We start from the raw sequence: 56,837 nt of genomic DNA on the forward strand, positions 1-56,837 counted from the left end.
TCGCCGGCGCCGCCGAGGAGGGTGTCGTTGCCGGCGCCGCCCAGGAGCGCATCGTCGCCCGCACCGCCCTTGAGCAGGTCGTCGCCGTCCTCGCCATGGAGCGTGTCGTCGCCTTCGCCGCCGTCGACGATGTCGTCGCCGGCGCCGGCGGAGGCCGCGTCGTCACCAAGGCCGAGCAGGATCTCGTCCGCGCCTGCCGTGCCGGTGAGGACGTCGTCGCCATCAGTGCCGATGATCAGCCCGGCATCATCCAGCACCGTGTCGTCGCGGAGGTTCAGGTTCTGGATGCGTTCGTCGAGCGCGGCCGTGGTATCGGCGACGTCGTAAGCCGTCTCCTGCGTACCGTGATATTCCTGCATGTACTCGGCGAAGGCCTGCTGCTCGCCGAGCAGGGTCGAGCCCGCCGGCGTGTTCGCCGCGACGACCGCGGCCGCCGTGAAGTCGAGCGCCTCGTCGACCGGGCCGGAAAGCCCGCCATCGGAGAGCAGATAGCGGAAGTTCGCGCCATTCGCCTTCATCGGATAGCTGTCGCCGCCATTGGCGAGGAAGCTCAGCGTCACCACCGTGATCGCCGCCGGCGCGCCGGGAACCAGCGCGCCATTGTCGTAGAGCGCGACGGTGCGGCCCAAGGCATCGGTGAGCGCGATGTCGGAGATGCGGCTGCCCGGCGCCAGGTCCGGATCATAGGAGAACGAGACGCCGCCGATCTGCGGGAAGCGGCCCTGGTTGCCGAGCAGGGCGACGCCGTGCTCCAGGATCGCCTTCAGCCCCGCGGCCGTGGTGTCGAAGGCCATCAGCTTGTTGTCGAAGCGCAGCGAGTTCTCGATGTCGAGCTGCGAGACGCCGCCCTCCGGCTTGTCGACGTCCGGATTGGCCGGCGGCGGCAGCTTGTCGACCTCGCCGGTGACCGGGTCGGGATCAGAGACCGTGCCGATCGGGGCGCGCAGGCCGCCGCCATTCTTCATCGAGACGACGAAGGCCGGGCTGGCCGCGCCGAGCGCGTCGCGCAGGGCTTCGGCATTGGCGTCGGCCGAGAGGCTGCCGAGATTGGTCTCCTCGTTGCGGATGATCGCGCGCTCGCCTTCGAGATAGACGTCGGTGAAGCCGAAGACCGTGCCGTCCTTGACGTCGATGACGTTCTGCACGGCGTCGGTGAGATCCTCGACCTTGTCGCCCTTGGTGCCTTCGGCGAAGGCTGTTTCGTCAAGGTTGTCGACGGTCGTGCCCCAGGCCTCGGCGACATTCTCGTCGGTCGAGGCATAGGCGCCGTTGATCGCGACGTCGTCAGTGAGATGATCGACGATGATCTCGCCATTGGCGTCGAAATCGACCTTGAGGCGGCCGAGATAGGTGTATTCGCCGTCGGTGTTGACGATCAGGGTCGTCTTGCCGTCGGCGCCGGCCGTGACGAGCGGGTACTCGCCCTCGAAGGAGCCGTCATGGCCCGGGAACGGGGCCGCATCGTCGTCGCCGTCGCCGAGGCGGGTGTTGGAGCCGCCGGCCAGGATGATGTCGACGCCGCGGAGCTTGGTCGCGAGCAGCTGCTCGTTCTCGATCTGCTGCAGGTGCGACTGCAGGATGATCTTGTTGACGCCCTGGGCGATCAGCGCGTCGATGACCGGCTGGAGCTGCTGGGCGAGCAGGTCCATGTCGTCGACCTCGTTGCCGTCGCCGGGGAAGCCCTTCACCTCGGTTCCGGTCGGCGAGGAGATACGCTCGAGCAGCTGCGTCGTCGCGCCGACGAGGCCGATCTTCTCGCCGCCCTTGGTGACGATCGCCGACGGCGCGACGCGGCCCTTGAGCGTGGCAAGGTCCTCGGTGCCCGAGGCGACGTAGCGCGGGTTCATGTCGGCATCGGCCGAGAAGTCGAGGTTGCTGGAGAGATAGGCGAAGTTGGCGCCGGACCAGCCGGCGACCGAGCCGGGCGTGATCGCATCGCGCAGCACTTTCGAGCCGAGGTCGAAATCGTGGTTGCCGATCGTGGAGGCCTCGACGCCGAGCGCGTTCATGATGGCGATGTCGGCGGCGGCGACCGGCTGGTTGACGCCGGCGGCGATGGTCGAGCCGCTAGCCGCGTTGATCGCCTCGCGCACCGACGGGTCGGTGCCGGCGGCGATGAACGGGCCGGGCAGGAAGTTGTCGCCGCCCGACAGGATCAGCGTGTTGGCGAAGTCGTCGTCGAAGGCGTCGACCAGCGCCGCGAGGTTCTTGGCGGTCGAGCCCGCGAGCAGGCCGGCCTCTCCGTCCGAGAGATGCAGGAGCTGGAGCGTGAAGGCCGGCGCGGGCTCGGCGTCCTCCGTGAGGTCGAGGCCGATCACGATCGGGTCATGGTCGGAGACGCGGGCGATGATGTCCTCGGCGAAGATCGAGGGATCGCGCTCGTTGGTCGCAAGGTCGCCGTTGAAGTTGAGCTGGTAGTCGAGCGCGTCGGCCTCGTCGGCGTTGACGTGCCAGTCGGCGACACCGGTGACCTGGGCCGAGGCGCTGCCATTGGTCAGGATATGGTCGAGCGAGCCGGTCTGGCCGTCGAAGACATAGCTGTAGCCGCCCGCGCCCTGGTCGGTGTAGCCGGCCTCCGTCAGGACGTCGATCGCGTCTTCCTTGTCATAGGCGTTGAGGTCGCCGAGGATGATCTTGTCGGGATCGGCATGGCCGGTCGGGTTGCTCTCCAGCCAGTCGGCCAGCGCCTCGGCGGCGAGCTCGCGCTGGTGGTTCCAGCCGCCATTGCCGTCCTTGATGTCGGCGTCCTCGCCGGTGCCCGAGCCGCTCTTCGACTTGAAGTGGTTCACGACCGCGGTGAATTCGCCGCCGCTCGCGATTTCCTCGAAGGTCACGGCGAGTGCCGCGCGGCTGGTATTCTCGCCGTTGAAGACATGGCCGATCGTGCTCTGCGCCAGGAACTCGGCGGAGAGGTCGCTGTCGTCGAGCACGGCGACCTCGCTGTCGAAGGAGACCCGGACCGAGGTCACGTCATAGATGAAGCCGACCGCGATCGCGTCGCCGCCGAGGAAGGGCGTGCCCGGCCGCACCCAATCGTAGGTGAACGAGCCGGAGACCGCGTTGAGCTGGTCGACGAGATACTGGATCGCGTTGCCGGAAGCGCCTTCCGCGAAGTTGTTCTCGATCTCGAGCAGGCCGAGCACGTCGGCGTTGAGCTCGAGGATGGTGTTGACCAGCTTGTCGGTCTGGCGCTCGAACTCGGCCAGCGTCTCGGCGCCGCGCGGCTCGAGCCCGATCGCGGTGTTCTGGCCGTTATCGAGGGTGGTGAAGTAGTTGAGCACGTTGAAGCTGGCGAGCTTCAGGGTGCCGCCGACATCCGGCGGGCTCGCCGGGCGCGGGTTTTGCGCGACGACGTCGTTGACGCCCGGGCCGTTCTCGACCGCATGCACGCGGAACTGGTCGAAGTCGAAGTCGAGCACGCCGGTCAGGCCGGTGATCGTGTCGCCCATGCGCGGGGCGGTGGCGGAGTTGTAGTCGCCGTCGACGACGGTGTTGTCGAGATTGGGGTTCGAGGTGCTACGGCCATCGTCGAAGATGACCGAGCGCGAGGCGATGTCGCGGATATGCGCGTCGAAGCCGGAGACGCTGGCCTCGTGGTCGACCGTGTAGGATTCCGGCCGCCCCCCTTGCGTCAGGCGGATCTCGCCGAACTGGTCGAGGTTGAACTGCTCGGTGATGGTCAAGGTCTCGGAGAAGCGGACCAGCATGCCTTCATAGGCTTCGAGATTGGCGGTGTAGGTGCCGTTCGAGCCCTGCACGCCAACGCTCGGCAGGTCGATTGCGACCGCCATCGTATTGACGTCGGCGACGGCGTCGGCCTCGACGATCGTGACGCTGGAGGCGTTGAGCTCGGTATTGCCGAAGTTCTCGGCCACCGTGCCGGTGACGCGCACCCGGTCGCCGATCTGCACGTCGGCTCCGAGGCTGGCATAGGAGACGAAGATGCCCTCCGAGGTCAGCACGTTGCCGTCCTGGTCGATCTGCTCCTCCTGCAGCCAGAAGCCGCCGAGATTGCGCCCGCCATCGGCATCGCCGTTCTGGAAGTCGCCGACCACGATGGCCTCGACCGTGACGGTCTGGCCGACCCGGGTGCTGGCCGCGCCCGTGCCCTGGACCGCGCTGATCAGCGTCAGGGCCGGGGCATCGCCCAGGACCGTGACCGCGCTGTTGCGCGAGGCCGAGCCGAGCGTGGCTGTGATCGTGAAGTTCTCGTCGGGCTCGGCGGCTGCGTCCGCGACCGCCGCGACCGTGAAGCTCGCCGCGGTCTGGCCGGCGGCGATGGTCACGCTGGCCGGCAGTGAAAGATCGTTCGCGCCGTCCGCCGACAGGGCGACCACCGTATCGGCCTCGGCCGGAGCCGACAGCGTGACCGTGAAGAGAAAGCTTTCGCCCTCGGCTTTGCTGGCATCGTCGACGACGAGCGAAGCGAGGCTCGGCGTTCCGCTCTCGCCGCCGATGGCGAAGCTCACGCCGGCAAGCGGCGATTGCGCATCGCTGAGGAAGGGCGCGTCCGGCCCGACGCCGTCGTTGTCCTGATTGCCGGTGCCGCTCTGGGCGAGCCAGTTGCCGGTGCTGTTGAAGGCCAAGAGCGCCGCGTCGCGCGTCGCGAAGGTGGAGCCCCCGAGCGCCGGATCGAAGGCGGCGACATCGGCTGCGTCGGTGCGGGGCAGCACCAGCGCGGTCTGGCCGGCGACGAGGCCGGTGCCGTCGAGCAGGCCGCTCGTGGTCGCGCCGTTGAAGCCGCCATTGTTGCTGGTCACGGCCGCGAGAAACGTGGTCGGCGCCGTCTCGGACGTACCGATGAAGGCGAAGATCGATTCGCCGGAGACGTTGAGGTCGGAGGTGCTGTTGTTGATCGTGCCGAGATTGACGCCGCGCAGGCCGGCATTGATCAGGTCGTGAATCTCGACGACCGTGCCCGCCGGGATCTCGGCGCCCGTATTCGTCCAGGTCAGGCTGCCCTCGCCGGTGTTGAAGGCGCCGCCCGCGCCGACCGGCAGGCCGTTCCACTCATTGTCGCTGAAGCGGAGGACGGTGCCCGCCGGAATCGCATCAACCGCGACGAAGGCGAAGCCGTCATTTCCATCCCCGTTGAACCCGACAAACGCAATCGAACCTGCACCGAGCGCCATGGCTGAATCTCCCTTTTCTAGGTCATTGGAAATGCCAGGCAAACGACGAGACCGGCGCGGCAGCTGGTCATGCCACGCGTTCACGCTGCGCCAGGCAGAGTGTTAACCATTCGTAAGTGAATCAATAGAAAGCGCAGATGACAGATCAATGAAGGGCAAGCGCCTGCAGATCAGCGAAATATTATCTGGCTATATGGTTTAAATTATAAATAACCAGTTATATGGCGGCAAATCCGCCATATAGACCATCATAATTGATGGGGACTGGATGTAATTATGTAGGAAATTCCGCAATATTGGCAAATTCAATAGAGTAGACGCAGATGCGCCGCCAACACCCCAGTATAGCCGCCCGCCGGATGATCGGGCAGCACTGGTCGGCCCCGGTCCCGCGCTCTGCGACGCTGGGCCGGCGAGGGTTCGCCCTCATCTCGATATCGCTCTTGGCCCGGCAGGCAGAGGAGCGCCGCCGAGAGGCGCCGCAATCAGGCCCGCCCGACGATAACGTGTCAGCCGTCGTTCGATGAATTCAGTTCGCCCGGCTCCAGGCCACCATCGCCGGTTTCGGCGAGGCCGGCAGCCTGCCGCAGCGCATCGTTGATGCGATCCTGCCAGCCCGGGCCGCCGCTCTGGAAATGCTCCAGCACAGCGGTATCGATCCGCAGCGAAACCGCCTCGCGCGCGCCAGGGATCACAGGCCGCTTGTCGAGCGAGACGGGCGCTTTCGGCGCAGCAGGCTTGAACAGCGCTTCGGCCTTGTCGCGCGCGTTCACTGGCCGGCGGGTTCTGTCATGTGTCACGTACAGCTTCCTTGCTCTTCCTGCTCATGATGCGAGGCTGATCATGGCAGCTTCGCCTTACCCTTCCCACGCGCTTTCGCGAACAGCGCCGGCTCATCGGTGAGCGCGTCCCGGCGGGCCGCTTTCTCCTCGCCGCTGGCGTCCACGCCGACCAACGCCCGGTCTGCCGCCTTGACGGCCTTGCGGCGCGCGTGATCGGCGCTGGCTTGCACTTGCTCGGTCGAAGCAGGCGCAGCCGCCGTGGGCGCCACCATGCCCTTCCTGAGCCTCACACCGGGGCCTTCGCCATTCTCCGCGACGAAGATGACGCCGGCTGCCTCGAGAGCGGCACGCATCTTGTCGACGCTGCTCATGCGCGCGTCCTGGCCCGCCTCGAAACGGTTGACCGTATTGGCGCCCACATCCGCCTTTTCAGCGAGTTGCGTGGTGCTCCAGGCGAGGGCGGCGCGGGCCATACGGCATTGAACTGGCTTCATTTGGCAGATTTATCACCAAATTCGGTTAAAATCAACCCGAACATGAAATGATGCGAATGGGGCTTTCACCACCATGAGGAGCTCCCATTGCCTTCGGTCGCGATTGCGCGCTCACTAGATCGCCGTGCGTCCTATCGGACGCAAAGTGGCGATCTAGGCTTTTGTTATTGCATCGGATTGTTCCGAAAACCGGATTCCACTTTTCGGTCCGATGCTCTAACGGGAGAAAGAGGGGCTTGGGGCGAGGCGCTTGGGAGGACCAAGGCGATGAGCGACCTTCTCATCCTTCAAATCATCTCGGCTGTGATGGCGCTCGCCATCGGCTTCGGAATCTATGTCTGGACCGCCACGCACCGATGAGTGCGGTCGCCCGCCGGCGAAGCTCGTGGGATACCCCGTCTGCGCCGCCCGCTCAGCCGGCGACAGCTCGACCCGGCAGAGATTTTCGTCGATCATCGGCAGTTCGGCGCGAAGGTCATCATCCTCCACCACGGCACACGGGATGGTCTCCAGGCCGATCTTTTCGAGCGGCGCGCCGGCCGACTTCGTACGCCTCGCCAGCGATGCCGTTAGTCTCGCTCACGTTTTCAATCGATGAGAGGCGCTGTAGGCTCTTGCCTGGCGCCGACAGGGATTGCGCGTCGACAAGACAGCGAAGGAGCAACCGTGCCTGGCAGGCGGCGAATGGTTGTCATCGCGGTGATCATCGCCCTAACGGCGACACACGCGACGGCGGCGGAAACAATCATAAGTTACAAGGCGGCGAGCAAAAGCCCCCCATTCGGGATCAAGGCGGACGTCAAGTCATGGCAGATCGAATGGAAGTGCGATGTCGCCAAGGTGCAATACAATATCGTTCCCTTCTCACTCTCGAACCCTGATAACGGACATCTGATCGACGCGTTTGTATCGACCTCCGCGACAGGTCAGGGCACTACGATTCGCACCGATAAGGGAAGGTTTCTGATCGATACCGACGGCAACAAATGTGACGTGACAGTTTCGAAAATGGACTGACCGCGTGAGAGACCAAAGGTCCCGGCTGAGCTGCGATGCAAATCAGATGATGCCGCTACAATCATGGGAAGTGCCAGGATCAGTGCCCTCATGCCGAATGTCTCCGTAACAGATTCCGGATGGGATAATCAGCAAGGTCCACTCCTGGTAATCCGCGTGACGCACCAGCTATCCGCTGCGCCGCGCTGGTCGACCGCTTCCGTGTCGACCAACATACGGCATTGGAAGCTGCGGCCGACTGTCGGCGCGCCGTGGCTGCCAGGCATGACAATCGACGTTGTCGACCCCAGCACCGCGAACGTGCGCCCGGCCCCCGCTGGGTAAGCGTCAGACGGAGACATGCCTGTGCGATGGCTCAAGTCGGCCATTGTGCCGCCAATCAAGCTATCGAATTCAGCGTCGCGCTGGGCGGCAGTTTGTTCTGCAGTCTGACAGCCACTCAAAATACGCCTAACGCCGCTCCAAAGAGCGCCGCTCTCAGGCGGATTGATACGTGCTTGAGTGGCGCGGCTGTGTGGCGCCGCGACAAAATCAAGGCTAAACCCTTGATTTTAATGGCGCTCCATAGCGGAATCGAACCGCTCTTTCCGGCGTGAGAGGCCAGCGTCCTAACCGATAGACGAATGGAGCATCTGTTCCGCGTCCTCATAAAAAGCCAATGAATAATAGCCAATTTTGAGAATACAGACCAAATTTGCTTTGCTTTTCAATACGTTAGCGGAAAAGGACTTAGCCGTGAGAGGGCGACGTCCTAGACCGCTAGACGAAGGGAGCAGCGCGGCAGAGGCGCTGTTTAGTCGGGCTTCCGCGCCGCCGCAACTGTTTTGTGTCGAAAATCGCAACACGCGCATAGCGAAAATCGCGGCGCGGCAGAAAGAAGGGGACCAGCCCGGGCCGATCCCCCTCCGAATTCCTGCCTGCCAGCCGGATGATGTGCCCGCTCAGGCCGCCTTTTCCGCAAGCGCCGGATAGTCGATGTAGCCCTTGGCGTCGCCGCCGTAGAAGGTCGCGACATCAGGCGTATTCAGCGGCGCGTTCAGGCGCAGGCGCTCGACCAGGTCGGGATTGGCGATGAAGAGGCGGCCGAAGGCGACGAGGTCGGCGCGCTTCTCGGCCAGCGCCTCGATCGCGAGCTCGCGGGTCAGGCTGTTATTGGCGATATAGGCGCCCTTGAAGGCCTTGCGCAGCGGCGCGTAGTCGAATTCGAGATAGTCGCGCGCATCGCGGGTCGCGCCCTCGACGACGTGGATGAAGGCGGTGCCGGCCTCGCTCAGCTTCTCGACGAGGTGGAGGAACAGCGCCTGCGGGTTGCTGTCGCGCGCGTCGTTGGCCGGGCTCACCGGCGAGATGCGGATGCCGACCCGGCCCTTGCCGAACACTTTCGAGACGGCGTCGACCACTTCCAGCACCAGCCGGACGCGGTTCTCGATCGGCCCGCCATAGCTGTCGCTGCGGGTGTTGGAGCCGTCGCGCAGGAACTGGTCGAGCAGGTAGCCATGGGCGCCGTGCAGCTCGATGCCGTCGAAGCCGGCGGCCTTGGCGTTCTCGGCCGCCTTGACATAGTCGGCGATGATGCCGGGGATTTCGTCGAGCCCGAGTTCGCGCGGCTCAGACACCTCGGCGAAGCCGCTCTCGATATAGGTCTTGGTCTTGGCGGGGATCGACGACGGCGCGACCGGCGCCTGGTTGCCCGGCTGCAGCGAGACATGGCTGACGCGGCCGACATGCCAGATCTGCGCGATGATCTTGCCTCCTTCGGCATGCACGGCGTCGGTCACGGCCTTCCAGCCGGCGATCTGCTCCTTGCTGTAGATGCCCGGCGTCCAGACATAGCCCTGGCCCTGCTGCGAGATCTGCGTGCCCTCGGTCACGATCAGCCCGGCGCCGGCGCGCTGACGATAATACTCGACATTGAGCGCGTTGGGCGCGTCGAGGCCGCGCGTGGCGCGGTTGCGCGTCAGCGGCGCCATGACGATGCGGTTCTTGAGCGCGATGTCGCCGAGCTGGAAGGGCTCGAACAGCAGGGCGGCTTGATCCTCGGAATGGCTCATCGGGATGGTCCTCGTAAGACTCGCGGCAGATGCCGGAGGAAAATGAAACAGGAGCATGAAAGCACGCGAAACCTGCTCCCGCCATGCTCCTGACGCTCGACGAGATATGTGTTGCGCTGCGGAATGACAGGGTCGCAAATATCAACTGCCCGTGAAAGCGACGGGCTTGCCGAACCTGCCGCCCAATCGAGATGAAATGACCAATTCCGACCCCGGAAGCGGAAAAGCCATCCCCACGCCGCGCCACTGGCTCGGCGCGCTGCGCTTTGTCGCGGGCGCCGGCCTGCGCCAGGCGGTCGGCCTGGTCTATCCGCCCAGCTGCATCGCCTGCCAGGGTGCGACCGCCGAGGCGCAGGCGCTGTGCGCCAGGTGCTGGAGCGGCATCGGCTTCATCGAGCGGCCCTATTGCGAGCGGCTCGGCACGCCCTTCGAAGTCGATCTCGGCGCCGGACTGGTCTCGCCGGCCGCGATCGCCGATCCGCCGGTGTTCCAGCGGGCCCGCGCCGTCTGCCGCTTCGACGGCACGGCGCGCGAGCTGGTTCACAAGCTGAAATATGGCGACCGCACCGAGCTTGCCCTGACGCTCGGCCGGATGATGACGCAGGCCGGGCATGAATTGCTCGCCGAGGCCGGCCTGATCGTGCCCGTGCCCTTGCATCGCACCCGGCTCTGGACCCGGCGCTTCAACCAGGCGGCGGCGCTGGCCAAGGTGCTGTCGGAGCGCAGCGGCGTCGCGCTCGCGCCCACAGCCCTCACCCGCGTCAAGCGCACGAAGCAGCAGGTCGGCCTGACCCGGCCGCAGCGCGCCGACAACCTGCAGGGCGCCTTCAAGGTGCTGCCGGCGATGAAGCCAGCGATCGAGGGGCGGCGCGTCCTGCTCGTCGACGACGTGCTGACCACTGGCGCGACCGCCAACGCCGCCGCTCGCGCCCTGCTGCGGGCCGGCGCTCGCCAAGTCGACATGCTCACTTTCGCCCGGGTGGTGACGGAAGCATGACGGCACACTACATTGCATCGCAACGTAACGATGCCGAGCCCGCCATGCCTCAGGTCACGCTCTACACCACCAGTTGGTGCCCCTATTGCTCCGCCGCCAAGTCGCTGCTCAAGAAGAAGGGCGTCGCGTTCGAGGAGATCGACGTCGACGGCAAGCCCGATCTGCGCAAGACCATGACCGAGCGTGCCGGCGGTCGCACCTCGGTGCCGCAGATCTTCGTCGGCGCGACCCATGTCGGCGGCTCCGACGACCTGCATGCGCTCGATGCGCGCGGCGAGCTCGACAAGCTGCTGGCAGCCTGAGGGAGAATGCGATGAGCGCGACGACCAGCTTCAAGGCGGCCTGCATCCAGATGCGCTCGACGCAGGATCAGGCGCAGAACCGCGACGACGCCATCCGGATGATCCGCGAGGCAGCCGCGGCCGGCGCGCTCTTCGTGCAGACGCCTGAGATGACCAATCTGGTCGAGCGCAGCACCACCCGCCTGCGCGCCGTCGTCGATGTCGAGGACAGGCACATCGTGCTGGCCGGCCTGCGCGAGGCGGCGCGCGACGCGAAGATCTGGCTGCATATCGGCTCGCTCTCGGTCAAGGTCGGCGAAAAGGTCGCCAATCGCGGCTACATGATCGATCCCGAAGGGCAGATCGCCGCGCGCTACGACAAGGTCCACCTCTTCGACGTCGATCTGCCCAATGGCGAGAAATGGCGGGAATCCGCGACCTATACCGGCGGCGAGAGCGCGGGCGTGGTCGAGACGCCCTGGGGCCTGGTCGGCATGTCGATCTGCTACGACATCCGCTTCCCCTATCTCTACCGCGCCGAGGCCGAGGCCGGCGCCTTCATGCTGACGGCTCCGGCCTGCTTCACCCGCCAGACCGGCGAGGCGCATTGGCAGGTGCTGCAGCGGGCGCGAGCCATCGAGAACGGCGCCTTCATGATCTCGGCCGCGCAGGCCGGCACGCATGAGGACGGCCGCGAGACCTATGGCCACTCGATCATCGTCGACCCCTGGGGCCGCGTGCTGGCGGAGGCCGAGGCCGAGCCCGGCGTGATCATGGCCGAGATCGAGCTTGCGCTCGTCGCCGACGCGCGCCAGCGCATTCCGACCATGCAGCACGCCCGCCCGGTCGCGGTCACCGCCTATCGTGCCGAAAAGCCGCGGCTCGATGCGGCCGAGTAAGCCTTGCGCAGGCCAGATGCAGGATTATCTGGCGGGATTGCCCTGCCCGATTGATGTGACATGATCCGCTACGCCCTCGTCTGCGACTCCGGCCACGAATTCGAAAGCTGGTTCGCCACCTCATCCAGCTTCGAGGAGCAGGCCGCGCGCGGCTTCGTCTCCTGCCCGATCTGCGATAGCGCCAGGGTCGAGCGCGCCATCATGGCGCCGAACGTCGCCCGCACCGACCTTGGGCCGCGCGCGGCGGAGCCTGCCTCCGAACCGGCGCCGGCGCCAGCCACCGCCCCTGCCGCCACGCCGATGGCGCTGATGGGCGAGAAGGAAGTCGCCTTCCGCGAGATGCTGGTCGCGCTGCACAAGCACGTCACCGAGAACGCCGAGCATGTCGGCCCGCGCTTCGCCGAAGAGGCGCTGAAGATCCATCACGGCGAAGCCGACAGCCGCGCCATCTACGGCGAGGCGACGGCCGAGGACACCAAGCTGCTGCATGAGGAGGGCGTCGACTTCATGCCCTTGCCGCGGCTGCCGGGCGGGCGGAACTAAGCCGAAACGTCCTCTCCCCTCCTCCGTCATGGTCGGCCTTGTGCCGACCATCCACGTCTTCGCCTATCGTGGGCGCCGTTCAAGACGTGGGTGCTCGCCACAAGGGCGAGCATGACGGACAGAGCTTGAAAACAGCGCACTTCATCCTCTTGCAAATCCCACAATGCGGGCATATACCCGCATCCATGTCCACGCCCTGCATCTGCACGACCCTGCGCTCGGCCTCGCGCCGCATGGCTTCGTTCTATGACGAGGCGATAGCGCCGGTCGGCGTCAACATCGCCCAATTCAGCCTGATGCGGACGATCGCGCGCGCCGCCCCGTTGACGCTGACCGAACTTGGCCGCCTCACCGATCTCGATCGCTCGACCATCGGACGCAATGTCCGCGTCATCGAGAAGATGGGCCTGGTCGAGCTCGGCCGCGGCGAAGACCAGCGCGAGGCGGTGGTGACGCTCTCCGATGCCGGCCGGCAGGTCCTGGCTGACGGCGCCCCGCTCTGGGATGCCGCGCAGCAGACGCTCGATGAGCGGCTGGGCGTCGAAACCATGCGGAATCTGCGCTCCATGCTCGATTCGCTTTGATCTTTCACATAAATGCGGGCATATACCCGCAATAGGAGTTCCGCATGCCGACCGATACGCTCGCACCACCGGTTCCAACCGGCCTCGCCGCCCCGCTCGCGCGGCGCGGCATCCATTATGGCTGGGTCGTCGCCGCCGTGACCTTCATGACGATGCTGGTGACGGCCGGCGCGGTCGGGGCGCCCGGCGTGCTGATCGGCCCGTTGCAGAAGGAATTCGGCTGGGCCACCTCCGAGATCTCCTCGGCATTGGCGATCCGGCTGGCGCTGTTCGGCCTGATGGGGCCATTCGCCGCCGCCTTCATGAATCGCTTCGGCGTCCGGCCCGTCGCCGGCGTCGCCCTGACCTTCATCGCCCTGAGCATCCTCGGCTCCTTCGCGATGACGCAGCTCTGGCACCTGATGCTGCTTTGGGGCGTCGTCCTCGGCCTCGGCACCGGCATGACTGCGATGGTGCTCGGCGCCACCGTGGCGACGCGCTGGTTCACGCATCGGCGCGGCCTCGTGGTCGGGCTGCTGACGGCCAGCACCGCGACCGGGCAGCTCGTCTTCCTGCCGCTGCTGGCGGAGCTGACCGAGCGCGTCGGCTGGCGCTACGCCATGCTCTTCGTGCTGGGGATGATCCTCGTCGCCGCGATCGGCGTCCTGCTGCTGATGCGCGACCGGCCGGCCGATGTCGGGCTCGCGCCCTATGGCGACACCAAGCTCGTGCCGGCCCCGGCGGTTCCGACCAGCCTGCTGACGATGCTCGCCTCGCCGATCGTGGCGCTGCGCGAGGTCTCGACCTCGCGCACCTTCTGGGTGCTGTTCGGTACGTTCTTCATCTGCGGCGCCAGCACCAACGGCCTGGTCCAGACCCATTTCATCTCGCTCTGCGGCGATTACGGCATGGCGGCGGTGACGGCGGCCAGCGTGCTGGCCGTGATCGGCATCTTCGACTTCGCCGGCACGGTCGGCTCCGGCTGGCTCTCGGATCGCTATGACAGCCGCTGGCTGCTGTTCTGGTACTACGGCCTGCGCGGGCTCTCGCTGCTCTACCTGCCCTTCACCGATTTCTCGTTCTACGGCCTCGGGCTTTTCGCGGTGTTCTACGGGCTCGACTGGGTCGCGACCGTGCCGCCGACCGTCAAGATCGCCGCCGACCGCTTCGGCGAGAAGACCAATCTGGTCTTCGGCTGGATCTTCGCCGGACACCAGTTGGGTGCCGCCTTCGCCGCCTATGGCGCCGGCTTCAGCCGCACCGCCTACCAGAGCTACCTGCCGGCCTTCTTCATCGCCGGCGCGCTTTGCCTCTTCGCCGCAGCCTTCGCCGTGACGCTGCGCGGCAAGGTCAGCCTGCCGGTCGCCAAGGCGGCATGAACGCGACGCTCCGGCGCCTCTGGCGCCGGAGCGCTCAAGCGGCGCGTCCCGCCTTTGAGGCCAAGTAGCGCTGCACCGCCCGCTCCAGCCGGCGCACGCCCTCAGTGATCACCTCCGGCGAGGAGCGAGTGAAGTTGACCCGCATCGCATCGGTCAGCCTGCCATCGGGATCGAACACGCTGCTCGGCACGAAGGCGACCTTCTCCTCCAGCGCACAGGCATAAAGCGCGTTGGTGTCGATCTCCGCTGATTTCGCCCGCATCCAGACGAACATGCCGCCCGGCGGCACCTCCCAGCTGAACCATTCCGACAGGTGCTGCGCGGCGGCCGCGCACAGTGCATCGCGCCGCTCGCGATAGGCCGCGACGATGCGCGGGATGTGCTCCGCCTCGAAACCGCTCTCGATCAGTTCCAGCGCCACCGCCTGCGTGAACATGCTGCTGCTGATGTCGGTCGATTGCTTGGCCAGCGCCAAGGTCGCGATCATGCCGGCCTCGGCCACGACCCAGCCGACGCGCAGGCCCGGCACCAGGCTCTTCGACAGCGTGCCGAGATAGATCACCGGCCCGTCATAGGCCCCCGTCGGATGGCGCTCGCCATGCAGGGCGAGGATGCTCGGCCCAGCCGCGCCATCGAGCTGGAGCGGCAGATAAGGATCGTCCTCGACCAGCCAGGTCCCGGCTTCCAGAACCTTGTCGAGCAGCGCCGCACGCCGGGCCTGCGAGACCAGCACGCCGGTCGGGTTCGAGTAGTTCGGCACGGCATAGACGAACTTGGCCTGGCGCAGGCCTGCCTCAAAGCCCGGCCCCTCGCCGGACCAGTCGAGCCTCTCGTAGCGCGGCTGGCGCGGCCGCCAAGCGTCGAGCGCGCCGAGATAGGTCGGGAACTGGTTGACGATGAGGTCGCCCGGATCGATCAGCGCCTTGCCGAGCAGGTCGAGCCCTTGCATCGCGCCGGTGGTCAGCAGCACGTTCTCGGGGCCGAAGCGCCGGCCCGCGCTGGCGGAGATGCGTTCGGCGATAGCGGCCCGCAGCGCCGGCAGTCCCTCCACCGAGCCATATTCGAGCGCGACGCTGCCCCAGCGCGCCAGCGCTCGCTCGCTCGCCCTGGCGATGGCCTCGACCGGATAGAGCTCGGCCGCCGGCAGCCCGCCAGCAAGGCTGACGATATCGGCCCGCCCGCCGATCGCCATGAACTGCTGCGTGATGCTGTTGCCCGAATCGAGCCATTGCGCGCGCGCCGGGCGCTGCGCAGGCTTCTGTCCGCCGGATATCGCCATCTCACCTCCCCGAGTCGCGCGACCATAGCATCCGCTGGTCCGGGCGGCTGCGGATCGGGCGAACGCCCGAGCCGACCTGAGCGCATACGGGGCCAGCAGATACCGTTCGCCCAGTTGTCATACAACTTTACTCAGGGCATAAGCACGCCAACCTGAGAGGACCCCTGCATGCGCATCGTCGACGTCCGCGAGATCACCCAGCCGATCGCCTCGCCGATCCGCAACGCCTATATCGATTTCTCGAAGATGACGACGAGCCTCGTCGCCGTGGTCACCGACGTGATCAGGGATGGCCGGCGCGTCGTCGGCTACGGCTTCAACTCCAATGGCCGCTACGGCCAGGGCGGCCTGATCCGCGAGCGCTTCGCCGCCCGCCTGCTCGAAGCCGATCCCAAGAGCCTCATCAACGACGCCGGTGACAATCTCGACCCCGACCGCGCCTGGGCGGCGATGATGACCAACGAGAAGCCGGGCGGCCATGGCGAGCGCTCGGTCGCCGTCGGCACGCTCGACATGGCGATCTGGGACGCGACGGCGAAGATCGCCGGCAAGCCGCTCTTCCGCCTGCTCGCCGAGCGCCACGGCCTTCAGGCCAACCCGCGCGTCTTCGTCTACGCCGCCGGCGGCTACTACTATCCCGGCAAGGACGACGACGCGCTGCGCGCCGAGATGCGCAGCTATCTCGACCGCGGCTACAGCGTCGTGAAGATGAAGATCGGCGGCGCCTCGCTCGCCGAGGATCGCCGCCGCATCGAGGCGGTGCTCAGCGAGATCGGCGGGGACGCCCAGCTCGCCGTCGACGCCAACGGCCGCTTCGACCTGGAGACCGCCATCGCCTATGCCAAGGCGCTGCGCGAGTACCCGCTGTTCTGGTACGAGGAGGCGGGCGACCCGCTCGACTACGCCCTCCAGGCCGCGCTCGCCGAGTTCTATCCGGGGCCGATGGCCACAGGCGAGAACCTGTTCAGCCACCAGGACGCCCGCAACCTGCTGCGCCATGGCGGCATGCGGCCTGACCGCGACTGGCTCCAGTTCGACTGTGCCCTCTCCTACGGCCTGTGCGAGTACCAGCGCACGCTGGCCGCGCTGAAGGTCGCCGGCTGGGCCTGGAACCGCTGCGTTCCCCATGGCGGCCACCAGATGTCGCTCAACATCGCGGCCGGCCTCGGCCTGGGCGGCAACGAGAGCTATCCCGACCTGTTCCAGCCTTATGGCGGCTTCCCCGACACGGTGCGCGTCGAGAACAGCTTCATCACCATGCCCGACCTGCCGGGCATCGGCTTCGAGGGCAAGAGCGACCTGATCAAGGTGATGCGGGAACTGGCGGAGTAGGCGCTCTCCCCTACCGGATGAAGCGCGGGGAACCCTCTCCTGTAAGGAGAGGGCAGGGTGAGGTGTAGGCCAGAACACCAGTAAAACGCATCGAGAGGTGCGGTTAGCTACCGGCAGCAGCGTCCAACGGCCAGCACCGCACCCCTGCCCCTCTCCTTACAGGAGAGGGGTTCCCCGCGCCCTTTTCGGCTCCGGACAGATCAAATCAGCTCATTCCATCGTCTGAGAGGGCACCACTCTCCCGCTGGCGTTATCTTCGCTGCAGTGCAACAATAAGATTGCACGAGCTCGAAGATGGCACGGCAGGGGAGCGGCCATGAACGCGATCGATCCTAGCGGCGGAAGCAAAGTCCAGCGCGACAAGCCTTTGCCGCGCGACAAGCCTTGGATCTTCCGGACCTATGCCGGCCATTCCGACGCGTCGGAATCGAACAAGCTCTACCGCAACAACCTCGCCAAGGGGCAGACCGGCCTCTCCGTCGCCTTCGACCTGCCGACCCAGACCGGCTACGACCCCGACCATGTGCTGGCGCGCGGCGAGGTCGGCAAGGTTGGCGTGCCCGTGAGCCATCTCGGCGACATGCGCGCGCTGTTCGACCAGATCCCGCTGGCGCAGATGAACACCTCGATGACGATCAACGCGACGGCGGCCTGGCTGCTCTCGCTCTACATCGCCGTCGCCGACGAGCAGGGCGCCCCGCGCCTGGCGCTGCAGGGCACCACCCAGAACGACCTCGTCAAGGAATACCTCTCGCGCGGCACCTACGTCTTCCCGCCGCGTCCCTCGATGCAGCTCACCACCGACATCGTCGTGTTCACGGCCCGCGAATTGCCGAAATGGAACCCGACCAACGTCTGCTCCTACCATTTGCAGGAGGCCGGCGCCTCGCCGGTGCAGGAGCTCTCCTACGCGCTGGCGACCGCGATCGCGCTGCTCGACTCGATCCGCGCCCAGCCCGAGGTCAGCGAGGCCGAATTTCCCGGAATCGTCGGGCGCATCTCGTTCTTCGTCAACGCGGGCATGCGCTTCATCACCGAGCTCTGCAAGATGCGAGCTTTCGTCGATCTCTGGGACGAGATCACGCTGACGCGCTACGGCATCCAGGACGAGGCGATGCGCCGCTTCCGCTATGGCGTGCAGGTCAACTCGCTCGGCCTGACCGAGCCGCAGCCCGAGAACAACGTCTACCGCATCCTGATCGAGATGCTGGCAGTGACGCTGTCGAAGAAGGCCCGCGCCCGGGCCGTCCAGCTCCCGGCCTGGAACGAGGCGCTCGGCCTGCCCCGCCCCTTCGACCAGCAATGGTCGCTGCGCATGCAGCAGGTTCTGGCCTACGAGACCGACCTGCTCGAATTCGGCGACATCTTCGACGGCTCCTCAGCGATCGACGCCAAGGTCGAGGAGCTGAAGACCGCGGCGCTGGAGGAACTGGCGAAGATCGATGCCATGGGCGGCGCGCTCGCCGCCGTCGAAAGCGGCTACATGAAGCAGGCGCTGGTCGAGAACGGCGCCCGCCGCATCGAGGCGATCGAGCGCGGCGAGCAAGTCGTCATCGGCGTCAACAAGTTCACGACCAGCGAACCCTCCCCGCTCTCGGCCGGCGAAGGCAATGTCGTCACCGTGCCCGATTCCGTCGAGCTCGAGGCGGTCGGCCGGCTCAAGGCCTGGCGCTCGCAGCGCGACACGAAGGCGGCGGAAAGCGCGTTGGCGGAGCTGGCGTCCGCGGCGAAGGAAACACGAAACGTCATGCCGGCCTCGATCGCCTGCGCCAAGGCCGGCGTGACCACCGGCGAATGGGCACAGGCCCTGCGCGAGATCTTTGGCGAGTACCGCGCGCCGACCGGCGTCGACACCGGCAAGGCCGGCGACGACCCCGGCCTCGCCACGGTCAAGGCGGCGGTTGCCCGCGCCACCCAAAAGCTCGGCCGGCCGCCGCGCTTCCTCGTCGGCAAGCCCGGCCTGGACGGGCATTCGAACGGCGCCGAGCAGATCGCCGTGCGCGCCCGCGATGCCGGCATGGCGGTGAACTATGGCGGCATCCGCCAGACGCCGGAGGAGATCGTCACGCAGGCGCAGGAGACTGAAGCCGACATCATCGGCCTCTCCATCCTGTCGGGCTCGCATCTGCCGCTGGTGCGCGACGTCACCGCCCGCCTGCGCGTCGCCGGCATGACCATTCCCGTCGTGGTCGGCGGCATCATCCCGCCCGACGACGAGAACGCGCTCAGGAACATGGGCGTGGCGGCGGTCTACACGCCGAAGGATTTCGCGCTGGATGGGATTATTGCGGATGTCGCGGGATTGGCGGCGAAGGGGAAGGGCTGAGCGCGCGTCCTTCCTTCTCCCCCGAGGGCAGAAGGAGAAGGCTACACCAGTCCGGAACTCTTCAGCTGCTGATACGCCTTCAGGATCTCCTGCAGCGTACCCTCGCGCGAGCGATCGCCGCCATTGGCGTCGGGATGGAAGCGCTTCACCAGTTCCTTGTAGCGCGCCTTGATCGCGACGGAATCGGCGTTCTCGTCGAGCCCGAGCGTATCCAGCGCCTTGCGGGCCAGCACGTTGTGGCGTGGCTCCGGCTTTGCCGCCTGCTGCTCCGTGCGTGCGCCGAAGATGTTGAAGCCGTCCTGCACGTCCGGCCCGGCCTGGCCCCCAGCGACGCGCCCGCGCTGGGCCATCCGCGCCGCCTTGGAGTTGACGCCGAGCTTCCAGGTCGGCCGATGGCCGATCTCCTCCTGCTTCTGATAGGCGGCGAGCGCCTCGTCGTTCATGCCGGAAAAGTAGTTGTAGGTCGCGTTATAGGCCTTCACGTGCTCGAGGCAGAACTGGAAGAACTGCCCTTCCCGCCCCCGGCCCTTGGGCGCGCGAAACTCTCCCGCCCGGGCACAGCCCGGATGGTCGCAGCGCGAGGCATCGCTCTGCACGACCTCTTCCGCTTCGGAAGGGCCGATCCTGATGCGATCGAAAAGGCGCGAGTTGAAGTTCATGATCGATTGGTTATGAGACGCGGAAGCCGAGCCGGCAAGTCCGCTGCGGAATTGCCGAGCCGACGAGTGACGATCAGGACCGTGTCGCGATCATGACCACAATGGCTGAAAGAATCACGAAGAAGTTGGAAGAGGCCCTGGCGCCACAGCGGCTGGCCGTAATCGATGAATCTCACCAGCATCAGGGCCATGGCGGCTGGCGCGAAGGCGGCGAGACTCACTTCCGCGTTGATATCGTATCGGACGCCTTCGCTGGCAAGAGCCGGGTCGAGCGTCACCGCATGGTCAACACCATCCTGGCCCAGGAGCTGACTGAGCGGGTCCACGCACTGGCGATTGCCGCCAAGGCACCGGGCGAGGCCTGATCATCCCAATGAGCCCTCATCCTGAGGAGCCGCGAAAGCGGCGTCTCGAAGGATGCTCCAGGGGGTGCTGTCACCGCGAGCTGGATCATCCTTCGAGACGCGCCTCCGGCGCTCCTCAGGATGAGGGCTGAGGATCCGAGCAATGTCCCGCGCTCTCAGGCTTTGACGACCCGCTCCGGCGTGAGGGCGTAGATCGCCGCCGGCACCAAGAGCAGCGCCGCGAAGGCCCAGTGCAGGTTGGCGAAGGTCGAGGCCGCGTCGAAGCCAGCCTCCCGCTGCCCCGCGATGAACCAGCCGGAGCCGGACTGGATCGCCGCCGCGCCAGCGATGAACACGAAGTTCACCGTCGTCATGCCGCGCCCGATCAGGTGGTCGGGGAAGAACTGGCGCGCATGCGCCATCAGGATCGCATAGGTGAAGCCGGCCGCGCCGATCAGCGCGAACAGCGCGATCGCCAGCGCCGCCTGCTCGCCGAGCAGCGCAAGCGCGGCGAAGGCGAGCCCGGTGATCACCGAGCCCCACAGCGCCAGCGGCTTGCCGCGGCCGACCGACTTCTCCAGCCAGCCATAGGCGAAGGCGCCGACGACCATGGCGACCGCCATCACCGTCGCGACATGGCCGCTGGTGATCGCGTCGAAGCCGTGCACGTCGGTCATGAACGGCGCGATCCACAGGCCGCGCGCGGTCGCGACGATGGCATAGCCGGTCAGCGTGATCGGCGCGAGCAGCCAGAGCGGGCGAAGCGCCAGGATGCTGCGCAGCCCCTGCAGCAGGCCCTCTTCCTTGCCGCCAGCCTTGGTGCTCCGCGGCGGATCGCGCACCAGCGCCGCCGCCAGCAGCGTCGCGGCCAGGAAGCAGCAGGCCATCGCCAACATCGCGCCGCGCCAGCCGAGATGGGCGGCGGCGATGGCGAGTGGCGCCGCGCCAGCCAGGTTCCCGAGCGAACCCAGCCCGATGAAGACCGAGGTCAGCAGCCCGAAACGCGCCGGCACCTCGTTGCGGGCGAACAGGAACAGCGAGGACATGAAGATCGGCGCGCAGCCAAGGCCGATCAAGGCCATGGCAAAGGTGCCGGTGAGCGCGCTCGTCGCATAGGCGAACAGGAAGGCGCCGACCGAGCCGAGCGCCATCAGCGCCGCCACCGTCCGGCGCGGGCCGAGCCGGTCCAGCGCCCAGCCCACCGGGAACTGCGCCAGCGCAAAAGCGACGAACCAGGCCGCGCCCAGGAAGCCGAACTCGCGCGGACCGATGCCGAGATCCGCCATCACCGGATTGGCGATGACGCTCAGGAACGACCGGTAGAAGATCGACAGGATATAGGCCGGCAGCAGCGCCAGAAAGACGATCACAGGGAAAGGGTCACGTGCAGGCGCCTACCTGATCCGCTCGAGCACCGAGACGTAGTTCGCCACGGCAGCCCCGCCCATGTTGAAGATGCCGCCGAGGCGGGCATCGCTGACCTGCATCCCCTCCGGCGCCTCGCCGGTGAGCTGCATGGCGGAGAGCACGTGCATGGAGACGCCGGTCGCGCCGATCGGGTGGCCCTTGGCCTTGAGGCCGCCGGAGACGTTGACCGGCAGCTTGCCGTCCTTCTGCGTCCAGCCTTCCTTGATGGCCCGCGCCCCGTCGCCTTCCCGGGTCAGGCCCATCGCCTCGTATTCGATCAGCTCGGCGATGGTGAAGCAGTCATGCGTCTCGACGAAGGAGAGGTCCTCCAGCACGACGCCGGCAGCGGCCAGGGCCTTCTGCCAGGCGAGCGCTCCGCCCTCGAACTTCAGGATGTCGCGCTTCGACATCGGCAGGAAGTCCTGGACATGGGCCATGCCGCGGAAGCCGACGGCGCGGCGCATCGAGAGCGCGGTCTCCTCGTCGGCCAGCACCAGCGCGGCGGCGCCGTCCGAGACCAGCGAGCAGTCGGTGCGCTTCAGCGGGCCGGCGACGAAGGGGTTCTTCTCGCTCTCCTCGCGGCAGAAGGCATAGCCGAGATCCTTGCGCATCTGGGCATAGGGGTTCTCGACGCCGTTCTTGTGGTTCTTGGCCGCGATCATCGCGAGCGCATCGGACTGGTCGCCATGGCGCTGGAAATAGGCGGCGGCGATATTGCCGAAGACGCCGGCGAACCCGGCCGGGGTGTCGCCATCCTCCGGCAGGTAGGAGGCTTTCAGCAGGAACTTGCCGATATCGGCGGAGGGCGTCTTGGTCATTTGCTCGACGCCGACGACGAGCACGATCTTGGCGGCGCCGGCCTTGATGGCGCGCACGCCCTGATGCACCGCGGCCGAGCCGGTGGCGCAGGCATTCTCGACCCGCGTCGTCGGCTTGAAGCGCAGCGCCGGATCGGCCTGGAGCACGAGCGAGGCGGTGAAGTCCTGAGCGGAGAAGCCCGCGTTGTAATGGCCGAGCACGATCTCGTCGACCTGGTCGGCGGTGATGCCGGCATCGACCAGCGCCTCGGTCGCCACCTTGACGATCAGGCTCTCGACGGTCTCCGCATCCTGCTTGCCGAACGGCGTATGGGCCCAGCCGACGATCGCAGCGCTCATGGCGTTTCTCCGCATTCTGTGTGCTTACACGTTACTTGCCCCCGCCGCCGCCATCCCGCAAGCCGGCAGTCGCGCATTACGGCAGTGCGCGGATGAGGGCAGCTACGCCGGATGGCTCCATCGATACCTCAACGGCACAAAATGTCTCCTATAGTTGACAAAATGTGCTTCCTAGGTTACATAATGCCATGATCACGATCCGCGAAACCAAGGAGTTCAGCTCGTGGTTGGACAAGCTTCGCGATGAGCGCGCCAGAGCCCGGATCGCCAATCGGATCGCTCGGCTCGGTGCCGGCAATCCCGGCGACATCAAGCCGATCGGCGAGGGCTTGAGTGAATTGCGGGTCGATTACGGCCCCGGCTACCGGGTCTATCTGGCCCAGAAGGGTTCTGTGCTGATCATCCTCCTGTGCGGTGGAGACAAGCGTACTCAGGAGGCCGATATCCGCAAGGCAAAAGAGTTGGCGCGGCAATACGAGGAGACATGACGATGCCTCTGGAAACCAGGGAATTCGACCCGACCCGCTACCTGACCAGCGATACGGCGATCGAGGAGTACCTCGCCGCGACCTTCGAGGATGGCACCTCGGCCGAGATCGCGGATGCGCTCGGCGTCGTCGCGCGCGCTCGCGGCATGACCGATCTGGCGAAGGATACCGGCCTGTCGCGCCAGGCGCTCTACAAGGCGCTCAGCAAGGAAGCCAACCCGGAATTCGCCACAATCCTGAAAGTGATTGAGGCGCTCGGCTACAGATTGTCGGTCGTCCGCGCCGGCCACGACAAAGCCGCGTAGGACGCGGATTTGTGAATCTCCGGCCTATGCCGCCGTCAGCGTCGGGATGTTGGAAACATCCACCTCGCGCTCGGCGTGCCACGTATCGAACGCGCCCTGCATGCGCACCCATAGCCCCGCGCCATTGCCGAACAGCTTGCCGAGCCGAACCGCGACGGCGGGCGAGACAGGCTTGGTCTCGGACAGGATGTCATGGAGGTGCTGGCGCGAGATGCCGAGCAGGCGCGCGATCTCGGCCTTCGGCTTGCCCGTAGCGGGAATGATATCCTCACGCAGCAGCGCGCCCGGGTGGGTCGGGCAACGATCCTTCAAACGAGTGGCGGAGTATTCGATCATGGCATGCTCCTGGCGGAGAATCTGTCAGTGGTATTGCTCGAAGTCGATGCGATAGGCGTCTCCGTCCTCGAACTCGAACGTGATGCACCAAGGGCCGTTCACGTGAACGGTGTAGCGCGTCGGGTCGAAGCCGCGCAGGCTGTGGAAATCGAAGCCCGGAAGGTTCATGTCTTCAGGGCGAACAGCGGTCTCCAGTGCATCCAGCCGACGCAGGACGCGGCCGTGCAGCTTCTTGTCGATCTTCGACGTGCGGCCTATCGACCAGAGATCGGCAAGAGGCTTGCTGCGGAAGCTTTTCAGCATGGACTATGCGTAAGCAATCAGCTTACGCATGTCAACATCTTGCTTACAGCAGACCCAGCTCAGATCGCCAGCATCAGCAGCAGACCGACCCCGCCCACGATCATCGCCATGCCCAAAAGCTCCCGCCGGCTCGTGCCCTCCGAGAAGATGCGGCGCGAGGCGATCTGGGCCAGCGGCACTTCGAGCAGCCCGAGCGTCCGCACGTTGGCGGCCGTCGTCAGCGAGAAGCCGATGAACCAGAATTGCGAGGCCGCCGCCCCCAGCAGGCCGGCCACGATCGAAGGCCGCCAGTTCCTGAGGATCGAGACCAGCGCCGGCCGGTTGGCGGCCAGCATGTAGACCATCAGGATCGTGGTCTGCAGGGCGAGCCCCAGCGCCAGGATCGTCGTCGCCCGCATCACGAAGCCACCTTCCGGCAGCATCTGGATGGCGCCGCGATAGCCGATGGCCGAGAGCGCGAAGAAGGCCCCGGCCCCGATGCCGAGCACGGCCGGGCGCATGCCGGCACGCGAGAGCTTCTCGCCCGGCTTCCACGAGACCACGACGACGCCTGCGGTCGCGACCACGATCGCGATGAATTTCCACAGGCTCAGCGCATCGCCCAGCAGCAGCGCGCCGAACACCGCGACCTGCACCGGCTCGGTCTTGGTATAGGCCGTGGTCACGGCGAAGGAGCGCTCGCGCATCGCCGCCAGCATCAGCGCGGTGGCGGCGATCTGCGTCACGGCGCCCCAGGTGGTGACGCTGAGCGTCGTCAGGCTGATCGCCGGCGGCAGCCGCTCCGAGGCGACGCAGACCAGGACGAGGAACAGCAGCGCGAAGGGCAGGCCGAACAGGAAACGCACTTGCGTCGCGCCGATCACGCCGATCAGCTCGGTCAGCGAGCGCTGCGTCAGGTTGCGCGCAGTCTGCAGCAGGGCGGCGAGGATCGTCGCCGGAATCCAGAAAAGTGTGAAGCCCACGCGAGCATCCGGGGAGTTGGCGGAAGTGTTCCCGGCTTGTGAACCGGCACGCGCGACTAGGCAAATCGCTCGGGTCGGGGTAGGTATGCATAAACGGGCGGAGTTGCTGAACCCGCCGTCTCGAAAATGCCGCACGCGTCGCGTTGAACCCTCAACCCTCGTCCAGACAGGTTCAAGACCCGCCCGATGATCGCTTCCCGCTTCGCCATCACCCTTGCCCTTGGCCTCGCAATGGCGGCTCCGGCGCTCGCCGGCACCAGCCTCGTGATCGACGCCAATAGCGGCGAGGTCCTCTCCAGCGAGAACCCGACGCAGGCCTGGCACCCGGCCTCGACCACCAAGATGATGACGATCTACCTGGCGCTGAAGGCGGTGCGCGCAGGCAAGCTTGGGCTGGAGACCGCGATTCCCGCCTCCAGGCTGGCCGCCAGCCAGCCGCGCGTGAAGGTCTACATCAAGCCGGGCCAGGAGATCACGCTCGACAACGCGCTGCGCATCATGATGGTGAAGTCGGCCAACGACATCGCCTATGTCGTGGCCGAGGGCGTCGGCGGCGACGTGCCGACCTTCGTCTCGATGATGAATGCCGAGGCGCAGCGGCTCGGCATGCGCGACACCCGCTTCACCAACCCCAATGGCTGGCACGACCCCAACCAGCAGGTCAGCGCCCGCGACCTCGCCGTGCTCGCCATGGCGCTGATGCATGATTTCCCGGATTATTCCGACTATTGGAACACCGGCGCGCTCCAGCTCGGCCGGCAGATCATCCACAACACCAACGGGCTCGTCGGCCGCTATTCCGGCATTGGCGGCATGAAGACCGGCTTCACCTGCGCGTCGGGCTTCAATGTCGTGGCTGTGGCGAACCGCGGCGGCCGCACCCTGATCGCCGTCGTGCTCGGCGCCGTCTCCGGCACCGAGCGCACGGTCAAGGCGGCGCAGCTGCTCGATGACGGCTTCTCGAAATGGGGCGGCAGCGGTTACACGGTGGCAAGCCTGCCCTCCGGCAGCGGCGGTCGCGCCTATAGCGTCTGCGACGAGGTCCGCCGCAGGGGCGGCGGCGCGGCGCTGGCCGACGATGCCGATTCCTCCGGGCCGATCAGCGGCGTCGGCGTCCAGGCTCTCGGTGGCAATGCCGAAGGCACCTCCGACCGCTTCCCCGTTGGCGGCCCACAGCCGGCGCTGACCGGCGCGATGCTCAGCCGCTCCGGCTCGGGCCGGCTCTCGCTCGGCCCGCGCGCCCAGATGGTGCCGATCCCGGTCGCCTTCGGCCGCAGCGCCGGCTCCGCCTCGGCTCCGCTCGCCGCCAATGTCGCCGGCCGCGCCGACACCCAGGTGGCGCGCGGCGCGCCGGTGATCGTGCCGGGTGCCCCCGTCGCCGCAGGCCTGATCCCCACGACGCGCACGCCCTCCAATAATGGCGGCATTCCCGGCACGACCCGCGCCTTCGCGCCAACCACCGAGCAAGGCGAGGACGATCCGCTGCCGCCGGTCAACGGCACTGCCGCCGGTGGCCCTCTGCGCCTCCAGGGCGCGATCCAAGCTGGCGCTGCGACCGCGACCAGCCTGCGTCCCGGTGCCGCCGCCGGCATCAAGCAGGCGGCGCGCACCCCTGCCAAGCCGCTCGTCGCCAAGCCCGAGCCGGCCAAGGCCGAGGGCAAGGCCAAGCCGAGCCATGCCGCGGCCAAGCCGCAGCCGGCGAAGCCGGGCGCCGGCAAGCCAGCCGCCAAGCCCAAGGCCAAGCAGAACAGCGACACCTGAGCTCTCGCGAGAGCGCTGGAGCATGATGTCGTCCGAAAACCGGTTCCCACTATTCGCTAGCGCGGACCTCCGGTTCGGCATCGTGCTCTGACGTGATTGCCGGGCCTGACAGCGCCGCGAGACAGCAAGGCATTGCGCTCGCGCTGGCCTCGGCCGCCGCCTTTGGCAGCAACATCATCGGCGCTCAGTTGGCGGGCCAGGCCGGGTTGAGCGGCCCGCTCCTGGTGTTCTACCGCGTCTTCATCATGCTGGCGCTGGTCGGCGTCGCAGCCGCGCTGCTGCGCGCTTCTCTGAGGATCCCGCCCGGGCAAGGCCGCCCGCTGATCGCCTTCGGCCTGACCAGTGCCCTGGTCGGCTCGGCCTACCTTTCCTCGGTCGCCTTCGTGCCGGTCAGCGTCGCGGCGGTGGTGTTCTACACCTTCCCCGTTCTGATCGTGCTGGCCGAGCCGCTGCTGACGCCGGCCCGTTTCAGCCCCGACCGGCTCGTCATCGCACTCGTCGCCTTTCTCGGCGTGGCCTTGGTCGTGGGACCCGGCCTCGACGGGCTCGATCTGCGCGGGCTCGCCTTGGCGATGGCCGCGAGCGTGCTGGCCGCGGCCCAGTTCTTTGCGGCAGGAGCCTGCGCCAGAACACCGCTGGTGCCCAAGCTGCTCTGGTCGCACCTGCTGATCCTGCCGGTCACGATCATCATCCTCTGGCTCGTCGGCGGCTTCCTGCCGCCACAGGCGATCGCAGTCGCCCCGCTCGCCTTCGCGCTTGCCACCGGCACCTACCTGCTCGGCTTCCTGCTCCAGGTCATGGCGCTGGCGCGCGTCGCGCCGGGCGCCGCAGCCCTGGCCTTCTGCGCCGAACCGGTCTTCAGCGTCGCCATCGCCGCTGTCGTGCTCGGCGAGCGTCTCGGGCCGGTGCAATATGCAGGCGGCGCACTTGTCGTCGGCGCCATCATGGCCAATGTAATACTAGAACAAAAGCGGGCGCAGCCAGCGCCGGCATGACATGGCGCGACGCATGACCGGCGAAGACAAGAAGCCAACCCCGATCCCGCTCACCCTGCTGACCGGCTTCCTCGGCGCCGGCAAGACGACGCTGCTCAACCGGCTGCTCAAGGACCCGGCGCTGGCCGATACGCTCGTCATCGTCAACGAGTTCGGCGAGATCGGCCTCGACCACCTGCTGATCCAGGGCGTCGAGGAGAACATGATCCTGCTCGCCTCGGGCTGCCTGTGCTGCACCATCCGCGACGACCTGATCGTCACGCTCGAGGACCTGCTGCGCCGCCGCGACAATGGCCGCATCGCTCCCTTCAGGCGCATCGTGATCGAGACCACCGGCCTCGCCGATCCCGCCCCGATCCTGAACGTGCTGATCAACCACCCCTATCTCGCCATGCGCTTCCGGCTCGACGGCGTCGTCACGCTGGTCGACGCGGTCAACGGCATGGCGACGCTCGATGAGCACGAAGAGGCGCGCAGGCAGGTCATCGCCGCCGACCGCATCGTGCTGACCAAGGCCGACCTGCTCGATGGCGCCGAAGCGGCCGAGCCGCTGCGGCTGCGGCTCACCGCGCTCAATCCCGGTATCCGCCTGCTAAGCCCGCAAGCCGCCGCGGACGCCCTGATCAGCGCAGGCCTCTACGATCTGAGCAGGAGGCCCGGCGCGCTGCGGCAGTGGCTGGCCGTAGAGGCGTTGGAGGACGGTGGTCACGACCACCACCATGGCCATGATCATCATCACGACCACGACGATGCGCACCATCACGGCCAGCGCCACCACCACGACGTCAACCGCCATGACGAGAGCATCCGCGCCTTCGTCCTGGCTGCCGAAACGCCCATCAACCTCGCGAGCTTCGAGCTGTTCTGGACGCTGCTGCGCTCGACCCATGGCTCCAAGCTGCTGCGGCTGAAGGGCCTGGTCGCGCTCAGCGAAAACCCCGCGCAGCCGCTCCTGGTCCATGCCGTGCAGCAGATCCTGCACGAGCCGGTCCTGCTCGAGGGCTGGCCCGACGCCGACCATCGCTCCCGCCTCGTCCTGATCGTCAAGGACCTCGACGAGACCATTGTGCAGCGGCTCTGGGCCGCCTTCCTCGGCCAGACGGCGAAGCCGGCCATGGCCTGAGACAAACCGTTCTGGCCCCGCTTTTGAACCCCAACGCCTGATCGCCCGCCGCGCGCCTCTCCGCTTGCCAATCTGGCACGGAACCGCACCGGGACGATCCAGCGCAGGGACGGGCAGGGTCGGATGAATCGGATCGTTGCTTTGGAAGGCCTCAGCACCGGCAGCACGCAGCTGTCAGCCGGATCGCGCGTCGTTCCGCTTCCCGATTTGCCGCTGCATCTCGAGTTCCGGCCACTCTCCAACTGCGCCGAGATCCGCGCCGCCTGGAGCGATCTCGCGTCCCGCGCACTCGAGCCCAACCCGTTCTTCGAGCCCGATATCGCGCTCGCCGCGGCCCAGCATCTCGTCGCCTTCCGGGACGCCGCTGCGATCCTGGTCTGGCAAGGTGCGGAGGGCAGCCCCGCACGCCGCCTCATGGGCTTCCTGCCCTGCTTGCCGAACAACCGCCTGTTCGGCCCGGATGCGCTCACCGTCCTCGCCGATCCGCGCCTCTTCAATGGCGCGCCACTGCTCGACCGCCTGCAGGCTGACGAGGTCCTCGACGCGATCCTGACCCGCAAGCCCGCCCGTCGTGGCCTCGCCCTGCGCGAGATCGACCTTGACGGCCCCTTCGCCCAGGCCTTGCAACGCGCCGGCGAGCGGCTCGGCCTGCCGATCAGGCGGGAACGCACCGCAGCCCCTCGCCCACTGCACAAGGCCGAGCCGACCGACACCACCGCGCTCAAGCAGGCGCTCGCCCGCGAGGGCAAGCTGACGCTGGTCGAGGCCGGCCCGCGCAGCGACATCCGCGACGCGATCGAGATCGTGCTGGCGCTGGAAGCCTCCGGCCCGCGCGCCCGCGCCGGCAATGCAACGCTGCAGGACACGCGCGAGGTCGGCTTCGTCCGCGCGATGACCCGCGGCCTCGCTCGCATCAGGCAATGCCGCACCGGCCTGCTGATGCTGGGCGAACGCCCCATCGCCGGCGCGATCATCCTCGGCAAGGCGCAGCGCGGCTGGCTCTACGTTTCGACGCAGGACGAGGCCTACGCCGCCTTCGAGCCCGAGCGGCTTCTGCTCGCGCTGATGCAGCAGGCGACGCCCGCACGCCAGATCCTGCGCCGAAGCGGGCAATCCCTGTCGGGGGCCGCTCCCATTGCCATCGGCGGGTTTACGGTATCGGCGCGCCCCGAGCATTCGCCGAAGCACCTAGCCCTGCGCGCCCGCGACGCCTTGCGCCGCGGCGGTTTCAGGCTTCGGCGCGCAGCAGCCGGCGAATGATCTTGCCGGTCGTGGTCAGCGGCAGCTCGTCGCGGAAGGCGATCTCGCGCGGATATTCATGCGCCGAGAGCCGCTCGCGGACGAAGGCCTGAAGCTCGCCGACCAGCTCTGGCGAGGGCGAAAAGCCCGGCTTCAGCACGACGAAGGCCTTGACGATCTCGGTGCGCAGCGCATCCGGCTTGCCGACGACGGCGGCAAGCGCGACCGCGGGATGCCGCAGCAGGCAATCCTCGATCTCGACCGGGCCGATGCGATAGCCCGAGGAGGTGATGACGTCGTCGTCGCGGCCGACGAAGCGGACATAGCCCTCGGCGTCGCCGACCGCCTGATCGCCGGTCGTCATCCAGTCGCCGATGAATTTTTCCGCCGTCGCCTCCGGCTTGCGCCAATAGCCGAGGAACATCACCGGGTTCGGCCGGTGGATGGCAATCTGCCCCTCCTCGCCGGGCGCACAGAAGGAGCCATCCGGCCGGATCACCGCGACCTCGTGCCCCGGCGTCGCCTTGCCGATGAAGCCCGGTTTGCTGATGCCGATCGCGGCGCAGGAGGAGAGCACGAGGTTGCACTCGGTCTGGCCATAGGCCTCATTGATCGTCAGCCCGAGCGCCTCGCGACCCCATTCCAGTGTCTCGGCCCCAAGCGCCTCGCCGGCTGAGGCAATGGTGCGCAGGTTGAGCGCAAAACGCTCGCGCGGCCGTTCGACCGAACGCAGCATCCGCAGCGCCGTCGGCGGGATGAAGGCGTTGCGGATGCCGAGATCGGCCATCAGCCGGAAGGCCGCCTCGGGATCGAACTTGAGCTGTGGCCACGCTACCACCGGCACGCCGAAATGTAGCGCCGGCAGCAGCATGTTGAGCAGCCCGCCAGCCCAGGCCCAATCCGCCGGCGTCCAGGCGAGGTCGCCCGTCTCAGGCAGGAACTCGTGCACCATCTGCACGCCCGGCAAATGGCCCGGCAGCACGCGGTGGCCATGCAGCGCGCCCTTGGGATTGCCGGTCGTGCCGGAGGTGTAGATCATCAGCGCCGGATCGTCGGGACCGGTCGCGACCGGCGCGAAATCAGGGCTGGCTTCGCCGAGCAGCCGCTCCCAATCCTCGGCGCCCGCACCCGCGCCATCGGTCGAGACGGCCAGCTCCAGTTCGGCAGGCGGCTCGGCGATCTGCCGCAGCTTGGCGAGGCCGACGGCATTGGTGACGATGGCCTTCGCGCCGGAATCGCCCAGCCGATAGGCCAGCGCATCGACGCCGAACAGAGCCGCCAGCGGCACCGCGATGGCCCCCAGCTTGTAGGCCGCCAGATGCGAGACCAGTACCGCCCGCCCCTGCGGCAGCAGGATCGCGACCCGGTCGCCCCGGGCGATACCTCGCGCCCGCAGCGCGTTCGCCAGTTGGTTCGACTGCTCCCGCAGCGTGCCGAAGCTGACCGGCGTCGCGCGCCAATCCGGCGCAACCTCGATGATCGCCGTGCGCCCGGGCTCGCGCTCGGCCCAGCGGTCGCAGACATCGACGGCGATGTTGTAGCGTTCGGGAATCCGCCAACGAAATTCGGCGCGCAGGCGGTCGTAGTCACGCAGGTCTGGCAGCATCGGGTCCGGAGCGAAGGCGGAACGGGTGGCGGCGGCACGCCGTCGTCAAGGCGTCACGCTTCTAGCACCGTCACTCCGCGCCCGCCATTCGCCTGCTGCCCTCCGGGCATTCGCCGGATGCGAGCGGCTGGCTCAAAACTTCCGCTGCTCGTGCGGCGGCAAATAGCTCTCGGTGAAGGCGGTGCCCGCCCTCTCCTTGTCGCGGAACGGAGCCGCCAGCGCCAATTGGTCGAGCGCGCGGACCCAGCGGGCAGGGTCGATGCCGCCGAAGCCGTTGGTCCTGGCCCAGGGCGTCATCACGTTCTGCTCGATCGTCATCTTGAGCCGCTCGACCTCGACATCGAGCCTGGCGATGTCGTTGCGCTTGATCACGAGCTGGCCACCAATTTCGGGATTGGCGATCGCGTCCTTGATGCTCTGGGTGATCGCCCGCAGCAGCCCGCGCACCGCATCGGGCTTCTCGGCCGCGAATTTCGGCGAGACCATCACCGCGTTGCCGTAGAGCTCGACGCCGTAATCCGCCATCAGCAGGGTGACGATATCGTCGGCCGGCACGCCGCGCGCCTTCAGGTTGATGAAGGAGGAGTTGGCGAAGCCGAACACGGCATCGACCTCGCCGGCGGCCAGCATCGGCTCGCGCACGGGGAAGCCGACATTCTCCAGCCGGATCTTGCTGTCGTCGATCTTGTTCACGGCCTTGAAGATCGGCCAGTGCGCGAAGGCGGCGTCCGCCGCCGGCGCGCCGAACTTCTTGCCCTCGAGCGTCTTCACGTCGCTGGTGACGCCGCGGCTCTTGCGGCCGACGATGGCGAAGGGCGGCCTGTCATAGACCATCATCACCGCCTTGAGGTCGATGCTCGGATTCTCGTCGCGATAGCGGATCAGCGCGTTGACGTCGCCGAAGCCGGCATCATAGGCGCCGGAGGCCACCCGCGGGATCGACTCGCGCGAGCCGTTGCCGGCATCGATGGTGACGTCGAGCCCCTCGGCTTTGAAATAGCCCTTCTCCTGCGCCATCAGGAACAACGCCGCCGGCCCCTCGAAGCGCCAGTCCAGCGTGAAGCGCACCGGCGTCTGGGCCGAGGCCGAATGGAAGCCGCTGAAGCTCACCAGGGCAGCGCCGAGAGCGCCCAGCAGGCCGAACAGGCGGCGCCGGCCAAACGATCCCTGGACTTCATTGGCAGACATCGGCGGCTCCGGATTCAGCGCGCGAGGGAAACGAGATCGGCGGGCAGCCCGTCATCGGCATCGGCAAGACCCTGGCAAAGGACCCTTGCGCTGGCCTGATCGAGCGGACCTGACGGAAATCATGCCGAGCCGACATGAACACCGCCTTAAGCCGCCACCTGTGGGCGCTGGACTCGCGGCCGATCAGCTCTCCGCGTCATTGCGAGGAGCGTAGCGACGAAGCAACCCAGGGGGACCGGGCGAGCGAGACCCCTGGGTTGCTTCGCTGCGCTCGCAATGACGGGTACGGCTGATCGGCCGCGCCAGTAGAATTATCAACCGGTCGCTAAAGCGGCAGCGCCCCGTCGGTCTTCACCTCCTCCATCACGGCATAGGTCCGCGTCTCCCGCACCGCCGGCAGCGCCAGCAGCACCTCACCGAGGAAGCGGCGATAGGCGTTCATGTCGGCGACGCGCGTCTTGACCAGGTAGTCGAAGCCGCCGGCGACCATATGGCACTCCAGCACCTCCGGCGCCCGCTTCACCGCATTGGCGAAGCGCTCGAATGCGTCGGGCGTCGTCTTGTCGAGATAGACCTCGACGAAAACCAGCAGGTTGAGGCCGAGCTTCAGCGGATCGAGCGTGGCGCGATAGCCGGTGATGTAGCCGTCGCGCGTGAGCCGTTTCAGCCGCTCGCCCGTCGCCGTCGGCGACAGCCCGACCTTCTCGGCCAGCTCGACGCCGGCAATGCGGCCGTCGGATTGCAGCAGCGCGAGGATGCGGCGGTCGGTACGATCCAGCACGGGATAATTCTCTATTCAGTGGATTTATGACAGCGATTCATAGGTCATCTCAGCGTAAACGACTATTGATATCCGGCAGAGTCGGAACGATCCTTCAGATCATCCCGCTTCACCCGCCCGGAGCCCGTCATGGCCGCCCCTGCCCCCCGCCCGCTTGCCCGTTCGGTGCCCGCCTTCCGCGCTGCTTATGCCGAGGATGATGCGGCGATTGCCGGGCGCCTGCTGGCGGGAGCGCGGCGCGAGCCCGCCGCCAGGGCGCGGATCGACCAGCGCGCCACCGGGCTGATCGAGGCCATCCGCAACCGCAAGGTCGGCCTCGGCGGCATCGAGGAGTTGCTGCGCGAGTATTCGCTCTCGACCAAGGAGGGCCTGGCGCTGATGGTGCTGGCCGAGGCGTTGCTGCGCGTGCCCGACGCCGCCACCGCCGACCAACTGATCGAGGACAAGCTCGGCCAAGGCGATTTCGCCCATCACGAATCCAAGTCGGACGCCTTCCTGGTCTCGGCCTCGGCCTGGGCGCTCGGCATCACCTCGCGCATCATCCAGCCCGGCGAGACGCCGACCAGCATCATCGGCGGCCTCGCCAAGCGGCTGGGCCTGCCGACCGTGCGCACCGCGACCCGCCAGGCCATGCGCGTCATGGGCAACCATTTCGTGCTTGGCCAGACCATCGAGGAGGCGCTGAAGCGCGCCCGCTCCGGCTCGGGCAAGCTCTACCGCTATTCCTTCGACATGCTCGGCGAGGGCGCTCGCACCCAGGCCGATGCCGACCGCTATTTCGCCTCCTACGCCGCCGCGATCGACGCGATCGGCCGCTCGGCCGGCAATGAGCCCCTGCCGAACCGGCCCGGCATCTCGGTCAAGCTCTCAGCCCTGCATCCGCGCTACGAGGCGACCAGCCATGAGCGCGTGCTGAGCGAACTGGTGCCGAGGACGATCGAGCTCGCGCGCCAGGCCAAGGCCTACGACCTCAACTTCACCATCGACGCCGAGGAGGCCGACCGGCTCGAGCTCTCGCTCGACGTCATCGACGCCGTGCTGGCCGATCCCTCGCTCGCCGGCTGGGACGGCTTCGGCCTCGCGATCCAGGCCTACCAGAAACGCGCCTCGGCGGTGATCGACCATATCGCGGCGCTGGCCGAACAGCATGACCGGCGCCTGATGGTCCGCCTCGTCAAGGGTGCCTATTGGGACACCGAGCTGAAGCGCGCCCAGGAGCGCGGCCTGCCCGACTATCCCGTCTTCACCCGCAAGGCGATGACCGACCTGAACTACGAGGCCTGCGCCGCGCAGCTTCTGGCCTTGCGCCCGCGCATCATCCCGCAATTCGCCACGCATAACGCGCTCACCGTCGCGACTGTGGCGGAGATGGCGGGGAACGAAAAAGCCGCCCGGCCGGACGGCCGTCTTAGCAAAGATCTGGGCTTCGAGTTCCAGCGCCTGCACGGCATGGGCGAGGCGCTCTACGAGAAGCTGCTCAACGAGAATTCCGGCTTCGCCTGCCGCACCTATGCGCCGGTCGGCGGCCATCAGGACCTGCTCGCCTATCTCGTGCGCCGCCTGCTCGAGAACGGCGCCAACTCCTCCTTCGTCAGCGTCTCCGGCGATCCCGACGTGCCGGTCTCGCAGTTGCTGGTGCCGCCGGCCGATCTGATCGGCACGCCCGCCGGAGCCCGCCACCGCCGCATTCCGCTACCCGCCGACATGTACGGCGCCAGCCGCAAGAACTCGGCCGGCGTCGAGCTCGGCTATGACGAGAGCCTGACCGCGCTCCAGGCCGAGATCGCAGCCGCCTCCGCCAAGCCCTTCCCGGCAGCGACCGCGCTTATCGACGGCAAGCCCGAGGGCAAGTCGCCACGCCCCGTCCTCTCCCCGATCGACGGCAAGCCGATCGGCACGGTCGCGGAAGCCGACGAAGCGCTCGCCGAGCGCGCCATGCTCGCCGCCAAGGCCGGCTTCATCGCCTGGAGCCGCACGCCGGCCCGCACCCGCGCCGCCGCGTTGCGCAAGGCCGCCGACCTGATGGAGGAGCGCCGCGGCCTGCTGCTCGCCCTGCTCCAGGCCGAGGCCGGCAAGACGCTCGACGACGCCATTTCCGAGCTGCGCGAGACGGTCGATTTCTGCCGCTACTACGCCGCCGAGGCCGAGGCGCATTTCGCCACGCCGCAAGTCCTGCCCGGCCCGACCGGCGAGGAGAACCGGCTGGTCCTGCGCGGGCGCGGCCCCTTCCTCTGCATCGCGCCCTGGAACTTCCCGCTGGCGATCTTCACCGGCCAGGTCGCGGCCGCGCTCGTCGCCGGCAACAGCGTCGTCGCCAAGCCGGCGCCGCAGACGCCGCTGATCGCAACCGTCGCCGTGCGCATCCTGCACGAGGCCGGCGTGCCGGTGACGGCGCTCCAGCTCGCGCCCGGCGGCGGCGATGTCGGCGGCAGGCTGGTCGCGCATCCGGCCGTGGCGGGCGTCGCCTTCACCGGCTCGACCGCGACCGCGCGCCATATCAATCGCACGCTCGCCGCCAAAGACGGGCCGATCGTGCCGCTGATCGCCGAGACCGGCGGCCTCAACGCCATGATCGTCGACGCGACCGCCCTGCCCGAGCAGGTCTCCGACGACGTCGTGACCTCGGCCTTCCGCTCCGCCGGCCAGCGCTGCTCGGCCTTGCGCCTGCTCGTCGTGCAGGAGGACGTCGCCGACAAGGTGCTGGAGATGATCACCGGCGCCGCCAAGGAGCTGAAGCTCGGCGATCCCCGCCAGATCGACGTCCATGTCGGCCCGGTCATCGACGCTCCCGCCAAGCAGCGGCTCGACGCCCATGTCGCCGCGATGCGCAAGCTCGGCCGGCTCGAATGGGCCGGGACCGAGCCCGCGCTCGGCGGCACCTATGTCGCGCCGCATATCGTCAGGCTCGACAAGATCGGCGACCTCGCGCAGGAGCATTTCGGCCCGATCCTGCATGTCGTCAGATGGAAGGCGGGCGAGCTCGACAAGGTCATCGACCAGATCGATTCAACCGGCTACGGCCTGACGCTCGGCGTTCACTCGCGCATCGAGACCACGGTGGCGCGCGTCGCCGAGCGGCTCTCGGCCGGCAACGTCTACGTCAACCGCAACATCATCGGCGCGGTCGTTGGCGTGCAGCCCTTCGGCGGCCACGGGTTGTCCGGGACGGGGCCAAAGGCCGGCGGCCCGCACTACCTCGCCCGCTTCGCCACCGAGCAGACGGTGACGGTCAACACGGCGGCGGCCGGCGGGAACGCGAGCTTGATCGCGATGGGGGAGTGAGCCCTCTTCCTTCTCCCCTCGGGGGAGAAGGTGGCTCGGCGAAGCCGAGACGGATGAGGGAAGTCCGCCTCGGTGCCTACAGAAGAAAAAAGGGCCGCTTGCGCGACCCTTCCCTCATCCGTCTGCTCCGCAGACACCTTCTCCCCCGAGGGGAGAAGGGAATCAGTTCGCCCGGCGCTCTTCGAAGACGTTGCGGAATTCCTTGAGCTGCACGAGTTGGTCATGCAGGCGGCGCTGCTCGCTCTCGTCCTCGGGCGCAGCCGCGAGGCGGGTCTCGGCGGTCAGGATTTCCTGATCGAGCACCGCAGTATCGACGTCCTCGATGAACCTGGCCTGCTCGGCCAGGATCGTCATGCCGGTCGGGTTGATCTCGACGATGCCGCCCGAGACGAAGAACTCTTTCCCATTGCTGTTATCGGTCTTGATCAGCACGAGGATGCCCGGCTTCAGCGTCGCCACGACCGGCGCATGGCCGGCCAGCACGGTCATCTCGCCCTCGACCGCGGGAACGATCACGCTGTTGACCTCGCCCGAGAACAGGATGCTCTCCGGCGAGACGAGTTCGAACTTGAAGGTGGCCATTCGAGGCGCTCCGCTGATTCAGTCATCCCGGCCGAGGCCAAGCCGCGCACCGGGATCGCATCTTGATAGGCTGATCGCAGCGCGATCCCGAAGCGCGGCAATACCGCGCCCGGGACGACGCCGGCAGATCACGCCGCTTCGGCGGCCAGGCGCTGGGCCTTCTCGACGGCTTCGTCGATCGAGCCGACCATGTAGAAGGCCGCTTCCGGCAGGTGGTCGTACTTGCCTTCGACCAGGCCCTTGAAGCCCTTGATCGTGTCCTCGAGCGCGACCAGCTTGCCCGGCGAGCCGGTGAAGACTTCTGCGACGAAGAACGGCTGCGACAGGAAGCGCTCGATCTTGCGGGCGCGGGCGACCGAGATCTTGTCCTCTTCCGAGAGCTCGTCCATGCCCAGGATCGCGATGATGTCCTGCAGGGCCTTGTAGCGCTGGAGGATCTGCTGGACCTGGCGGGCGATGTTGTAGTGCTCCTCGCCGACGATCGCGGCCGAGAGCATGCGCGAGGTCGAGTCGAGCGGGTCGACCGCCGGGTAGATGCCCTTTTCCGCGATCGAGCGCGACAGCACCGTCGTGGCGTCCAGGTGGGCGAAGGAGGTCGCGGGCGCCGGGTCGGTCAGGTCGTCCGCCGGCACGTAGATCGCCTGCACCGAGGTGATCGAGCCCTTGTTGGTGGTGGTGATGCGCTCCTGCAGGTTGCCCATGTCGGTCGCGAGCGTCGGCTGATAGCCGACCGCCGAAGGAATGCGGCCGAGCAGCGCCGACACTTCCGAGCCGGCCTGCGTGAAGCGGAAGATGTTGTCGACGAAGAACAACACGTCCTGGCCGCGGTCGCGGAAGTCTTCCGCGACGGTGAGGCCCGACAGCGCGACGCGCATGCGGGCGCCCGGGGGTTCGTTCATCTGGCCGTAGACCAGGGCGCACTTGGAGCCCTCGCCGCCGCCCTTCTTGTTCACGCCCGACTCGATCATCTCGTGATAGAGGTCGTTGCCCTCGCGGGTGCGCTCGCCGACGCCGGCGAACACCGAGTAGCCGCCATGGGCCTTCGCGACGTTGTTGATCAGCTCCATGATCAGCACGGTCTTGCCGACGCCGGCGCCGCCGAACAGGCCGATCTTGCCGCCCTTGGCGTAGGGAGCCAGCAGGTCGACGACCTTGATGCCGGTGACCAGGATCTGCGCTTCCGTGGCCTGCTCGGCATAGCTCGGAGCCGGCTGGTGGATGCCGCGGGTGTTGGTGGTCAGGATCGGGCCGGCCTCGTCGACCGGCTCGCCGATGACGTTCATGATGCGGCCGAGGCACTCGTCGCCGACCGGGACCGAGATCGGCGCGCCGGTGTCGGTAACCTCCTGGCCGCGGACCAGGCCCTCGCTCGCGTCCATCGCGATGCAGCGCACGGTGTTCTCGCCGAGATGCTGGGCGACCTCGAGGACCAGGCGGTTACCGAGGTTCTGCGTCTCGAGCGCGTTCAGGATCTCCGGCAGCTCGCCGTCGAACTGCACGTCGACGACGGCGCCGATGACCTGCGTGACGCGGCCGGTGCCGGTGTTGGCGGGCTTCTCGTCGGTCTTCGTCTTGGTGGTCTTGGTTGCGGCTTTGGCCATGGTTCGAACCTCGGATGCGCGTTCAGCGTTTCAGGCGACCTGCGGGCTAAGCCGCGCAGGCCTTAGGCGTTTACAGCGCTTCCGCGCCGGAGATGATTTCGATCAGTTCCTTGGTGATCATCGCCTGACGCGAGCGGTTGTAGAGCTGCGTCTGCTTCTTGATCATTTCGCCGGCGTTGCGCGTGGCGGAGTCCATCGCCGACATGCGCGCACCCTGCTCGGAGGCGGCATTCTCGAGGATGGCACGCAGCACCTGGACGGTGAGGTTGCGCGGCAGCAGCGTCTCGAGGATCTCGGTCTCGTCGGGCTCGTAGTCGTAGACCGACTCGCTGACCTTCGTGCCGGCCGTGATCTGCGCCGGGATGATCTGCTGTGCCGTCGGGATCTGCGAGATCACCGACTTGAACTTCGAGAAGAACAGCGTCGCGACGTCGAACTCGCCGGCATTGAAGCGGGCCAGGATGCTCTGCGAGATCGTCTCGGCATTGGCGAAGCCGAGCTGCTTGAAGGCGCGCAGGTCGATCAGCTCGATGATATCGGCGCCAAACTGACGGCGCAGGACGTCATAGCCCTTCTTGCCGACGCAGATGATCTTGACCGTCTTGCCCTCGGCCTTGAGCGCCAGCGCCTTGTCGCGCGCCAGACGGGCGATCGACGAGTTGAAGGCGCCGCACAGGCCGCGCTCGGCGGTGCAGACCACCAGGAGCTGGACCTTGTCCGAGCCCGTGCCGCCGATCAGCTTCGGCGCGCCGTCGGCCGAGACGCCGGCGGCGAGGTTGGCCAGCACCGTCTCCATGCGCTCGGCATAGGGACGCGCCGCCTCGGCCGCCGCCTGGGCGCGGCGCAGCTTGGCGGCCGCGACCATCTGCATGGCCTTGGTGATCTTCTGCGTCGCCTTCACCGAAGCGATGCGGTTTCTAAGGTCCTTCAAAGAAGGCATCTGGCGCTCTCACCCCGTCATGGTCGACCTGGTGTCGACCATCTACGTCTAGAACCTCAATCTCACCTGCCGCGTTCGCCGCATTCGCAGCGAAGGCGCGGCTGGTCGGGACGAGCCCGACCATGACGCCTGCGGATCAGGCGAAGGACTTGGCGTAGTCCTCGACGAGAGCCTTCAGCTTCGCGGCGTTCGCGTCCGAAAGATCCTTCGAGGAGCCGATCTCGCTCAGCAGGTCGGCGTGCTTCGAGCGGACCAGCGAGAGCAGGCCGTCCTCGAACGCGCGCACCTTGTTGACCGGCAGCGGGTCGAGATAGCCGTTGACGCCGGCATAGATCACGACCGTCTGCTCTTCCATCTTCAGCGGCGAGAACTGCGCCTGCTTCAGCAGCTCGGTCAGGCGGGCGCCGCGGTTGAGCAGGCGCTGCGTGACGGCGTCGAGGTCGGAGCCGAACTGCGCGAAGGCGGCCATCTCGCGGTACTGCGCGAGCTCGCCCTTGATCTTGCCGGCGACCTTCTTGGTCGCCTTGGTCTGAGCGGCCGAGCCGACGCGCGAGACCGAGAGGCCGACGTTCACCGCCGGGCGGATGCCCTGGTAGAACAGGTCGGTCTCCAGGAAGATCTGGCCGTCGGTGATCGAGATCACGTTGGTCGGGATGTAGGCCGAGACGTCGTTGGCCTGGGTCTCGATGACCGGCAGAGCGGTCAGCGAGCCGTTGCCGGCAGCGTCGCCCATCTTGGCGGCGCGCTCGAGCAGGCGGGAATGGAGATAGAACACGTCGCCCGGATAGGCTTCGCGGCCCGGCGGGCGGCGCAGCAGCAGCGACATCTGGCGGTAGGCGACGGCCTGCTTGGAGAGGTCGTCGTAGATGATGACGGCGTGCATGCCGTTATCACGGAAATACTCGCCCATGGCGCAGCCGGCGAAGGGCGCCAGGAACTGCATCGGGGCGGCGTCCGAGGCCGTGGCCGCGACGACGATCGAGTATTCGAGCGCGCCGCGCTCCTCGAGCACCTTCACGAACTGGGCGACGGTCGAGCGCTTCTGGCCGATCGCGACGTAGACGCAGTAGAGCTTCTGGCCCTCGTCCGTGCCCTCGTTGATCGCCTTCTGGTTCAGGATCGTGTCGAGCGCCACGGCGGTCTTGCCGGTCTGACGGTCGCCGATGATCAGCTCGCGCTGGCCGCGGCCGATCGGGATCAGGGCGTCGATCGCCTTGAGGCCGGTCGCCATCGGCTCGTGCACCGACTTGCGCGGGATGATGCCGGGCGCCTTGACGTCGACGCGCGAGCGCTGCTTGGCCTTGATCGGGCCCTTGCCGTCGATCGGGTTGCCGAGCGCGTCGACGACGCGGCCGAGCAGCTCCTTGCCGACCGGCACGTCCACGATCGCGCCGGTGCGCTTGACCGTCTGGCCTTCCTTGATCTCGCGGTCGGAACCGAAGATCACGACGCCGACATTGTCGCTCTCGAGGTTGAGCGCCATGCCGCGCACGCCGCTCTCGAACTCGACCATCTCACCGGCCTGGACCTTGTCGAGGCCGTAGACGCGGGCGATGCCGTCGCCGACGGAGAGAACCTGACCGACTTCGGTGACGGAGGCTTCCGACCCGAAATTGCTGATCTGAGCCTTCAGGATCGCGGAGATTTCAGCGGGGCGGATTTCCATCAGCCGACCTCTTTCATGGCAAGACGAATTGAATTGAGCTTGGTTTTCAGTGACGCATCGACCATGCGCGAACCCATCTTGACGACGAGCCCGCCGATGATCGCCGGATCGACCTTGATCGCGACGTCGACATCCTTGCCGGCGACGGCTTTGAGCGTCGCGCGGATTTCGTCGAGGCGCTTGGCGGAGGGCTCCTCGGCGACCGTGACCTGGGCGCTGACGATGCCCTTGGCCTCGGCGACGAGGTTGCGGTAGCCGGAGATCATGCCGGGCAACGCGAACAGGCGGCGCTTGCTGGCGACGAAGCCGATGAAGTTGCCGGCGATGCCGGAAATGCCGGCGGCGGCGAGCAGCGCCTTGACGGCCGCGACCTGCTCCTCGGCCGAGAAGGCCGGGCTGGTGACGAGGCGCTTGAGATCGGCGCTTTCGGCGATCATCGCGCTGAAGCTGTTCAGGTCAGCGGAGACGGCATCGATGGCGTTGGCCTCGCTGGCCAGTTCGAAGAGCGCCGTGGCATAGCGCCCGGCAACGCCCGACACCAATGTCTGATCCGATCCGCCTTCAGCCACGCTCGACATCTCTCGTTCAAAGGACCGCACCGGCGACCCTCAGGAGCGAGGGTGGAGTGCATTGTCCTGGCGCTGCGATGTATCGTCTGACGAAGGGCCGAAGATCGCGGCCCCACGCCTGAATGTGGCGGTGCACTAGCATGTGGTTTTGGGGGGCGCAATCCGTAGATCGCCATCAAAGCGGCGTAATTCCCCGCCTGTGGAAGGCTTCAAAGGAAGCTCTGCGGGTCGACATCGACCTGGACCCGCACGGAACCCTTCGGCTTCGGCCCGCGCTTCAGCCATGAGCGCAGGTAATCCTGCAGATTGACCTCGCGCGCCGTTTTCACGATCAGACGCATGCGATGGCGCCCGCGCAGCACCGCCAGAGGCGCTTCCGCCGGCCCCAGCACCATCACGCCGGCCGGAGCGTCGGCTGAGCGTGCCAGCGCCCGGGCATGGCTTTCGGCCTCGGCTTGCGTGTTTCCGGAGACGATCAGCGCCGCCAGCCGGCCGAAGGGCGGCAGGCCCGCGGCCTCCCGCGCGGCGGTCTCTGCGGCATAAAACCGCTCCGGATCGCCCGAGATCAGCGCCGTCAGCACGGGATGGCTCGGGTCATGCGTCTGGAGCAGGGCGCGGCCCGGTTTCTCCCCTCGCCCTGCGCGCCCGGTCACCTGTCGCAGCACCTGGAAGGTGCGTTCGGCCGCGCGCGGGTCGCCCGAGGTCAGGCCGAGATCGGCGTCGATCACCCCGACCAGCGTCATGCCCGGGAAGTTATGGCCCTTGGCGACGAGCTGCGTGCCGACGACGATGTCGAACTCGCCCTGCGCCACCGCCATCAGCTCCTGCTTCAGCCGCTCGGTGCCTCCAGGAAAATCGCTGGAGAGCACGATCGAGCGCGCCTGTGGAAAAAGCGTCGCGACCTCCTCGGCCAGCCGCTCGACGCCCGGCCCGCAGGCGGTCAGGCTTTCGGGCGTATGGCAGGCCGGGCATTCATGCGGCCGGCGCTCGACATGACCGCAATGATGGCAGACCAGCGCCCGGCGGAAGCGGTGGTCGACCAGCCAGGCCGTGCAGTTCGGGCATTGGAAGCGGTGGCCGCAATCGCGGCACAAGGTCAGCGGCGCATAGCCGCGCCGGTTGAGGAAGAGCAGCGACTGCTCCTTCGCTTCCAGATTGGTCTCGATCGCCTTGACCAGCGCGCCCGAGATCCAGCGCCCGCGCTCCGGCTTGTCGCGCCGGAGATCGACCAGCCCCAGCCCCGGCAATTCGCGCCCGCCGAAGCGCTCGGGCAGCTTGAGATGGGTGTAGCGCCCGCGCTCGGCATTGACGCGCGTCTCCAGCGAGGGCGTCGCCGAAGCGAGGATCACCGGCGCGCTCTCGATCTTGCCGCGCACCACCGCCATGTCGCGGGCATGGTAGCTGACGCCGTCCTCCTGCTTGTAGGCGGCCTCGTGCTCCTCATCGACGACGATCAGGCCCAAGTCCTTATACGGCAGGAACAAAGCCGAGCGCGCGCCGGCCACGACCTTGGCCTCACCGCCCGCGATCGCCGCCTGCAGCCGCTCCCGCTTGCGCCCGGTCACTGCCGAGTGCCACAGGCCGGGCTTGACGCCGAAGCGCGCCTCGAACCGGTCGATGAACTGCGCGGTAAGAGCGATTTCCGGCATCAGGATCAGACTCTGGCGGCCCAGCCTGATCGCTTCCGCCACGGCCTCGAAATAGACCTCGGTCTTGCCGGAGCCGGTGACGCCTTCGAGCAGAGTGACGTTGTAGGCGGCGGCCTTCACCGAAGCCGCCAGCGCTGCTGCCACCTCCGCCTGGCCCTCCGATAGCTCCGGCTTGGCGTAATCGGGATCGGGCGCCGTCGCGATCTGCTCGCGCGGCATCGGTTCGATGCTGAACGTGCCGGCATCGACCAGCGAATCGATCACGGCTGCGCTGACCGAAGCCGCCTCGGCCAGAGCCGATTTTGCGATCAGCAAACCGCCCTCGGCGGCGGTGATGGCCCGCGCCCGCGCCGGCGTCATCCGCGCCGGCGGCGCCCCAGCCAGCCGCACGCCCAGCTTCGGCCGCTCCGGCGTGTCGTCGGGCGGCCGCCTCAGCGCCAGCGCCAGCACCGAGCCCTTGGCCGCAAGCGTGTACCAGGCGACCCAGTCGACCAGCTTCATCAACGCCGGATCGAGCGGCGGCATGTCGTAGAGGCCGCTGACGCGCTTGAGGTTGCCGCCGCGTCCGGAGCCGATCTCCCAGACCACGCCGACCGTCTCGCGCGGGCCGAGCGGCACCTGCACGACATCGCCGACCTTCAGGCTCAGGCCCGGCGGCACGGCGTAGCTATAGGCCTGGTCCAGCCCGAGCGGGATCAGCACATCGACCGTGCCGCCACCCTCCCCGCTCGTCTGCTCGTCGCTCATGGCGCCAGTCTCTAGCACCGATTCGGCAGCTGTTAAGGCAAGAGCGTCATGCTCGGGCTTGACCCGAGCATCTCCTCGGGAGTCAGGCGCGGGTAGAGATGCTCGGGTCAAGCCCGAGCATGACGGCAGATAAGCCATGACCGACTTCGACACCCTCAGACAAAGCTGGCTCGCCCATCTCGCCGGCGAGCGCCGCCTCTCGCCAAAAACGCTCGAAGCCTATGGCCGCGACCTCGGCCAGTTCTCGGCCTTCCTCGACGGCCATCTCGGCGGCGCCCCGTCCCTCTCCGACATCGCGGCCCTGAAGCCGCTCGACCTGCGCGCCTTCCTCGGCCAGCGCCGGCGCGACGGCGTCGGCAACCGCACCCTGATGCGCCAGCTCGCGTCGCTGCGCTCCTTCGCCCGCTTCGGCGAGCGCACCGGCAAGTTCACCGCCTCCGCCTTCGCCGCGACGCGCGGCCCGCGCATCGGCAAGTCGCTACCGCGCCCGCTCGATGCGAAAGCCGCCAAGGCGGTGACCCAGGTCGACATCCGCGCCGGCGAAGAGCGCGAGGCCTGGGTGCTGGCCCGCGACGCCGCAGTGCTTTCCCTGCTCTACGGAAGCGGCCTGCGCATCTCGGAGGCGCTCTCGCTGACCCGCTCGCAGGCGCCGAAAGGCCCTGGCGATACGCTGACCGTCATCGGCAAGGGCCAGAAGACCCGCATGGTCCCGGTCCTGCCGGTCGTGGTCACAGCGATCGACGCGTACATCAAGCTCTGCCCCTGGCGGTTGCCGCCGGAGGGGCCGCTCTTCCTCGGCGCCAAGGGCGGGCCGCTCTCGCCGCGCATCATCCAGCTCGCGGTCGAGGGTTTGCGCGGCGCGCTCGGCCTGCCCTCATCCGCGACGCCGCACAGCCTGCGCCATTCCTTCGCGACGCATCTGCTCGGCCGCGGCGGCGATCTGCGCGCCATCCAGGAGCTGCTCGGCCACGCCTCGCTCTCGACGACGCAGATCTACACCCGCATCGATTCGGCCCGTCTGATGGCGGCCTACGATGCGGCGCATCCCCGCGCGCAGCGCTAGCTACCGCTTGCTTCCCAACCGGAACCCGGCCATTGCGCGGGGAACTCCGGGGGAATCCGAATCATGTCGTCGCCTGCAACCGAGGCCGCCGAAAACCACGGCGGCGGCAACAAGCGCATTGCCCTGCTCATAGCGCTTCTGGCACTCCTGCTCGCCTTCTCCGAGATCGGTGGCAAGAGCGCCGAGCAGGACGCGCTCGCCCGCAATATCGAGGCCTCCAACCTCTGGGCCTTCTTCCAGGCCAAGACGATCCGCAGCACGACCGTGCGCACCGCCGCCGAGGAGATGGAGGCCGGGATGGTCGGCGTCACCGATCCGGCCGCGCGCGAGCGCATGCAGAAGCGCATCGACGACTGGCTGAAGACCGTCGCGCGCTACGAGTCCGAGCCCGAGACCAATGAAGGCCGCAAGGAGCTGGTCGTCCGCGCCAAGGCGGCCGAGGCCCAGCGCGACATCTCCAGCGCCCGCGACGACAAATACGACATCGCCTCCGGCCTGCTCCAGATCGCCATCGTCATCTCATCCGCTGCGATCATCACCGGAGTCGGCCTGCTGGCGGTGACCGGCGCCGGGCTCGGCCTGTTCGGCCTTGCCCTGATGCTGCTGGCCCAGTTCGCGCCGACCGCCCTGTTCTGAGGCTTTCGTCGGCCGGACGTGTCGAGCCGCCTCAATAATGGATCGCGCCCAGTGCACCGCCGCCGCAGGCAATGGCGTCGCCGTTGATCGCGACGCTGCGCGGTGAGGCCAGGAAGGCGACGATATCGGCGATCTCAGCCGAATCGACCATCCTGCCGATCGTGACGTTGGCGGCCATGCGGCGCTCGATCTCCTCGCCGCTCATTCCCGTAGCCGCCGCCCGCGCCGCGACCACGGAGGCCGTCTTCTCGGTGCGGGTCAGGCCGGGATGGACCACGGTGACGTTGATCCCCTTCGGCCCCAGCTCGTCCGCCAGGTTCTTCGTCAACGCGGCGACGGCGACGTTGCGGATCGAGCCGATGGTCGAGCCGGTCTGCCGAGCCGCAAGGCCGCTGACATTGATGATCCGGCCCCAGCCGGCCGCCGCCATGTGCGGCGCGGCCTCCCGCGCCATGCGCAGATAGCCCATCACCTTGACGTTGACGTCGTCGAAGAACAGGGCGTCGGTGATCTCGGCCAGCTTGGGCGGCGGCGCCTGCCCGCCCGGCTTGGCGGCAGCGTTGACCAGGATGTCGAGACCGCCAAGCGCCGCAACCGCACCCGCGACCACTGCCTTCACCGAGGCGTCATCGCTTGTGTCGACCACCAGGCCGACGACCTTCCGCCCGGTCTCCTCGGCCAGTTCCTTGGCTGCCATCTCCAGCTCGCCGGCATTGCGCGCGGCGATGACCAGATCGACGCCCTCCAGCGCCAGTTGCCGCGCGATGGCGCGGCCGATTCCCTTGCTGCCGCCGGTGATCAGGGCGCGCTTGCCGTTCAGCATCAGATCCATGGGACGTGCTCCTCAGATATGGTTCGTTACGGAATTCAAAGGCGAGGCCAGGCGATCTCGCCGCCGCGCAGGCTCTCCCAGGCCTTGGCCAACCTGAGCACGCCAAGATCGTCGAAGCGGCGGCCGGTGATCTGCAGCCCGATCGGCAGGCCCTCGGAGGTCAGTCCGGCATGGACTGAGATCGCCGGCTGGTCGGACATGTTCGCCGCCACCGTGAAGGTGATGTGCTCGAACGGCCGGGCTGGATCATGGATCGGCGAGGCCAGCTCCGCCGCGAAGGCCGGCACCGGCGAGACCGGCGACAGCACAAAGTCGAAGGGCGCGCTCGCTCTCAGCGCGGCGTCGCGCATCGCCATCATCTGGCTCATGCCCTGATAGACCTTGAGTCCGTCGAGGTTCCGCCCGCCCTCGGCCCAGGCCAGGATATAGGGCAGCACCTTCTGCTGCCGCTCCGGGGGCAGCGCGCCGATATCGGCCCAGGCGCGCTGGCGCCAGAAATCATCGAGCCCATCCAGCATCTCGCGCGTCAGGAAGGGGGCCATCGGCTCAACGATGGCGCCGGCTGCCACGAACGCCGTCGCAGCGGCCTCGATCGCGGCCCGCACCTGCGGCTCGACCGCCAGGCCAAGCCCGGCATCGAGCTGCAACCCGAGCCGCAGGCTCTTCAGATCGATGTCGAGCGCCAGCCAATCGATCGCCTGCGGCGGCAAGCTCATGCCGTCGCGCGCATCGGGCTTCGACAGCTCGCGCATCATCAGCGCCGCATCCTCGACTGTCCGGGTCATCGGCCCGGCGACGCGGCCGTAATAGGTCGGGTCGATCGGCACGCGCCCGAAGCTCGGCTTCAAGCCCACAAGCCCGCACCAGCCGGCCGGCAGGCGGATCGAGCCGCCGATATCGGTGCCGACATGGAAGGGGCCGTAGCCGGCCGCGCCCGCAGCACCGGCGCCCGCGGATGAGCCGCCCGGATTCTTGCTCAGGTCCCAGGGATTGCGCGTCAGCGGGTGGAAGCTGGAGAGGCCGGAGGAGAGCATGCCGTAATCCGGCATCGTCGTCTTGGCCAGGATGACGCAGCCGGCCTCGCGCAGGCGCTGCGCCGGCGGCGCGTCCTCCTCCGCGATCACCTGCTCGCGCGCCGCGGTGCCGAGCGGCACGGCCAGCCCCTTGGTCGCGACATTCTCCTTGATCGTGCAGGGCACGCCGTCGAGCGGCAGCGCCTCGCCCTTGAACCAGCGCGCCTCGGATGCCCTGGCCATGGCGCGCGCCGCAGCAGGATCGAAGGCGTAGAGCGCATTGAGCTTCGGCTCATAGGCCTCGATCCGCGCGATCACCGCCTCCGTCACCTCGACCGGCGAAAGCCGCTTGGCCGCATAGGCGGCAAGCAGTTCGACGGCGCTCAGATCGGCAAGGTCGGTGGGCATCGCAAAACTCCTCGATTCACTTGAACCTCATCCTGAGGAGTCTCCGCCGTCATTGCGAGCGCAGCGAAGCAATCCAGGGGGAGTGCGTGAGGCCCCTGGATTGCTTCGTCGCTGCGCTCCTCGCAATGACGGCGGAGGCTCTTCAGGGTGAGGGCTAAGGTCATTCAGCAGCATGTCACATCACCGGCTGCGCCGCAGGCGTGGGTCGATCGCATCGCGCAGGCCGTCGCCGAGCAGGTTGAAGCCAAGCACGGCAAGCGCGATCGCGGCACCGGGAAAGATCGCAAGCCAGGGCTGCGCCGCCATGAAGGTCTGCGCCTCGTTCAGCATCCGCCCCCAGGACGGGTTCGGCGGCTGCGTGCCCAGACCGAGATAGGACAGCCCGGCCTCGGCCAGGATCGCCAGCGCGAACTGGATCGTCGCCTGCACCACGATGACGCCGCCGGCATTGGGCAGGACGTGGTGCAGCGTGATCTGCCAATTGGTCAGCCCTGCGGCGCGCGCCGCCTGGATGAACTCGCGCGTCCAGACCTGGATCGCGACGCCGCGCGCCAACCGGGCGAAATAGGGCAGGTTCAGCACGCCGATGGCGATGACCGCGTTGAGCATGCCCGGCCCGGCGATCGCGGTGATCATGATCGCGGTCAGCACCGCCGGGAAGGCGTGAGTGAAGTCGGCCGCCCGCATGATGATGTTGTCGAGCAGCCCGTCGCGCCGCATCGCCGCCAGCAGCCCAAGCGTCGTCCCCACCACCATGCCGAAGCCGACCGCGCCCAGTCCCACCGCCAGCGAGTTCCGCGCTCCGACCATGATCATCGAGAACACGTCGCGGCCGAACTGGTCGGTGCCGAACCAGTTCGCAGCCGAGGGCGGCTTCAGCCGGTTGAGGATCGCCATTTGCGTCGGGGCGTAGGGCGTCCACAGATAGGAGACCAGCGCCGCCGCGACCACGAGCCCGGTCAGCGCCGCGCCGATCAGGAAGGAGGCGCTCTGCCACCAGCGCCGCATCCGCACAGGCTGCTCGGCGACGCTCACGACGCCTCGCGCAGCCGCGGGTCGATCAGCCCGTAGAGCAGCTCGACGCCGAAATTGACGAGGATCGCCAGCGCCGCGAACAGCATCACCAGGTCCTTGACCACGATGATGTCGTGCTGCGCGATCGACTGGAAGACCAGCCGCCCCAGGCCGGGCAGCGCGAAGACGTTCTCGATGATGATCGCGCCGGCGATCAGCACGGAGAATTGCAGGCCCATGATCGTCACGACCGGGATCAGCGCGTTGCGCAGCGCGTGCCGGAGCATCGTCACCGGCTCGGTCAGCCCCTTGGCGCGGGCGGTGCGGACGAAATCCTCCTGCAGCGTGTCGAGCATCGAGGAGCGCGTCACCCGCGCCAGGATCGCCGCCTGCGGCAAGGCCAGCGCGAAAGCCGGCATCAGCAGCGACTTCATGGCCAGCCACGCACCGGCCTGCCAGCCGGGGAAGCCGCCAGCCGGCAACCAGCCGAGCCCGATCGCGAAGGCGAGCACGAGCAGCAGCCCGAACCAGAAATTCGGCACGGCCAAACCAAGCTGCGCGAACACCATCACCGCTGCGTCAGTGGGCCGGCCGTGCCTGCTCGCCGCGAGGATGCCGAGCGGCACGCCAATCAGCGTCGCCAGCCCGATCGCCATGAAGGCGAGCGGCAAGGTCACGACCATGCGCTCGCCGATGAGCTGCGCCACCGGCACGCGATAGGTGTAGCTCAGGCCGAGATCGCCAGTGAGCAAGCCACAGATCCAGCTGACGAAGCGCATCGCCGCCGGCTGGTCGAGCCCCATCTCGGCTCTGAGCGCGGCCAGCGCCTCCGGCGCGGCGTTGAGCCCGAGCGTCACCGCCGCCGGATCGCCCGGCAGAATCTCCAGCATCAGGAAAATGACGAGCGCCGCCCCGGCCAGCGTGGCGAGGAGGGTGACGAGGCGGCGGGCGATGTAGGAGATCACTCAGTAGGTCCCATGGACTTCATCGCGGGGCGCGGCCCCCCTGCGTCATGCTCGCCCCTGTGCCGAACATCCACGTCTTGAACGGTGCCCGCGACAGGCGAAGACGTGGATGGTCGGCACAAGGCCGACCATGACGATGAGCGTATGGCTCGTCCAGGGATGACGCGGAGGGTGATGCAGCCAACTTTGGGACCTACTTCCAGCGCACCTCGCCGAGCGGCGTGATCGGCAGCGGCCAGTCGGTCCACATGCCCTCCAGCCCCGCCGCCGTCACGGTGATCTTCGGCAGCACGAACAGGTAGCCGTTGACCGCGTCGCGCGCCAAAATCCGCTGCGCCTCCTTGTAGAGCTCGTTGCGCTGGCCCTCGTCGAGCGTGGCGTCGATCCTGGCCATCAGCTCCTTGAAGGCCGGGTTCTTGTACTGGAAGTAATAGTCGTCGCGGGCGTAGATGCCGATGTCGAGCGGCTCGGTATGGGCGATAACGGTCAGGTCGAAATCCTTGCCGCGGAAGACGCGCTCCAGCCATTGCGGGAATTCGAGCGGCTCGATCGAGGCGTTGATGCCGATCTGCTGGAGCAGCGCCGCGATGATCTCGCCGGAGCGGCGTGCATAGGCCGGCGGCGGCAGCTTCAAGGTGCAGTTGAAGCCGTTCGGGAAGCCCGCCTGCGCCAGCAGCGCCTTCGCCTTGGGGATATCGACCGGATAGGTGTTGGTCAGGTCGATATAGGCCGGGTGCAGCGGCGAGAAATGGCTGCCTATCAGGTCGACGTCGAAGCCGTAGACGCCGAGCGCGATGGTCTTGCGGTCGAGCACATGGGCGATCGCCTGGCGCACGCGGAGGTCGCTGAACGGCGCCTTGGCGTTGTTGATGCCCAGAATCACCTCGCCCTCGGTCTTGCCGAAGGTGACCTTGAGCTTCGGGCTGGCCTTGAGCTGCGCTACCGCCTCCGGCGCGGCGAGATTGGTCTGCGCATCGACATCGCCTGCGAGCAGCGAGGCGACCTGCGCCTGCGGGTCCGAGATGAAGCGGAAGGTCGCCTTGGCCAGAGCCGGCTTCTCGCCCCAGTAGCCGTCGAAGCGCTCGAGCTCGAGCCGGTCGCCGCGGTTCCAGCGCACGAACTTGAACGGGCCGGTCCCGACCGGATTGGTCTTGTTGTTGGCCGCGCTCGCTGGCGCGACGATGACCGCATCGCCCCAGGCGAGCCCATAGAGGAAGAGCGCCGTCGGCTGCTTCAGCTTGATCACCACCGTCTCCGGATCGGGCGTGGCGATCTCGGCGATCGGCGTGAAAAGCTGGCGCTGGGCGTTGGTCGAATCCGGCGCGACCGCCCGCTCGAACGAGAACTTCACCTGCTCGGAGCTGAAGGGCGCGCCGTCATGGAAGCGCGCGCCCTGCCTGAGCTTGAACGTGTAGGTCAAGTTGTCCGGCGCCACCTGCCAGCTCTCGGCGAGGCAGGGCACGATCTTGCCCGCCCGGTCCATCTTGACCAGCCCCTCGAAGATGTTCTGCAGCGTCACCTCGCGGATCGCCTGGGCCGCGCCGGAGGTCGGGTCGAGCGTCGGCGGCTCCAGCGTCATCGCGACGATAACGCTGTCCCTGACCTGGGCGAAGGCCGTGGCGGGGAGTTGGACGGCGAGCGCGGCAAGGCCGGCTCCGGCAAGAAGATCGCGCCGCGTCGTCATCGATTGCTCCTGAGCCAGACCTCGCGGCGCAGGATGGCGCGGGAGGCTGACGAAGCGCAAGCCTGCGGGCGGACGGCGTCGCACTGAATGCCTTGGCAATTCGCCGATCGGCAAAGCTCCTCCCTTCCCCCTTGTGGGGAAGGGTATGGGGATGGGGGGCGAACGACCGGGTACAGGGCTGCTTGTATGAGCAAGACAGCTATTGGCCAAGCTGAGCGCCCTGACTTTTCGCCCCCCACCCCAACCCCTCCCCACAAGGGGGAGGGGCTTCCGCTCCAGCTTTTCGAAGCTTCAAATGAAATAACCTGGGTTCTGCGCCTGCATGATCACGAGTTCCGGCAGCAGCATGCCGAGATGCGTGCGCATCGCCGCCTCCGCCGCCTTGCCGTCGCGCCGGCGCATCGCGTCGAGGATGACGAGGTGCTCGTGGATGACCTTCTCCATCCGGCCCGGCACCGGCAGGGTCATGCGCCGGCAGCGGTCGATCTGACTCTTGGCCGCATGCGCGATGCGCCAGACGCCGGGATAGCCGGCAATGCCCGCGATCGTTTCGTGAAAGGCCTCGTCGGCAAGGTGGAACGCGCCCTGGTCGCCGGCCTCCTGCGCCTCGTGCAGCCGCGCAATCGTCGCGTCGAGGCCTGCGATCTCGGCCGCGCTCGCGCGCTGCGTTGCAAGCTCCACCGCCGCCCCTTCCAGCGCCTGCCGGATGAACACCGCCTCCGGGATCGCCGCGGCGGGAATGCGCGCCACGAAGGTGCCGGATTGCGGGAATATCTCGACGAGCCCCTCCTCCTTGAGCCGGATCAGGGCCTCGCGCACCGGCGTACGGCTGATGCCGAAGCGCGCCGTCAGCTCCTTCTCGACCAGCGGCATGCCCGGCCTGAGCTCCATGGCGAGAATGGCGCGCCTGAGCTCGTCCTGCACGAAGGAGGAGGCAGTCGCGCGGCCGGCCGGCGCCTGCGCGAACGGCAGGGAGCGCCGCTCGCGCCGTTGCCCCTCCCCGCTATCGTCCCGCGCAGCTATAGCCATCGCCTCGTCTATTCTCGCCGGTCAAGGCGCGACCGGGCGGCACCATGGCTATCACGCCCCGCCTTGCCTTACTAGTATATTAGTATATTGATCAGCCTGTCTGCCGGCCCCGGGCCGGCCATCCTTTGATCGGGACCTGAATCCGATGCTGCTCCACGATGATCGCCTCTTCCCCGCGGACCCGGTGACGCGCGGCATCGCCCGCCGGCTCTACGCCACCACCCGCGACCTGCCGATCATCTCGCCGCACGGCCACACCGACCCGCGCTGGTATGCCGAGGACAAGGCCTTTCCCGATCCGGCGACGCTGCTGGTCAAGCCGGACCACTACATCTTCCGCATGCTCTACTCGCAGGGCATCAGGCTTGAGCAGCTCGGCATTCCCCGCAAGGACGGCGCCGAGGTCGAAAGCGATCCGCGCGCGATCTGGCGGCTCTTCGCCAAGCACTGGTACCTGTTCCGCGGCACGCCGACCCGGCTCTGGTTCGAGCACGCGCTCTCGAACGTTTTCGGCATCAACGAGCGGCTCTCGCCCGAGAACGCCGACAAGATCTACGACCGTATCGCCGAGAAGCTGGAGACGCCGGAGCTGCGCCCGCGCGCGCTGTTCGAGCACTTCAAGATCGAGGCGATCTCGACCACCGAGGGCGCGCTCGACGACCTGAAATGGCACGACATGATGCGCTCCTCCGGCTGGACCGGGAAGGTCGTCACCGCCTACAGGCCCGACAGCGTGCTCGACCCCGAGTTCGAGGGCTTCGCCGGCAATCTCGAGCAGTTCGGCGATCTGACCGGCGAGGATGTTGCGACCTGGACCGGCTATCTCGCCGCCCACCGCCAGCGCCGGGCCTATTTCATCGAGCGCGGCGCGACCTCCTCCGACCACGGCCACCCCACCGCCCGCACGGCCAATCTCACCCAGGCCGAATGCGAAAAGCTCTTCGCCAAGATCCTGAAGGGCAAGTTCTCGGCCGAGGAGGCCGACCTCTTCCGCGGCCAGATGCTGACCGAGATGGCCAAGATGAGCCTCGACGACGGGCTCGTGCTGCAGATCCATCCCGGCTCCAGCCGCAACCACAACCCCTATCTGTTCGAGACCTTCGGCCGCGACATGGGCTCCGACATCCCGCGTCAGACCGACTATGTCTCGGCCCTGAAGCCGCTGCTCGACGCTGTCGGCAACGAGCCGAACCTGACCGTGATCGCCTTCACGCTCGACGAGACCAGCTATTCGCGCGAGCTCGCCCCGCTCGCCGGCCATTACCCCGCGCTCAGGCTCGGGCCGGGCTGGTGGTTCCTCGACGCCCCCGAAGCGATGCTGCGCTTCCGCGAGCTGACGACCGAGACGGCCGGCTTCTACAACACGGTCGGCTTCAACGACGACACCCGCGCCTATCTCTCGATCCCGGCCCGCCACGACGTCGCCCGCCGCTGCGACTGCGCCTACCTCGCCAAGCTCGTCGCCGAGCACCGGCTCGACGAGGACGAGGCGGCCGAGGTCGCCTACGATCTCGCCTATCGCCTGGCCAAGGAAGCCTATCGCCTATGAGTTTCGCCTCGTCATTGCGCGCTCAGCGCGGCAATGACGATGATGCCACCGCCCAACGATGCCGGCTCCGGCCGGCATTGCCGCTTTCCTGCCGGTGGCCTATGTCCCCGGCCGTCCCTCTCTCGCCGAGCGTGTGCCCGTGACCAGATTGTCCTCCAAGAGCCTCGCCGGCCTGCCCGCCTCTGTCCGCCGCCCCGGCTATGACCGCGCCGCGCTGAAGCCCGGCATCGTCCATCTCGGCCTCGGCGCCTTCGCCCGCGCCCATCTCGCCGAGTACACCGACGACGCGCTGGAGCACGCGTTCGGCGCCTGGGGCATCGTCGGCGCCAGCCTGCAGCGGCCCGACCAGCGCGACAGGCTGAAGCCCCAGGATGGGCTCTACACCTTCCTGAAGCGCGCGCCCGAAGGCCCGGAACTGCGCGTCATCGGCTCGGTGCTGGACGTGCTCGTCGCGCCGGAAAGCCCTGCGGCCCTGATCGCCCGGCTCGCCGCCGCCGAGACCAGGATCGTCTCGCTGACCGTGACCGAAAAGGGCTATTGCCACGATCCGGCGACCGGCAAGCTCAAGGAGAGCCATCCGGACATCGTCCACGACCTCGAGCATCCCAATGCGCCGCGCTCGGCCGTCGGCCTGCTCGTCGCCGCCCTGCGCGTCCGCATGGCCGAGGGGCTCGCGCCCTTCACGGCAATGAGCTGCGACAACCTCCCGCATAACGGCAAGGTCCTGGCCGGGCTCGTCCGCGACTTCGCGGCGCTCCGCGACGACAAGCTCGCCGCCTGGATCCAGGCCAACGGCGCCTTCCCGGCGACGATGGTCGACCGCATCGTGCCCGCCACCACCGATGCCGATATCGCCGAGGTCGCCGCCCTGCTCGGCGCGGAGGATGCCGCCCCGGTCATCGGCGAGCCCTTCCGGCAATGGGCGATCCAGGACGTCTTCGTCTCCGGCCGGCCGGACTGGCAGGTCGCGGGCGCGCAGATGGTCTCGGAGGTCGCGCCCTTCGAGTTCATGAAGCTGCGCATGCTCAACGGCGCCCATTCCTGCCTTGCCTATCTCGGCTACCTCGCCGGCCATGAGACGGTGGCGCAGGCCAGCGCCGACCCGGTCCTCGCCCGCGTGCTCGAGGGCCTCTGGGCCGAGGTCATCCCGACCGTGCCGGCGCCCGAGGGCGTCGACCTGGCCGAATACGGCCGCGCGCTGCTCGCCCGCTTCCGCAATCCGGCGATCCGCCACCGCACCTGGCAGATCGCCATGGACGGCTCGCAAAAGCTGCCGCAGCGCCTGCTCGGCACCATCCGCGACCGGCTCAAGGCCGGCGCCCCGATCGACCATCTCGCGCTCGCCGTCGCCGCCTGGATGCGCTACGTCACCGGCACAGACGAGACGGGCGCCACGATCGACGTGCGCGACCCGCTCGCGGCCGAGTTCGCCCGCATCTCGGCCTCCGCCGGCCGCAACGCCCAGGCGCTGAGCCAGGGCCTGATCGGCATCGAGGCGATCTTCGGCACCGACCTGCCGCGCGAGGCGGCCTTCACCTCGGCCGTCGCCCGCCAGCTCGACAGCCTGTTCGCCAAGGGCGCCAAGGCAACGGCAGCGGCCGTGCGGGGTTGAGGTAGAGCGCGGGGAACCCCTCTCCTGTAAGGAGAGGGGCAGGGGTGAGGTGTCGGCCAGACATCGTTGGCCTGAACCCGGCTGCGGTTAGCTTTCCACTTTGCTGGTCAAGGGGCCTACCCCTCACCCTGCCCTCTCCCTCCGGGAGAGGGTTCCCCGCGCGAAACCTCTTGATCATGCAGGGCCTCTCCCGCCAGATGCGGCCATGAAGCGCCTCGCCTTCCTTGTCGGTACATTCTGCCTTGGCATTGTCCTGGCCAACGCAGC

The 56,837-nt window shown here is 67.6% G+C and carries 48 protein-coding genes and 1 tRNA gene (1 of these 49 running past the window's edge); 22 read left to right on the top strand and 27 right to left on the bottom strand.

The annotated features are described in order from the left end of the window. The 3 genes from DWF00_RS24590 to DWF00_RS30065 form a co-directional block, all read right to left on the bottom strand. On the bottom strand, positions 1–5,132 hold a 5,132-nt coding region (locus DWF00_RS24590; RefSeq protein ID WP_147283796.1), incomplete at its 3' end, for an ExeM/NucH family extracellular endonuclease. Positions 5,133–5,641: 509 nt separating this feature from the next. Beyond that, positions 5,642–5,932 carry a BrnA antitoxin family protein gene (locus DWF00_RS24595; protein WP_114831652.1) on the bottom strand — a complete coding sequence of 97 codons (291 nt, stop codon included), beginning with the start codon at positions 5,930–5,932 and terminating at the stop codon, positions 5,642–5,644. 41 nt (positions 5,933–5,973) lie between these two features. Further along, a complete protein-coding gene (locus DWF00_RS30065) occupies positions 5,974–6,408 on the bottom strand; it encodes a helix-turn-helix domain-containing protein (RefSeq protein WP_342769130.1) in 435 nt (144 codons plus the stop codon). A 684-nt stretch (positions 6,409–7,092) separates the two neighbouring features. Between DWF00_RS30065 and DWF00_RS24610 the strand changes: the two genes are divergently transcribed. Then, positions 7,093–7,425, top strand: coding sequence for a hypothetical protein (locus tag DWF00_RS24610; protein ID WP_114831650.1), 333 nt, complete (start codon positions 7,093–7,095; stop codon positions 7,423–7,425). Between the two features lie 555 nt (positions 7,426–7,980). Here the strand turns inward: DWF00_RS24610 and DWF00_RS24615 are convergent. Together DWF00_RS24615 and DWF00_RS24620 are read right to left on the bottom strand one after the other, a co-directional pair. After that, positions 7,981–8,055, bottom strand: a tRNA-Glu gene (locus DWF00_RS24615). Between the two features lie 311 nt (positions 8,056–8,366). Beyond that, on the bottom strand, positions 8,367–9,476 hold the full coding sequence (locus tag DWF00_RS24620) for an alkene reductase (protein ID WP_114831649.1): 1,110 nt from the start codon (positions 9,474–9,476) through the stop codon (positions 8,367–8,369). Positions 9,477–9,672: 196 nt separating this feature from the next. Here DWF00_RS24620 and DWF00_RS24625 point away from each other — a divergent pair, with 196 nt between their 5' ends. The 6 genes from DWF00_RS24625 (at position 9,673) to DWF00_RS24650 (ending at position 14,138) form a co-directional block, all read left to right on the top strand. Beyond that, on the top strand, positions 9,673–10,473 hold the full coding sequence (locus DWF00_RS24625; RefSeq protein ID WP_114831648.1) for a ComF family protein: 801 nt from the start codon (positions 9,673–9,675) through the stop codon (positions 10,471–10,473). Between the two features lie 44 nt (positions 10,474–10,517). Next, the gene (gene grxC / locus DWF00_RS24630) at positions 10,518–10,775 is read left to right on the top strand and encodes a glutaredoxin 3 (protein WP_114831647.1); all 258 of its coding nucleotides are present in this window, start codon (positions 10,518–10,520) and stop codon (positions 10,773–10,775) included. Between the two features lie 11 nt (positions 10,776–10,786). Next, on the top strand, positions 10,787–11,653 hold the full coding sequence (locus tag DWF00_RS24635; RefSeq protein ID WP_114831646.1) for a carbon-nitrogen hydrolase family protein: 867 nt from the start codon (positions 10,787–10,789) through the stop codon (positions 11,651–11,653). Between the two features lie 60 nt (positions 11,654–11,713). Beyond that, a complete protein-coding gene (locus DWF00_RS24640) occupies positions 11,714–12,196 on the top strand; it encodes a DUF1178 family protein (RefSeq protein WP_114831645.1) in 483 nt (160 codons plus the stop codon). A gap of 185 nt (positions 12,197–12,381) precedes the next feature. Further along, the gene (locus tag DWF00_RS24645) at positions 12,382–12,780 is read left to right on the top strand and encodes a MarR family winged helix-turn-helix transcriptional regulator (protein ID WP_114831644.1); all 399 of its coding nucleotides are present in this window, start codon (positions 12,382–12,384) and stop codon (positions 12,778–12,780) included. Between the two features lie 44 nt (positions 12,781–12,824). Continuing rightward, positions 12,825–14,138: an MFS transporter gene (locus DWF00_RS24650; protein WP_114831643.1), complete on the top strand. Its 1,314-nt coding sequence runs from the start codon at positions 12,825–12,827 to the stop codon at positions 14,136–14,138. Between the two features lie 34 nt (positions 14,139–14,172). Here DWF00_RS24650 and DWF00_RS24655 read toward each other — a convergent pair whose 3' ends face one another. Continuing rightward, entirely contained in the window at positions 14,173–15,417 is a 1,245-nt protein-coding gene (locus DWF00_RS24655) for an aminotransferase-like domain-containing protein (RefSeq protein ID WP_114831642.1), read from the bottom strand. Between the two features lie 168 nt (positions 15,418–15,585). Between DWF00_RS24655 and DWF00_RS24660 the strand changes: the two genes are divergently transcribed. Both DWF00_RS24660 and DWF00_RS24665 read left to right on the top strand, forming a co-directional pair. After that, entirely contained in the window at positions 15,586–16,749 is a 1,164-nt protein-coding gene (locus tag DWF00_RS24660) for a mandelate racemase/muconate lactonizing enzyme family protein (RefSeq protein WP_114831641.1), read from the top strand. A gap of 316 nt (positions 16,750–17,065) precedes the next feature. Then, positions 17,066–19,075: a protein meaA gene (locus tag DWF00_RS24665; protein WP_114831640.1), complete on the top strand. Its 2,010-nt coding sequence runs from the start codon at positions 17,066–17,068 to the stop codon at positions 19,073–19,075. Between the two features lie 41 nt (positions 19,076–19,116). Here the strand turns inward: DWF00_RS24665 and DWF00_RS24670 are convergent, their stop codons facing one another. Continuing rightward, on the bottom strand, positions 19,117–19,734 hold the full coding sequence (locus tag DWF00_RS24670) for a DnaJ domain-containing protein (RefSeq protein WP_114831639.1): 618 nt from the start codon (positions 19,732–19,734) through the stop codon (positions 19,117–19,119). 92 nt (positions 19,735–19,826) lie between these two features. Here DWF00_RS24670 and DWF00_RS24675 point away from each other — a divergent pair, with 92 nt between their 5' ends. Beyond that, a complete protein-coding gene (locus DWF00_RS24675; RefSeq protein ID WP_425453178.1) occupies positions 19,827–20,099 on the top strand; it encodes a BolA family protein in 273 nt (90 codons plus the stop codon). Positions 20,100–20,254: 155 nt separating this feature from the next. Here the strand turns inward: DWF00_RS24675 and DWF00_RS24680 are convergent, their stop codons facing one another. Together DWF00_RS24680 and DWF00_RS24685 are read right to left on the bottom strand one after the other, a co-directional pair. Then, entirely contained in the window at positions 20,255–21,448 is a 1,194-nt protein-coding gene (locus DWF00_RS24680) for an MFS transporter (protein WP_114831638.1), read from the bottom strand. 24 nt (positions 21,449–21,472) lie between these two features. Beyond that, a complete protein-coding gene (locus DWF00_RS24685; protein WP_114831637.1) occupies positions 21,473–22,642 on the bottom strand; it encodes an acetyl-CoA acetyltransferase in 1,170 nt (389 codons plus the stop codon). A gap of 188 nt (positions 22,643–22,830) precedes the next feature. Between DWF00_RS24685 and DWF00_RS24690 the strand changes: the two genes are divergently transcribed. Both DWF00_RS24690 and DWF00_RS24695 read left to right on the top strand, forming a co-directional pair. Beyond that, positions 22,831–23,130: a type II toxin-antitoxin system RelE/ParE family toxin gene (locus tag DWF00_RS24690; protein WP_114831636.1), complete on the top strand. Its 300-nt coding sequence runs from the start codon at positions 22,831–22,833 to the stop codon at positions 23,128–23,130. A gap of 2 nt (positions 23,131–23,132) precedes the next feature. Next, positions 23,133–23,435, top strand: coding sequence for an addiction module antidote protein (locus DWF00_RS24695; RefSeq protein WP_114831635.1), 303 nt, complete (start codon positions 23,133–23,135; stop codon positions 23,433–23,435). Positions 23,436–23,459: 24 nt separating this feature from the next. Here the strand turns inward: DWF00_RS24695 and DWF00_RS24700 are convergent, their stop codons facing one another. From DWF00_RS24700 to DWF00_RS24710, 3 genes are read right to left on the bottom strand one after another with little or no spacing between them, the layout of a single operon-like run. After that, on the bottom strand, positions 23,460–23,771 hold the full coding sequence (locus DWF00_RS24700; RefSeq protein WP_114831634.1) for a HigA family addiction module antitoxin: 312 nt from the start codon (positions 23,769–23,771) through the stop codon (positions 23,460–23,462). A 24-nt stretch (positions 23,772–23,795) separates the two neighbouring features. Beyond that, a complete protein-coding gene (locus DWF00_RS24705; protein ID WP_114831633.1) occupies positions 23,796–24,074 on the bottom strand; it encodes a type II toxin-antitoxin system RelE/ParE family toxin in 279 nt (92 codons plus the stop codon). 59 nt (positions 24,075–24,133) lie between these two features. Then, positions 24,134–25,036 carry a DMT family transporter gene (locus tag DWF00_RS24710; protein WP_114831632.1) on the bottom strand — a complete coding sequence of 301 codons (903 nt, stop codon included), beginning with the start codon at positions 25,034–25,036 and terminating at the stop codon, positions 24,134–24,136. A 186-nt stretch (positions 25,037–25,222) separates the two neighbouring features. Between DWF00_RS24710 and DWF00_RS24715 the strand changes: the two genes are divergently transcribed. The 4 genes from DWF00_RS24715 (at position 25,223) to DWF00_RS24730 (ending at position 30,175) form a co-directional block, all read left to right on the top strand. Next, positions 25,223–26,797, top strand: coding sequence for a D-alanyl-D-alanine carboxypeptidase family protein (locus DWF00_RS24715; protein ID WP_114831631.1), 1,575 nt, complete (start codon positions 25,223–25,225; stop codon positions 26,795–26,797). Positions 26,798–26,889: 92 nt separating this feature from the next. Further along, positions 26,890–27,792: a DMT family transporter gene (locus tag DWF00_RS24720; protein WP_114831630.1), complete on the top strand. Its 903-nt coding sequence runs from the start codon at positions 26,890–26,892 to the stop codon at positions 27,790–27,792. Positions 27,793–27,805: 13 nt separating this feature from the next. Beyond that, positions 27,806–28,915: a CobW family GTP-binding protein gene (locus DWF00_RS24725; protein ID WP_114831658.1), complete on the top strand. Its 1,110-nt coding sequence runs from the start codon at positions 27,806–27,808 to the stop codon at positions 28,913–28,915. 123 nt (positions 28,916–29,038) lie between these two features. Next, positions 29,039–30,175, top strand: coding sequence for a GNAT family N-acetyltransferase (locus tag DWF00_RS24730; RefSeq protein ID WP_114831629.1), 1,137 nt, complete (start codon positions 29,039–29,041; stop codon positions 30,173–30,175). On the opposite strand, the gene DWF00_RS24735 is transcribed toward DWF00_RS24730, so the two are convergent. The 3 genes from DWF00_RS24735 to DWF00_RS24745 all read right to left on the bottom strand — a co-directional run bounded on the left by DWF00_RS24735 (position 30,144) and on the right by DWF00_RS24745 (position 33,729). After that, positions 30,144–31,760 (bottom strand): acyl-CoA synthetase, encoded by a 1,617-nt coding sequence (locus tag DWF00_RS24735; RefSeq protein ID WP_114831628.1) that lies wholly within the window; start codon positions 31,758–31,760, stop codon positions 30,144–30,146. The genes DWF00_RS24730 and DWF00_RS24735 overlap by 32 nt on opposite strands. 132 nt (positions 31,761–31,892) lie before the next feature. Further along, positions 31,893–32,948, bottom strand: a complete 1,056-nt coding sequence (locus DWF00_RS24740; protein ID WP_114831627.1) for an ABC transporter substrate-binding protein — start codon at positions 32,946–32,948, stop codon at positions 31,893–31,895. A gap of 325 nt (positions 32,949–33,273) precedes the next feature. After that, positions 33,274–33,729, bottom strand: coding sequence for an Lrp/AsnC ligand binding domain-containing protein (locus DWF00_RS24745; RefSeq protein ID WP_114831626.1), 456 nt, complete (start codon positions 33,727–33,729; stop codon positions 33,274–33,276). A 129-nt stretch (positions 33,730–33,858) separates the two neighbouring features. Between DWF00_RS24745 and putA the strand changes: the two genes are divergently transcribed. After that, complete coding sequence (gene putA / locus DWF00_RS24750; RefSeq protein ID WP_114831625.1) at positions 33,859–37,011, top strand: bifunctional proline dehydrogenase/L-glutamate gamma-semialdehyde dehydrogenase PutA; 3,153 nt, start codon at positions 33,859–33,861, stop codon at positions 37,009–37,011. Between the two features lie 162 nt (positions 37,012–37,173). Here the strand turns inward: putA and DWF00_RS24755 are convergent, their stop codons facing one another. The 6 genes from DWF00_RS24755 to DWF00_RS24780 form a co-directional block, all read right to left on the bottom strand. Further along, a complete protein-coding gene (locus DWF00_RS24755; RefSeq protein ID WP_114831624.1) occupies positions 37,174–37,593 on the bottom strand; it encodes a F0F1 ATP synthase subunit epsilon in 420 nt (139 codons plus the stop codon). 128 nt (positions 37,594–37,721) lie between these two features. Then, the gene (gene atpD / locus DWF00_RS24760; RefSeq protein ID WP_114831623.1) at positions 37,722–39,194 is read right to left on the bottom strand and encodes a F0F1 ATP synthase subunit beta; all 1,473 of its coding nucleotides are present in this window, start codon (positions 39,192–39,194) and stop codon (positions 37,722–37,724) included. A 70-nt stretch (positions 39,195–39,264) separates the two neighbouring features. Then, positions 39,265–40,134 (bottom strand): F0F1 ATP synthase subunit gamma, encoded by an 870-nt coding sequence (locus DWF00_RS24765; protein WP_114831622.1) that lies wholly within the window; start codon positions 40,132–40,134, stop codon positions 39,265–39,267. Between the two features lie 136 nt (positions 40,135–40,270). Beyond that, complete coding sequence (gene atpA, locus DWF00_RS24770) at positions 40,271–41,800, bottom strand: F0F1 ATP synthase subunit alpha (protein ID WP_114831621.1); 1,530 nt, start codon at positions 41,798–41,800, stop codon at positions 40,271–40,273. Next, positions 41,800–42,369 carry a F0F1 ATP synthase subunit delta gene (locus tag DWF00_RS24775; protein WP_114831657.1) on the bottom strand — a complete coding sequence of 190 codons (570 nt, stop codon included), beginning with the start codon at positions 42,367–42,369 and terminating at the stop codon, positions 41,800–41,802. Before DWF00_RS24775 ends, atpA begins: the two co-directional genes overlap by 1 nt. A gap of 209 nt (positions 42,370–42,578) precedes the next feature. Next, positions 42,579–44,765 carry a primosomal protein N' gene (locus tag DWF00_RS24780; RefSeq protein ID WP_114831620.1) on the bottom strand — a complete coding sequence of 729 codons (2,187 nt, stop codon included), beginning with the start codon at positions 44,763–44,765 and terminating at the stop codon, positions 42,579–42,581. 136 nt (positions 44,766–44,901) lie between these two features. On the opposite strand from DWF00_RS24780, the gene DWF00_RS24785 reads away from it, so the two are divergent. Both DWF00_RS24785 and DWF00_RS24790 read left to right on the top strand, forming a co-directional pair. Continuing rightward, positions 44,902–45,828, top strand: a complete 927-nt coding sequence (locus tag DWF00_RS24785) for a tyrosine recombinase XerC (protein WP_114831619.1) — start codon at positions 44,902–44,904, stop codon at positions 45,826–45,828. A 63-nt stretch (positions 45,829–45,891) separates the two neighbouring features. Beyond that, positions 45,892–46,464, top strand: coding sequence for a DUF4337 domain-containing protein (locus DWF00_RS24790; protein WP_114831618.1), 573 nt, complete (start codon positions 45,892–45,894; stop codon positions 46,462–46,464). A 31-nt stretch (positions 46,465–46,495) separates the two neighbouring features. Here the strand turns inward: DWF00_RS24790 and DWF00_RS24795 are convergent, their stop codons facing one another. From DWF00_RS24795 to DWF00_RS24825, 6 genes are all read right to left on the bottom strand, one after another. Next, on the bottom strand, positions 46,496–47,296 hold the full coding sequence (locus tag DWF00_RS24795) for an SDR family NAD(P)-dependent oxidoreductase (RefSeq protein WP_114831617.1): 801 nt from the start codon (positions 47,294–47,296) through the stop codon (positions 46,496–46,498). A gap of 35 nt (positions 47,297–47,331) precedes the next feature. Further along, positions 47,332–48,717, bottom strand: a complete 1,386-nt coding sequence (locus DWF00_RS24800) for an amidase (RefSeq protein ID WP_114831616.1) — start codon at positions 48,715–48,717, stop codon at positions 47,332–47,334. Positions 48,718–48,897: 180 nt separating this feature from the next. Then, positions 48,898–49,725, bottom strand: coding sequence for an ABC transporter permease (locus DWF00_RS24810; protein ID WP_114831656.1), 828 nt, complete (start codon positions 49,723–49,725; stop codon positions 48,898–48,900). Between the two features lie 23 nt (positions 49,726–49,748). Next, complete coding sequence (locus DWF00_RS24815; protein WP_114831614.1) at positions 49,749–50,696, bottom strand: ABC transporter permease; 948 nt, start codon at positions 50,694–50,696, stop codon at positions 49,749–49,751. Positions 50,697–50,889: 193 nt separating this feature from the next. Continuing rightward, entirely contained in the window at positions 50,890–52,380 is a 1,491-nt protein-coding gene (locus DWF00_RS24820) for an ABC transporter substrate-binding protein (RefSeq protein ID WP_114831613.1), read from the bottom strand. Between the two features lie 291 nt (positions 52,381–52,671). After that, on the bottom strand, positions 52,672–53,409 hold the full coding sequence (locus DWF00_RS24825; RefSeq protein ID WP_114831612.1) for a GntR family transcriptional regulator: 738 nt from the start codon (positions 53,407–53,409) through the stop codon (positions 52,672–52,674). 145 nt (positions 53,410–53,554) lie between these two features. Between DWF00_RS24825 and uxaC the strand changes: the two genes are divergently transcribed. The 3 genes from uxaC to DWF00_RS24840 all read left to right on the top strand — a co-directional run. Then, on the top strand, positions 53,555–54,958 hold the full coding sequence (gene uxaC / locus DWF00_RS24830; protein ID WP_114831611.1) for a glucuronate isomerase: 1,404 nt from the start codon (positions 53,555–53,557) through the stop codon (positions 54,956–54,958). 58 nt (positions 54,959–55,016) lie between these two features. Then, entirely contained in the window at positions 55,017–56,570 is a 1,554-nt protein-coding gene (locus DWF00_RS24835) for a mannitol dehydrogenase family protein (RefSeq protein ID WP_114831610.1), read from the top strand. A 205-nt stretch (positions 56,571–56,775) separates the two neighbouring features. Then, positions 56,776–56,837: the start of a transporter substrate-binding domain-containing protein gene (locus DWF00_RS24840; protein ID WP_114831609.1), read on the top strand. Its footprint extends 775 nt past the window's final position; the window shows 62 of its 837 coding nt (coding positions 1–62); it begins with the start codon at positions 56,776–56,778; the stop codon falls past the right edge of the window.

This window comes from Allobosea caraganae (assembly GCF_003351345.1).
Lineage (GTDB): Bacteria > Pseudomonadota > Alphaproteobacteria > Rhizobiales > Beijerinckiaceae > Allobosea > Allobosea caraganae.

What these genes read in the sequence shown, in the direction of transcription:
- DWF00_RS30065 (WP_342769130.1), bottom strand. Translation starts at nt 6,408, where the DNA reads ATGAAGCCAGTTCAATGCCGTATGGCCCGCGCCGCCCTCGCCTGGAGC.
- DWF00_RS24610 (WP_114831650.1), top strand. Translation starts at nt 7,093, where the DNA reads ATGGTTGTCATCGCGGTGATCATCGCCCTAACGGCGACACACGCGACG.
- DWF00_RS24620 (WP_114831649.1), bottom strand. Translation starts at nt 9,476, where the DNA reads ATGAGCCATTCCGAGGATCAAGCCGCCCTGCTGTTCGAGCCCTTCCAG.
- DWF00_RS24625 (WP_114831648.1), top strand. Translation starts at nt 9,673, where the DNA reads ATGACCAATTCCGACCCCGGAAGCGGAAAAGCCATCCCCACGCCGCGC.
- grxC (WP_114831647.1), top strand. Translation starts at nt 10,518, where the DNA reads ATGCCTCAGGTCACGCTCTACACCACCAGTTGGTGCCCCTATTGCTCC.
- DWF00_RS24635 (WP_114831646.1), top strand. Translation starts at nt 10,787, where the DNA reads ATGAGCGCGACGACCAGCTTCAAGGCGGCCTGCATCCAGATGCGCTCG.
- DWF00_RS24640 (WP_114831645.1), top strand. Translation starts at nt 11,714, where the DNA reads ATGATCCGCTACGCCCTCGTCTGCGACTCCGGCCACGAATTCGAAAGC.
- DWF00_RS24645 (WP_114831644.1), top strand. Translation starts at nt 12,382, where the DNA reads ATGTCCACGCCCTGCATCTGCACGACCCTGCGCTCGGCCTCGCGCCGC.
- DWF00_RS24650 (WP_114831643.1), top strand. Translation starts at nt 12,825, where the DNA reads ATGCCGACCGATACGCTCGCACCACCGGTTCCAACCGGCCTCGCCGCC.
- DWF00_RS24655 (WP_114831642.1), bottom strand. Translation starts at nt 15,417, where the DNA reads ATGGCGATATCCGGCGGACAGAAGCCTGCGCAGCGCCCGGCGCGCGCG.
- DWF00_RS24660 (WP_114831641.1), top strand. Translation starts at nt 15,586, where the DNA reads ATGCGCATCGTCGACGTCCGCGAGATCACCCAGCCGATCGCCTCGCCG.
- DWF00_RS24665 (WP_114831640.1), top strand. Translation starts at nt 17,066, where the DNA reads ATGAACGCGATCGATCCTAGCGGCGGAAGCAAAGTCCAGCGCGACAAG.
- DWF00_RS24670 (WP_114831639.1), bottom strand. Translation starts at nt 19,734, where the DNA reads ATGAACTTCAACTCGCGCCTTTTCGATCGCATCAGGATCGGCCCTTCC.
- DWF00_RS24675 (WP_425453178.1), top strand. Translation starts at nt 19,827, where the DNA reads ATGACCACAATGGCTGAAAGAATCACGAAGAAGTTGGAAGAGGCCCTG.
- DWF00_RS24685 (WP_114831637.1), bottom strand. Translation starts at nt 22,642, where the DNA reads ATGAGCGCTGCGATCGTCGGCTGGGCCCATACGCCGTTCGGCAAGCAG.
- DWF00_RS24690 (WP_114831636.1), top strand. Translation starts at nt 22,831, where the DNA reads ATGATCACGATCCGCGAAACCAAGGAGTTCAGCTCGTGGTTGGACAAG.
- DWF00_RS24695 (WP_114831635.1), top strand. Translation starts at nt 23,133, where the DNA reads ATGCCTCTGGAAACCAGGGAATTCGACCCGACCCGCTACCTGACCAGC.
- DWF00_RS24700 (WP_114831634.1), bottom strand. Translation starts at nt 23,771, where the DNA reads ATGATCGAATACTCCGCCACTCGTTTGAAGGATCGTTGCCCGACCCAC.
- DWF00_RS24705 (WP_114831633.1), bottom strand. Translation starts at nt 24,074, where the DNA reads ATGCTGAAAAGCTTCCGCAGCAAGCCTCTTGCCGATCTCTGGTCGATA.
- DWF00_RS24715 (WP_114831631.1), top strand. Translation starts at nt 25,223, where the DNA reads ATGATCGCTTCCCGCTTCGCCATCACCCTTGCCCTTGGCCTCGCAATG.
- DWF00_RS24725 (WP_114831658.1), top strand. Translation starts at nt 27,806, where the DNA reads ATGACCGGCGAAGACAAGAAGCCAACCCCGATCCCGCTCACCCTGCTG.
- DWF00_RS24730 (WP_114831629.1), top strand. Translation starts at nt 29,039, where the DNA reads ATGAATCGGATCGTTGCTTTGGAAGGCCTCAGCACCGGCAGCACGCAG.
- DWF00_RS24735 (WP_114831628.1), bottom strand. Translation starts at nt 31,760, where the DNA reads ATGCTGCCAGACCTGCGTGACTACGACCGCCTGCGCGCCGAATTTCGT.
- DWF00_RS24740 (WP_114831627.1), bottom strand. Translation starts at nt 32,948, where the DNA reads ATGTCTGCCAATGAAGTCCAGGGATCGTTTGGCCGGCGCCGCCTGTTC.
- putA (WP_114831625.1), top strand. Translation starts at nt 33,859, where the DNA reads ATGGCCGCCCCTGCCCCCCGCCCGCTTGCCCGTTCGGTGCCCGCCTTC.
- DWF00_RS24755 (WP_114831624.1), bottom strand. Translation starts at nt 37,593, where the DNA reads ATGGCCACCTTCAAGTTCGAACTCGTCTCGCCGGAGAGCATCCTGTTC.
- atpD (WP_114831623.1), bottom strand. Translation starts at nt 39,194, where the DNA reads ATGGCCAAAGCCGCAACCAAGACCACCAAGACGAAGACCGACGAGAAG.
- DWF00_RS24765 (WP_114831622.1), bottom strand. Translation starts at nt 40,134, where the DNA reads ATGCCTTCTTTGAAGGACCTTAGAAACCGCATCGCTTCGGTGAAGGCG.
- atpA (WP_114831621.1), bottom strand. Translation starts at nt 41,800, where the DNA reads ATGGAAATCCGCCCCGCTGAAATCTCCGCGATCCTGAAGGCTCAGATC.
- DWF00_RS24780 (WP_114831620.1), bottom strand. Translation starts at nt 44,765, where the DNA reads ATGAGCGACGAGCAGACGAGCGGGGAGGGTGGCGGCACGGTCGATGTG.
- DWF00_RS24785 (WP_114831619.1), top strand. Translation starts at nt 44,902, where the DNA reads ATGACCGACTTCGACACCCTCAGACAAAGCTGGCTCGCCCATCTCGCC.
- DWF00_RS24790 (WP_114831618.1), top strand. Translation starts at nt 45,892, where the DNA reads ATGTCGTCGCCTGCAACCGAGGCCGCCGAAAACCACGGCGGCGGCAAC.
- DWF00_RS24795 (WP_114831617.1), bottom strand. Translation starts at nt 47,296, where the DNA reads ATGGATCTGATGCTGAACGGCAAGCGCGCCCTGATCACCGGCGGCAGC.
- DWF00_RS24800 (WP_114831616.1), bottom strand. Translation starts at nt 48,717, where the DNA reads ATGCCCACCGACCTTGCCGATCTGAGCGCCGTCGAACTGCTTGCCGCC.
- DWF00_RS24810 (WP_114831656.1), bottom strand. Translation starts at nt 49,725, where the DNA reads ATGCGGCGCTGGTGGCAGAGCGCCTCCTTCCTGATCGGCGCGGCGCTG.
- DWF00_RS24820 (WP_114831613.1), bottom strand. Translation starts at nt 52,380, where the DNA reads ATGACGACGCGGCGCGATCTTCTTGCCGGAGCCGGCCTTGCCGCGCTC.
- DWF00_RS24825 (WP_114831612.1), bottom strand. Translation starts at nt 53,409, where the DNA reads ATGGCTATAGCTGCGCGGGACGATAGCGGGGAGGGGCAACGGCGCGAG.
- uxaC (WP_114831611.1), top strand. Translation starts at nt 53,555, where the DNA reads ATGCTGCTCCACGATGATCGCCTCTTCCCCGCGGACCCGGTGACGCGC.
- DWF00_RS24835 (WP_114831610.1), top strand. Translation starts at nt 55,017, where the DNA reads ATGCCGGCTCCGGCCGGCATTGCCGCTTTCCTGCCGGTGGCCTATGTC.